51 protein-coding genes and 2 pseudogenes (2 of these 53 running past the window's edge) are annotated in these 56,620 nt (G+C 61.1%); 18 read left to right on the top strand and 35 right to left on the bottom strand.

The features are described from left to right. Both CGZ66_RS40900 and CGZ66_RS25295 read left to right on the top strand, forming a co-directional pair. Positions 1-71: the final stretch of a DUF1214 domain-containing protein gene (locus CGZ66_RS40900; RefSeq protein ID WP_245331215.1), read on the top strand. It extends 502 nt beyond the left edge of the window; 71 of the gene's 573 nt are visible here — the last part of the coding sequence; its start codon lies beyond the left edge, outside the window; it ends in the stop codon at positions 69-71. Between the two features lie 33 nt (positions 72-104). Next, on the top strand, positions 105-2,051 hold the full coding sequence (locus tag CGZ66_RS25295; protein ID WP_206073769.1) for an arylsulfatase: 1,947 nt from the start codon (positions 105-107) through the stop codon (positions 2,049-2,051). Here CGZ66_RS25295 and CGZ66_RS40400 read toward each other — a convergent pair. Next, on the bottom strand, positions 2,022-2,216 hold the full coding sequence (locus CGZ66_RS40400; protein WP_206073770.1) for a hypothetical protein: 195 nt from the start codon (positions 2,214-2,216) through the stop codon (positions 2,022-2,024). The genes CGZ66_RS25295 and CGZ66_RS40400 overlap by 30 nt on opposite strands. Between CGZ66_RS40400 and CGZ66_RS40405 the strand changes: the two genes are divergently transcribed. From CGZ66_RS40405 to CGZ66_RS25315, 4 genes are all read left to right on the top strand, one after another. After that, on the top strand, positions 2,181-2,423 hold the full coding sequence (locus tag CGZ66_RS40405; protein WP_206073771.1) for a hypothetical protein: 243 nt from the start codon (positions 2,181-2,183) through the stop codon (positions 2,421-2,423). The two genes, CGZ66_RS40400 and CGZ66_RS40405, sit on opposite strands and share 36 nt — an antisense overlap. 9 nt (positions 2,424-2,432) lie before the next feature. Continuing rightward, positions 2,433-3,221 carry a bile acid:sodium symporter family protein gene (locus CGZ66_RS25300; RefSeq protein WP_095089157.1) on the top strand — a complete coding sequence of 263 codons (789 nt, stop codon included), beginning with the start codon at positions 2,433-2,435 and terminating at the stop codon, positions 3,219-3,221. A gap of 402 nt (positions 3,222-3,623) precedes the next feature. After that, positions 3,624-4,547, top strand: coding sequence for a formylglycine-generating enzyme family protein (locus CGZ66_RS25310; RefSeq protein WP_095089580.1), 924 nt, complete (start codon positions 3,624-3,626; stop codon positions 4,545-4,547). Beyond that, positions 4,544-4,921: a DUF1622 domain-containing protein gene (locus CGZ66_RS25315; RefSeq protein ID WP_095089161.1), complete on the top strand. Its 378-nt coding sequence runs from the start codon at positions 4,544-4,546 to the stop codon at positions 4,919-4,921. The genes CGZ66_RS25310 and CGZ66_RS25315 overlap by 4 nt, the downstream gene beginning before the upstream one ends. Positions 4,922-5,124: 203 nt before the next feature. Here CGZ66_RS25315 and CGZ66_RS25320 read toward each other — a convergent pair whose 3' ends face one another. Beyond that, on the bottom strand, positions 5,125-6,861 hold the full coding sequence (locus CGZ66_RS25320) for a tetratricopeptide repeat protein (protein ID WP_095089163.1): 1,737 nt from the start codon (positions 6,859-6,861) through the stop codon (positions 5,125-5,127). 335 nt (positions 6,862-7,196) lie between these two features. On the opposite strand from CGZ66_RS25320, the gene CGZ66_RS25325 reads away from it, so the two are divergent. Next, the gene (locus tag CGZ66_RS25325; RefSeq protein ID WP_095089165.1) at positions 7,197-8,351 is read left to right on the top strand and encodes an AraC family transcriptional regulator; all 1,155 of its coding nucleotides are present in this window, start codon (positions 7,197-7,199) and stop codon (positions 8,349-8,351) included. On the opposite strand, the gene CGZ66_RS25330 is transcribed toward CGZ66_RS25325, so the two are convergent. From CGZ66_RS25330 to CGZ66_RS25395, 13 genes are all read right to left on the bottom strand, one after another. Continuing rightward, positions 8,291-10,138 carry a mechanosensitive ion channel family protein gene (locus CGZ66_RS25330; RefSeq protein WP_245331216.1) on the bottom strand — a complete coding sequence of 616 codons (1,848 nt, stop codon included), beginning with the start codon at positions 10,136-10,138 and terminating at the stop codon, positions 8,291-8,293. The two genes, CGZ66_RS25325 and CGZ66_RS25330, sit on opposite strands and share 61 nt — an antisense overlap. Positions 10,139-10,627: 489 nt before the next feature. After that, positions 10,628-11,638: an Lnb N-terminal periplasmic domain-containing protein gene (locus CGZ66_RS25335; protein ID WP_095089584.1), complete on the bottom strand. Its 1,011-nt coding sequence runs from the start codon at positions 11,636-11,638 to the stop codon at positions 10,628-10,630. Positions 11,639-11,792: 154 nt separating this feature from the next. After that, positions 11,793-13,067 carry an alpha/beta hydrolase gene (locus CGZ66_RS25340; RefSeq protein WP_095089586.1) on the bottom strand — a complete coding sequence of 425 codons (1,275 nt, stop codon included), beginning with the start codon at positions 13,065-13,067 and terminating at the stop codon, positions 11,793-11,795. 320 nt (positions 13,068-13,387) lie between these two features. Further along, the gene (locus tag CGZ66_RS25345; protein WP_095089167.1) at positions 13,388-13,651 is read right to left on the bottom strand and encodes a hypothetical protein; all 264 of its coding nucleotides are present in this window, start codon (positions 13,649-13,651) and stop codon (positions 13,388-13,390) included. Between the two features lie 146 nt (positions 13,652-13,797). Continuing rightward, on the bottom strand, positions 13,798-14,754 hold the full coding sequence (locus tag CGZ66_RS25350; protein ID WP_095089169.1) for a DUF2950 domain-containing protein: 957 nt from the start codon (positions 14,752-14,754) through the stop codon (positions 13,798-13,800). Positions 14,755-14,777: 23 nt separating this feature from the next. Next, a complete protein-coding gene (locus CGZ66_RS25355; RefSeq protein WP_095089171.1) occupies positions 14,778-16,178 on the bottom strand; it encodes a DUF3300 domain-containing protein in 1,401 nt (466 codons plus the stop codon). A gap of 323 nt (positions 16,179-16,501) precedes the next feature. Next, the gene (locus CGZ66_RS25360; RefSeq protein WP_095089173.1) at positions 16,502-17,728 is read right to left on the bottom strand and encodes an HlyD family secretion protein; all 1,227 of its coding nucleotides are present in this window, start codon (positions 17,726-17,728) and stop codon (positions 16,502-16,504) included. Beyond that, positions 17,721-18,176 (bottom strand): hypothetical protein, encoded by a 456-nt coding sequence (locus CGZ66_RS25365; RefSeq protein WP_095089175.1) that lies wholly within the window; start codon positions 18,174-18,176, stop codon positions 17,721-17,723. The genes CGZ66_RS25360 and CGZ66_RS25365 overlap by 8 nt, the downstream gene beginning before the upstream one ends. A 278-nt stretch (positions 18,177-18,454) precedes the next feature. Then, positions 18,455-19,960, bottom strand: a complete 1,506-nt coding sequence (locus CGZ66_RS25375) for an arylsulfatase B (RefSeq protein ID WP_095089177.1) — start codon at positions 19,958-19,960, stop codon at positions 18,455-18,457. 457 nt (positions 19,961-20,417) lie between these two features. Beyond that, on the bottom strand, positions 20,418-20,636 hold the full coding sequence (locus tag CGZ66_RS25380; RefSeq protein WP_245331217.1) for a hypothetical protein: 219 nt from the start codon (positions 20,634-20,636) through the stop codon (positions 20,418-20,420). 133 nt (positions 20,637-20,769) lie between these two features. Continuing rightward, the gene (locus CGZ66_RS25385) at positions 20,770-21,483 is read right to left on the bottom strand and encodes a L,D-transpeptidase (RefSeq protein ID WP_095089181.1); all 714 of its coding nucleotides are present in this window, start codon (positions 21,481-21,483) and stop codon (positions 20,770-20,772) included. A gap of 14 nt (positions 21,484-21,497) precedes the next feature. Further along, positions 21,498-22,466, bottom strand: a complete 969-nt coding sequence (locus tag CGZ66_RS25390; RefSeq protein ID WP_095089183.1) for an ABC transporter substrate-binding protein — start codon at positions 22,464-22,466, stop codon at positions 21,498-21,500. A gap of 308 nt (positions 22,467-22,774) precedes the next feature. Continuing rightward, positions 22,775-23,230: a BA14K family protein gene (locus CGZ66_RS25395; protein ID WP_095089185.1), complete on the bottom strand. Its 456-nt coding sequence runs from the start codon at positions 23,228-23,230 to the stop codon at positions 22,775-22,777. Between the two features lie 690 nt (positions 23,231-23,920). Between CGZ66_RS25395 and CGZ66_RS25400 the strand changes: the two genes are divergently transcribed. Next, positions 23,921-25,435 carry a hypothetical protein gene (locus CGZ66_RS25400; protein ID WP_095089187.1) on the top strand — a complete coding sequence of 505 codons (1,515 nt, stop codon included), beginning with the start codon at positions 23,921-23,923 and terminating at the stop codon, positions 25,433-25,435. 214 nt (positions 25,436-25,649) lie between these two features. On the opposite strand, the gene CGZ66_RS25405 is transcribed toward CGZ66_RS25400, so the two are convergent. From CGZ66_RS25405 to CGZ66_RS25420, 3 genes are all read right to left on the bottom strand, one after another. After that, positions 25,650-26,171, bottom strand: a complete 522-nt coding sequence (locus CGZ66_RS25405; protein ID WP_095089189.1) for a hypothetical protein — start codon at positions 26,169-26,171, stop codon at positions 25,650-25,652. Between the two features lie 602 nt (positions 26,172-26,773). Next, on the bottom strand, positions 26,774-27,571 hold the full coding sequence (locus CGZ66_RS25415; RefSeq protein WP_425352319.1) for a hypothetical protein: 798 nt from the start codon (positions 27,569-27,571) through the stop codon (positions 26,774-26,776). A 133-nt stretch (positions 27,572-27,704) separates the two neighbouring features. Beyond that, complete coding sequence (locus CGZ66_RS25420; RefSeq protein ID WP_342586875.1) at positions 27,705-27,920, bottom strand: hypothetical protein; 216 nt, start codon at positions 27,918-27,920, stop codon at positions 27,705-27,707. A 218-nt stretch (positions 27,921-28,138) separates the two neighbouring features. Here CGZ66_RS25420 and CGZ66_RS25425 point away from each other — a divergent pair, with 218 nt between their 5' ends. Further along, complete coding sequence (locus tag CGZ66_RS25425) at positions 28,139-29,854, top strand: hypothetical protein (protein WP_095089197.1); 1,716 nt, start codon at positions 28,139-28,141, stop codon at positions 29,852-29,854. Between the two features lie 660 nt (positions 29,855-30,514). Here the strand turns inward: CGZ66_RS25425 and CGZ66_RS40005 are convergent. Next, positions 30,515-30,682, bottom strand: coding sequence for a hypothetical protein (locus CGZ66_RS40005; RefSeq protein ID WP_167392245.1), 168 nt, complete (start codon positions 30,680-30,682; stop codon positions 30,515-30,517). A 497-nt stretch (positions 30,683-31,179) separates the two neighbouring features. Here CGZ66_RS40005 and CGZ66_RS25430 point away from each other — a divergent pair, with 497 nt between their 5' ends. Together CGZ66_RS25430 and CGZ66_RS40910 are read left to right on the top strand one after the other, a co-directional pair. Next, complete coding sequence (locus tag CGZ66_RS25430; protein WP_095089588.1) at positions 31,180-31,383, top strand: hypothetical protein; 204 nt, start codon at positions 31,180-31,182, stop codon at positions 31,381-31,383. A gap of 612 nt (positions 31,384-31,995) precedes the next feature. Continuing rightward, a pseudogene (locus CGZ66_RS40910) lies at positions 31,996-32,421 on the top strand (polysaccharide biosynthesis/export family protein); the annotation flags it as partial. Between the two features lie 165 nt (positions 32,422-32,586). On the opposite strand, the gene CGZ66_RS40915 reads toward CGZ66_RS40910, so the two are convergent. Further along, positions 32,587-33,378: a hypothetical protein gene (locus tag CGZ66_RS40915; protein WP_245331230.1), complete on the bottom strand. Its 792-nt coding sequence runs from the start codon at positions 33,376-33,378 to the stop codon at positions 32,587-32,589. A 176-nt stretch (positions 33,379-33,554) separates the two neighbouring features. On the opposite strand from CGZ66_RS40915, the gene CGZ66_RS25440 reads away from it, so the two are divergent. After that, positions 33,555-34,484, top strand: coding sequence for a hypothetical protein (locus CGZ66_RS25440; protein ID WP_095089592.1), 930 nt, complete (start codon positions 33,555-33,557; stop codon positions 34,482-34,484). Positions 34,485-34,672: 188 nt separating this feature from the next. Here the strand turns inward: CGZ66_RS25440 and CGZ66_RS25445 are convergent, their stop codons facing one another. Further along, positions 34,673-34,915, bottom strand: a complete 243-nt coding sequence (locus CGZ66_RS25445) for a cysteine rich repeat-containing protein (RefSeq protein ID WP_342586876.1) — start codon at positions 34,913-34,915, stop codon at positions 34,673-34,675. A 36-nt stretch (positions 34,916-34,951) separates the two neighbouring features. Here CGZ66_RS25445 and CGZ66_RS25450 point away from each other — a divergent pair, with 36 nt between their 5' ends. Then, positions 34,952-36,115, top strand: a complete 1,164-nt coding sequence (locus CGZ66_RS25450; protein WP_095089199.1) for an efflux RND transporter periplasmic adaptor subunit — start codon at positions 34,952-34,954, stop codon at positions 36,113-36,115. Continuing rightward, positions 36,112-39,261 carry an efflux RND transporter permease subunit gene (locus CGZ66_RS25455; protein ID WP_095089201.1) on the top strand — a complete coding sequence of 1,050 codons (3,150 nt, stop codon included), beginning with the start codon at positions 36,112-36,114 and terminating at the stop codon, positions 39,259-39,261. Before CGZ66_RS25450 ends, CGZ66_RS25455 begins: the two co-directional genes overlap by 4 nt. Before the next feature lie 97 nt (positions 39,262-39,358). Here CGZ66_RS25455 and CGZ66_RS25460 read toward each other — a convergent pair whose 3' ends face one another. Together CGZ66_RS25460 and CGZ66_RS25465 are read right to left on the bottom strand one after the other, a co-directional pair. Further along, positions 39,359-39,712 (bottom strand): cupin domain-containing protein, encoded by a 354-nt coding sequence (locus tag CGZ66_RS25460; RefSeq protein WP_095089203.1) that lies wholly within the window; start codon positions 39,710-39,712, stop codon positions 39,359-39,361. 103 nt (positions 39,713-39,815) lie between these two features. Continuing rightward, positions 39,816-40,838 (bottom strand): sugar-binding transcriptional regulator, encoded by a 1,023-nt coding sequence (locus CGZ66_RS25465; RefSeq protein ID WP_095089205.1) that lies wholly within the window; start codon positions 40,836-40,838, stop codon positions 39,816-39,818. A gap of 156 nt (positions 40,839-40,994) precedes the next feature. Here CGZ66_RS25465 and CGZ66_RS25470 point away from each other — a divergent pair, with 156 nt between their 5' ends. Further along, complete coding sequence (locus CGZ66_RS25470) at positions 40,995-41,792, top strand: hypothetical protein (protein ID WP_095089207.1); 798 nt, start codon at positions 40,995-40,997, stop codon at positions 41,790-41,792. 15 nt (positions 41,793-41,807) lie between these two features. Here CGZ66_RS25470 and ptsP read toward each other — a convergent pair whose 3' ends face one another. The 5 genes from ptsP to CGZ66_RS25495 all read right to left on the bottom strand — a co-directional run bounded on the left by ptsP (position 41,808) and on the right by CGZ66_RS25495 (position 46,629). Beyond that, positions 41,808-43,787: a phosphoenolpyruvate--protein phosphotransferase gene (ptsP, locus tag CGZ66_RS25475; RefSeq protein WP_095089209.1), complete on the bottom strand. Its 1,980-nt coding sequence runs from the start codon at positions 43,785-43,787 to the stop codon at positions 41,808-41,810. 56 nt (positions 43,788-43,843) lie between these two features. Beyond that, positions 43,844-44,224: a PTS glucitol/sorbitol transporter subunit IIA gene (locus CGZ66_RS25480; RefSeq protein WP_095089211.1), complete on the bottom strand. Its 381-nt coding sequence runs from the start codon at positions 44,222-44,224 to the stop codon at positions 43,844-43,846. A 128-nt stretch (positions 44,225-44,352) separates the two neighbouring features. Further along, complete coding sequence (gene srlE / locus CGZ66_RS25485; protein WP_095089213.1) at positions 44,353-45,357, bottom strand: PTS glucitol/sorbitol transporter subunit IIB; 1,005 nt, start codon at positions 45,355-45,357, stop codon at positions 44,353-44,355. Between the two features lie 16 nt (positions 45,358-45,373). Continuing rightward, positions 45,374-46,135 carry a PTS glucitol/sorbitol transporter subunit IIC gene (gene srlA / locus CGZ66_RS25490; protein ID WP_013892733.1) on the bottom strand — a complete coding sequence of 254 codons (762 nt, stop codon included), beginning with the start codon at positions 46,133-46,135 and terminating at the stop codon, positions 45,374-45,376. Between the two features lie 56 nt (positions 46,136-46,191). Then, a complete protein-coding gene (locus CGZ66_RS25495; RefSeq protein WP_095089215.1) occupies positions 46,192-46,629 on the bottom strand; it encodes a transcriptional regulator GutM in 438 nt (145 codons plus the stop codon). Positions 46,630-46,822: 193 nt separating this feature from the next. Between CGZ66_RS25495 and CGZ66_RS25500 the strand changes: the two genes are divergently transcribed. Together CGZ66_RS25500 and CGZ66_RS25505 are read left to right on the top strand one after the other, a co-directional pair. Next, complete coding sequence (locus CGZ66_RS25500; protein ID WP_095089217.1) at positions 46,823-47,464, top strand: hypothetical protein; 642 nt, start codon at positions 46,823-46,825, stop codon at positions 47,462-47,464. A gap of 109 nt (positions 47,465-47,573) precedes the next feature. After that, positions 47,574-48,248: an HAD family hydrolase gene (locus CGZ66_RS25505; RefSeq protein WP_095089596.1), complete on the top strand. Its 675-nt coding sequence runs from the start codon at positions 47,574-47,576 to the stop codon at positions 48,246-48,248. Between the two features lie 4 nt (positions 48,249-48,252). On the opposite strand, the gene CGZ66_RS25510 is transcribed toward CGZ66_RS25505, so the two are convergent. Further along, positions 48,253-49,416 carry a DUF930 domain-containing protein gene (locus CGZ66_RS25510; RefSeq protein WP_095089219.1) on the bottom strand — a complete coding sequence of 388 codons (1,164 nt, stop codon included), beginning with the start codon at positions 49,414-49,416 and terminating at the stop codon, positions 48,253-48,255. Positions 49,417-49,590: 174 nt separating this feature from the next. Here CGZ66_RS25510 and CGZ66_RS25515 point away from each other — a divergent pair. Beyond that, positions 49,591-49,767, top strand: a pseudogene (locus CGZ66_RS25515) (HAD family hydrolase); the annotation flags it as partial. Here CGZ66_RS25515 and CGZ66_RS41765 read toward each other — a convergent pair. From CGZ66_RS41765 to CGZ66_RS25540, 6 genes are all read right to left on the bottom strand, one after another. After that, the gene (locus CGZ66_RS41765) at positions 49,764-50,054 is read right to left on the bottom strand and encodes a DUF930 domain-containing protein (RefSeq protein WP_425352320.1); all 291 of its coding nucleotides are present in this window, start codon (positions 50,052-50,054) and stop codon (positions 49,764-49,766) included. The pseudogene CGZ66_RS25515 and the gene CGZ66_RS41765 overlap by 4 nt on opposite strands. Next, the gene (locus CGZ66_RS25520; protein ID WP_425352321.1) at positions 49,942-51,015 is read right to left on the bottom strand and encodes a prolipoprotein diacylglyceryl transferase; all 1,074 of its coding nucleotides are present in this window, start codon (positions 51,013-51,015) and stop codon (positions 49,942-49,944) included. Before CGZ66_RS25520 ends, CGZ66_RS41765 begins: the two co-directional genes overlap by 113 nt. A gap of 123 nt (positions 51,016-51,138) precedes the next feature. After that, on the bottom strand, positions 51,139-52,218 hold the full coding sequence (locus tag CGZ66_RS25525) for an ABC transporter ATP-binding protein (protein WP_095089220.1): 1,080 nt from the start codon (positions 52,216-52,218) through the stop codon (positions 51,139-51,141). Beyond that, positions 52,206-53,909 carry an ABC transporter permease gene (locus CGZ66_RS25530; protein WP_095089222.1) on the bottom strand — a complete coding sequence of 568 codons (1,704 nt, stop codon included), beginning with the start codon at positions 53,907-53,909 and terminating at the stop codon, positions 52,206-52,208. Before CGZ66_RS25530 ends, CGZ66_RS25525 begins: the two co-directional genes overlap by 13 nt. A 71-nt stretch (positions 53,910-53,980) precedes the next feature. After that, positions 53,981-54,967, bottom strand: coding sequence for an ABC transporter substrate-binding protein (locus CGZ66_RS25535; protein ID WP_095089224.1), 987 nt, complete (start codon positions 54,965-54,967; stop codon positions 53,981-53,983). 250 nt (positions 54,968-55,217) lie between these two features. Further along, a protein-coding gene (locus CGZ66_RS25540) for a pyruvate dehydrogenase complex dihydrolipoamide acetyltransferase (RefSeq protein ID WP_095089226.1) crosses the window boundary here: on the bottom strand, positions 55,218-56,620 show its 3' portion. It continues 13 nt past the right edge of the window; the window shows 1,403 of its 1,416 coding nt (coding positions 14-1,416); its start codon lies off the right edge, out of view; its stop codon occupies positions 55,218-55,220.

A 56,620-nucleotide genomic window follows, 5' to 3' on the forward strand; every position in this document is an offset into this window, starting at 1 on the left:
TGCGCGCCTATTGGCCGAAGACCCCGATTACCGATGGTTCATGGACGCCGCCACCAGTGGAACGGCAGTAGAGGCGACAACAGGACACCAAGAGGAGGAGAGCAATGACACGTTCATTCAAGGGCAAGATCGCGCTCGACGTCCGCGATTCCAAGGCGGATTGGGACGCCTTCCTCGACAACCGGGCACCCAAGGATGCCCCCAACGTCCTCGTCATCCTCTACGACGACACCGGCCAGGCAGCCTGGTCGCCCTATGGCGGACGCATCGAGATGCCGACGCTCGACCGGCTGGCGAAGAACGGGCTCACCTACACGCAGTGGCACACGACTGCTGTCTGTTCGCCGACACGCTCTTGCTTCCTGACTGGCCGCAACCACCATGCCAACGGCTTTGGCACCATCTCGGAAGCTGCCACGGGTTTCCCCGGCTACAACGGGCATATCCCGCTCGAAAACGGCACGATCGCCAGCATCCTGCGTGACGCGGGCTGGAGCACCTTCTGGATCGGCAAGAACCACAACGTGCCGGTCGACGCGTTCGGGATGAGCGCCTCGAAGAAGAAGTGGCCGCTCGGCCTCGGCTATGACCGCTTCTACGGCTTCATCGGCGGCGAGACGAACCAATGGTATCCCGAACTGATCGAGGACAACCACTTCGTCGACCAGCCCAGCCAACCAGAAGATGGATACCATTTTTCGAAGGATATCGCCGACAAGGCTATCGGATTCATCCGTGACTCCCGCCAGGCCGACCCCGGGAAGCCCTGGTACATGTGGTACTGCCCCGGCGCGAACCATGCGCCGCATCACGCGCCGCAAGACTTCATCGACAAGTACAAGGGCAGGTTCGACGACGGCTACGAGGCCTACCGCAAGTGGGTTCTGAAGCGGATGATCGAGCGCGGTATCCTGCCGCCCGACACGGAGCTGACGCCCATCAATCCGATGCCGCCGGAGATCGCCGCCGAGGGCGACATGGTGCGGCCCTGGAACACTCTCAATGTCGACGAGAAGCGCCTGTTCAGCCGCATGGCCGAAGTCTATGCCGCCTTTTCGGAATACACCGACGTCCAGATCGGCCGGCTGGTCGACTACCTCGAGGAATCGGGACAGCTCGACAACACCCTGATCTTCTACTGCGCCGATAACGGCGCATCGGGTGAAGGCAGCCCCAGCGGCTCCGTCAACGAAAACCTGTTCTTCAACGGCTTCCCGGATGATGTGAACCGCAACCTTGCCATGATCGACAAGCTGGGATCGCCCGACACCTACAACCACTATCCTACCGGCTGGGCGACAGCTTTCTCGACGCCATACAAGATGTTCAAGCGCTATGCCTCGTACGCCGGCGGCACCTGCGATCCGCTGGTCATCCATTGGCCCAAGGGGATCAAGGCCAAAGGCGAGATGCGCCACCAGTACCATCATTGCACCGACATCGTACCGACGATTCTGGAAGCCTGCGGCGTGAAGATGCCCGACACGATCGACGGCGTGAAGCAGTCGCCTTTGGCCGGCGTTTCGATGGCCTACACCTTCGATGACGCCAAGGCGCCGACCACCAAGGAGACCCAGTACTATGAGATGTGCGGCACTCGCGGCATCTGGTCGAAAGGCTGGAAAGCCGCCGCCGTCCACGCGCCGCTCCCTTCGGACCAGGGCCATTTCGACAAGGACGTCTGGCAGCTCTTCCACACCGACGCAGACCGCTCGGAGGCCCGCGACCTGGCCGCCCAGCATCCCGAGAAGCTGAAGGAACTGACCGACCTCTGGCTATCGGAGGCCAACAAGAACAACGTGCTGCCGCTCATAGATCTCGGCGTGGCGGCGATGCACGCCGCCGAATACCACGCGCCAAAACGGAACCGATACGTCTACTATCCGGGCACAACCGAGGTGCCCGAGGCAGCGGCGGCTCCGACGCTTGCCGTGTCGTTCAAGATACTGGCCGAGGTCGAGTTTACCGGCAACAGTCAGGGCGTGATCGTGGCGCAAGGCTCGCGCTTCGGCGGCTATTCGCTATTCGTCAAGGGTGGCAAGCTGTTCTAAGTCTACAACTTCCTCGGCATCCCGCCCGAACAGCGGCTGGTTGTCGAAGCGCCCAAGCTGGGCAAGCACATTGTCGGCGTCGAGTTCGTCAAGGAACGGATCACCAAACAGCTCGAAACCCTGGGCCAGATGACGCTCTACGTCGATGAGGAGCCGGTCGCGCACGCGCCCTTCCGCACCCAGACGGGCCGTTACATCCTCTGCGGCGAGGGGCTTTGCGTCGGCTACGATGGCGGCGATGCCGTCAGCAGCGAATACAAGCCGCAGTTCCCGTTTGCGAACGGGCGGGTGGTCAAGGTCGTCTTCGACGTCGCCGATGACGTGTATCTCGATCTCGAGCGGAAGTTCGCCGCCGCGATGGCCCGGGACTGAGGAAGCACGATGACGATCGCGCAGCTCATTCCCATGGCCATCAACCTCTCGATGGGGCTGATGGTGTTCGCGCTTGGGCTCCAGGCAAGCTGGCGGGATGCGGCATACCTGTTGCGGCAGCCGGGGCTTTTTGCCAGATCCCTGCTTTCCATGAACGTCATCATGGTTTTGCTAGCGATCGCGATGGATGCGTTGTTTGCCCTCAACCCGGCAGTCAAGCTCGCCCTGGTGGCGCTCGCTTTGTCGCCGGTGCCACCGGTCCTTCCCGGCAAACAAACCAAGGCCGGCGGCTCGGTTTTCTACACGGCCAGCCTGCTCGTTACCATGGCCGCACTTTCCGTCATCATCGTGCCGTTGGGTATCGCCGTCATCGGTCGCACATTCGGGTTCGGGATCGCCGTGCCGGCCAGCCAGATCGTATCGATCGTGGCGACAGGCATTGTCCTGCCGCTCAACATCGGGCTAGCCGTCCGCCAGTTCGCCCCCGCGCTCGCATCCCGCCTGGCGCGGCCGCTGTCTCTTTTTGCAACGATCCTGCTGGTCGCGGCCTTCATTCCGGTGCTCATCAGGATCTGGCCGGCCATGGCGGCGATGATCGGCAATGGATCACTTGTCGCGCTTGCTTTCTTCGTCGTGGTTGGCGTCCTTGTCGGTCACGGTCTTGGGGGTCCGCAAGCCGACAACAGAACCGTGCTGGCCCTCGCCACCGCAACGCGTCATCCCGGAGTGGCCATCGCGATCGCCCACGCAACTTTTCCCGACGAGAAGGCCGCCATGGCCGTGGTACTCTGCATCTGATCGTTAGCGCGATCCTATGCATTCCCTACGTGGACTGGCGCAAGCGCGTCCGCGCAGCAACGCAGTCAAAGACCGTATTGTGACGGAACTGTTGAGAATTTGCCGGAAAAGCCGGATGATTGAATGATTGCGATGCTTCTTCGTCGCCGCCGGCAATTGTCCGGGATCGACGCCTGGAGGCATCTTCTGGTCGCCGCGGTGACGGGAGCGGACGAACGAGGCGAGTTCATTCAGGAGAAGCCCAAATCGGCAGCCCTGTCGCCGGGCACAATCGACAGCCGCGGTCTGTCCGTGACGAGGGCGCAAGGAGGTTGACGGATGGACGAAATCGCAAGAGCTGATGACCTGCTGGTCGAAAAACCGGAGACGATCCCGCAGTCTGTCAATTCACCGACGGACGGCATGATCTGGATACCAGGCGGCTCGTTTCTGATGGGCTCCGACAAATTCTATCCCGAGGAGGCGCCGGCCCATCGCGTAAAAGTCGACGGTTTCTGGATGGACCGATTTACCGTGACCAATGGCGATTTCGAAAAATTCGTCGCCGCGACGGGCTACGTCACGCTGGCCGAAAAGCCGGCCAACCCGGACAATTACCCAGGCGCCTTGCCGGACATGCTTTCGCCGTCCTCGACCATGTTCAAGAAGCCGGCCGGACCAGTCGACATGCGCAACCACTACAACTGGTGGGTCTATGTACACGGCGCCAACTGGCGCCATCCGAGAGGCCCCGCCAGCTCGATCAAGAAGCTGGCCGATCACCCGGTGGTGCATGTCGCCCATGAGGATGTCGAGGCTTATGCGCGCTGGGCAGGCAAGGAGTTGCCGACCGAAGCCGAATGGGAGTTTGCGGCGCGCGGCGGCCTCGAAGGCGCCGACTACGCATGGGGCGATGAATTCACGCCCGGTGGCCAGCACATGGCCAATACCTGGCAGGGCGAGTTTCCCTATCGCAACTCGCTGGACGATGGTTACGAATACACGGCGCCGGTGGGCTCGTTCCCGCCCAATGGCTACGGTCTCTTCGACATGGCCGGCAACGTCTGGCAGTGGACGACGGACTGGTATCAGGAGCACAGCAGGATCGACAGCCCTTGCTGCACGGCGGAAAACCCGCGCGGCGCCGCGCGCGAGGCAAGCTACGACCCGCGCCAACCGGACGTGAAAATCCCGCGCAAGGTGACCAAGGGCGGTTCGCATCTCTGCGCGCCAAACTATTGCCGGCGCTATCGTCCCGCGGCACGCATGGCACAGCCCGTCGACACGTCGATTTCCCATCTTGGTTTCCGCTGCATTGTCCGCGTCACCAGGGGCGGCAACCCATGATCGTTGCACAATGGCTGAACCAGCTGGCTGAACTCAGCGCCCCGATCATTGATCTTCTGGCCCTGGTCCTGATCCTGGCAGGGACGCTCGAGGCCTTCGTAAACGGTGTCAGGGTGATGCTCAGCCATCCGGACGGGCACTACGCCATTCGCGCGGTGTGGATGCGTCATGCCAGATGGCTGATCGCCGGCCTTACATTCCAGCTTGCCGCCGATATCATCGAGACCTCCGTCGCGCCGAGTTGGGACGACGTAGGCCGCCTGGCGGCGATTGCCGTGATCCGGACATTCCTCAATTTCTTCCTCGAGCGCGATCAACGGGAGGCTCGCGAACTCCAGCAGGAGAGCGAAGCCAGAAAGATGGCAATGACCTAGAGCGGTTCACCGTTTCACGGAAACGCCGAACCGCTCTATCTCTTTGTTTTGACGCAATTCCGGACGGAAAACCGTTTCACACTTTTCCTGGAATTGCTCTAATGCATGTCGCCCAAAAGAGGCCCCGGTTTTGGGGCAACGACATGCATAAGCGCGTCGCCGGAATCCGTTTCAACGCAGCGCGCTTTAGACGGCCATAAGCCCTACTGGAGGCGAAGGCCGGCGAGTTGGAGCCCTTGTGCAAGCTCCGTGGCCAACTGCGGATCAAGGTGACGGCGAGACATATCGGAATGGAAATTCTGCTCGAAATCGGGGCGCTCTTTGCGTATGTCGGAGATGATTGCGGATGCATCTCCCTCTCGCCCCAAGCGTGCCAACGTTGCCGTCAACAACAGGTCGGTGAGATAGCATCCGTTGGCTTCGCGCTTCAGGCGGAGCAACACGTCACCCAGTTGTCCCTGGCGATAGGCGTCGAACGCCAGCGTCCACTCAGCGTCCGGTAACGGCAACCCGTCGACCTTCAGGGCCTCGTTTGCAAGCCTTATCCCCTCGCCCCGCTCGCCGGTGGCGTAGAGAATCCGGGCGAATGTAGCTGCGACCCTGGTGTTGTAAGGGTTGAGCGTAATTGCCCTGCGCCCCGCGGACACCGCTGCTTCGACGTGGCCTGTCCGAAACTCCGCCATCATCTTGGCCGTGAAGCTGCGGGAGGATTCCGGGGCCAACGCTACTGCACGATCGGCATGTTCGTGAGCGGCCGCGGTCAAGTCGGTCGACGCATCTGGCTGATCGATCGACAGGAGTATCGAGACCAACATCGCATGCGCATCCGCATCGTACGGGCGTTGCTGCAACGTCCCCTCGAGGCATTGCCTCGCTTGCTCCAAGACTTGCGGCGTCTGCATCCCCAGCGCGAGGTTGGCCCGCAGAACGCAACCATTGCCCAGCGTAGGATGTTCCAGGTCCCGGTTAGCCTCGACGGTGTTGATCGCGCCATCCAACGAGGCGATGCGTGCAGCCAGCCGGGAAACCAGCAATTCGGCCGGGTCGGCCGACGAGGCGGTATCGACGTGAACGCGCTCTTTCTCGGATTGAATCGCTTCCCCTGTCTGCTGGTCGACGACCTGCCACCAGACCGACTTCTGGATCGAATCCGAGCTGTACTTCAGGATCAGTCGATAACGGCTAAGAGGCGAGGCAGCGGGGGTGCCTTCGGCGGTACTTGAGGTGTAGGCGTCGGGCGCCGAAAGCCTTAGCGTATTGAAGTCTGAAAGCGCGCTCATGAGCAAGTCACGCAGGGCGATTGCTTCGTGATCGTTGACACCGTCCAATTGCAGATCGACGGCGACCGACGGCCTTTCCGAAATGGTCATGGTGTTCAGACCACTGAGCAGATTGTAGCCAAAAAACAGCGCCACGCAGGACAAGGCAACTCCAGCGAGGCCCGTCCTTCTCAGGGCGACGATGGCTTTTCGCCTCATCATTCGACGTTGATCTGATCTGGTCGCGACAACCCGGGGACGAGATTGCACGCGACCAAGGTGATCGCTCCCCTCAGAGTCCTCCCGGATGTGCCGGGCAAACAGTGGCACATACCTGCCTTTCGGGAGTTCGATGCTGATCTCTCGGTCCGACCCGTATAGTTCATAGTAGCGGGCGAGGGCCGCTCGAAGCCGGGTTGCTTCGATTCGGACGATCGGATCGGTCGAAGCGTCGAAGGACGGCGGACGGCCGAAGACGTCAACGGCTATGGAGTATGCCTTGAGCGCGCTCTCGCGCCCGGCGAAAAGCTCTTCGGAAACAAAGCGCAAGAATTTTTTGTTGCGCTCGGAACATTGAAACTGAGGGTCTGAAAGGATCGCTTCGAGCTCTTCATGAGCTTGCGTATAAGAGACTGCTAAATATCGACCCGAATCGATATCATCTTCGTGGTTGGCTTCCACTGCACGCTCCTCAGATCTTTTTGACAGCTCGCGTGCTGCATTCCAGCGTCTCAGGCTAAACCGCTGCTGTTGTTGACGCTATGCAGTTTGTGCCAGCGGTGATCGGGTAGACGGCGAACAGGCGACTTGGCTGCCTCTTTTTCGCTGAAAAACGTCAAGTTGCGGCACATTGTGATTTTCCCGTTATTTTGAGAAGCAAGAAGCCACCCTTCGTTTGGCAGGATCGTTGGCAAGTACATTCGATTCTAAACTTAACCATCGGTAATTTTTCACGGTACGTTTGCGCCGCGAGCTGCTATATTTATAGCGCGGGGGAGGGTCTCGCGGATCATCCCATGGTCAATGACGATTCCGAGGAGAGGCAGCCTGGCGATTGCAGCGGTCAGTCTTTGCCTGCCAGTTCGGCTGGTCGGATGAATTCCGTTGCGCTCAACGTCCACACCGTCAAGCTTCAGACCGCGGAAGATCTTCGAGAGGCGGTGCGTGGTGCGGATTTGAAGATCGTCCAATTGGCGCCGGGCATATTTGACGGCCATTCGATGCATGCGCAGATCGGTGCGCTGTCTCTAAGCACTGGCGATTTTGGACCGGATATCCGCGCACGTGGCGTGATGAATCAGCACTTGGTGACAATCGGCATGATGCTGGAGAGCAGCGGTGCGGTCTCGCAATGGGACTACGACGTCGTTCCTGGCGACGTCATCGTGTTTCCCAAATCGGTCGAGCAGGAGGGGCGTTTTGCCGGTCACTCCCGCTACGCGACAATCACTCTCAGCGAAGAGGCACTTGCCGCCTTCGCGGCAGGCGAGCCGGTTCTGCAGGACCCGCAGTTCTGGGCCAAGATCTCCAGGTTCCACCGGTCACCGTCCCTGCGGGCATCCGCTCGCCGTGAGATTGGGGAAATGGTTTCGCAATTGCGTGAGGGGTTGGTCCCTGACGGTGAAGCAGGGATACGCTACTTCCAGCGATCTCTTGTCGAGGCCTTCATCACAGGCATCGTCGATGAGGTGTCGAACGAGAGCGACGAACGGCATTGCTCTGGCGCGAAATTGGTCCGCGACGTCGAGGATTTTGTCGACAGCGTCGAAATCGATCGTCCGGTGCATATCTCGGAATTGTGCTCATCTCTCATGGTATCACGGCGCACTCTCCACCGTGCCTTTCAGCATACCCTGGGGATAGGTCCGGTCGCCTACCTGCGCCTGAGGCGCTTATCGGACGTTCATCGCGTGCTGAGCAGCGCGAACCCGACCTGTGTCGGCGTTACGCAAGCTGCCCTTGATCAAGGGTTCACCGATCTCGGGAGGTTTGCGGCGTTCTATAAAAGGATTTTTGGCGAGGTCCCTTCAGAGACACGCTTCAAAGCGACGAGCCCGCTTGGTCGCCGGTCACGCTCACAGCGCGGTAAGGCCTTTCCGCTTGTCCAAGATCAGGCTGCTCCGGGATTAGATGTCAGTGGCTTTGGGACGGCCTTAATGCCGTTTTCCTGAAATGCCTGGTGCACGGCGATCAAAGCGGCGCGGCGGATCATGAAGTGTCTGCCCGCTTTCGCCTTGAATTTGGCCCGGATGACCAGCGTGCCGTCCTCGACTTCGCCAATTCCCTGGCTCTTGAACGGCTCGAGCATATCTGCGGCAAGTTCCGGGTTGGCTGACATATCCTGGCCGATCTTCTTGAAAATCTTGCGGACTTTTTCGACATCGGTGTCGAATGCAACGCGAAAGGTCAGTTTCTCGATCATCCAGTCGCGGCTGAAATTTTGAATCTTGCCAATCTCGCCATAGGGGATTGTCGCCAAGGCACCGCGCTGATGGCGCAGGGAAACCGACCGGACCGAGATTTTTTCCACGGTCCCCTTGGCGCCTGACGATTCGATATATTCGCCGAAGCGGAATGCATCGTCGATCAGGAAAAACAGCCCGGAGACCAGGTCCTTCACCAGCGTCTGCGAGCCGAAGCCGATGGCCAGCCCGAACACGCTCAAGCCGGCGATCAGCGGCCAGACATTGACCCCGATCGACACCAGGATCGAGAGCAGCGCCAAGGCCACAATGCTCGATTTGCCGACCGCGCTGATCAGCGGCACCAGCGTGCCCAGCCGTGAACGCGGCGCACCCAGCGCCTCCTCGTCATCACCTGCGGCGGGCAACTCCGCGCGTAAGGCGCGAACCGACACTGCGCCGACCACGTTCCACAGAAACGCCGCCACCAACATGATCAGCGCCACACCGGATGCGCCCTTGACGACCTCTCGCAGATCTATGCCGAACCCGGCAGCCAGCGGTGTCGCCCACAGCGTTCCCAGCATGGCAATCATGATAGCCACAACGGTGAAGCGGGCGGTCTGTCGCCCTGCCGCTGCCAAGATCGAGATGTCAGGAGACTCCAATCCGCGTTGCGCCCAGTTCCCGATCATTGCGTCGAGATGTGGTGCGGCGAGAAATATCAACCCGGTCAGCAGAACGGCCGACCCACGAAGCGATGCTCCCATGGTTAGCGCGGCCTGAGTGGTGAGGAAGGTGATTATCAGGAACGCGATCACGATTGCCGGCCACACTTTGGCGAGACGGGTGCGCCAGCGGCTTCTGGGGCGCGGACCGGCGACGGCGACTGCCATTGTGCGTCTGTGCCGCCATACGGCCCATGCAAACAGAACGTAGATCGGAATTGCGAAGCCTGTTCGCAGCAGATCCCCCAAGGCCGGCCCGACGGTCCAGAGCCGTAACGTCGCGATCAGCGTAGTGCTGATGATCGCCAAGCCAATGGCAAGCGAGAGGTCGCGCACGAGCGCCGCCAGATGGGCGGAGCGCTCCTGCGCGAACTCGGTTCGCCGCGATGCCATCAACAGTGATCTGACGGCGGCGAGAATGACGAAGCCGAGCACGGTCACCACCGTCCAAAGGTGAAGGGTTTGCAAAGGCACGCCAGAACCGGCCAGCAGCCGCGCAGCAATGAAGCCGATCACCAGCGCCACTACAATAGCCGCCACGCCCGCGAAGAATCTGCGCGATGCACTGCTTGTCGCACTCGCCTTCGCGATCCGCCGGGCAAGCAGGATGTACACGCCGGCGACGAGCGCAACAACCAACACAATCTCGAACAGGAGCCCAAGGACAGATGTTCCCCCGGCCGCAAGCGAGGCCCTCAGGTTTTCAAGCTCAACGGGGACGTTGCCCAAAGCGGCAAACCGCGCGGACAGTCCGGAGACGAAACGATCGGCGAGCTGTTCGAAGCCCGAAATCAATGAAGTAACGTCCGTATCCGCCGTCTTGTCCACGATTTCCCCCTCTTCAGCGCCTCGGAAGCCAGTTCCGGCGGTCAAGGCCGCTGTCTCGCTATCCAGCACCCGACCGTCGCACAATTCAAGCTTCTTTTCTGCCCGGGCCTTTTGCCCCGCGCGGGGTCCGAGCGCACTGAACGTGCCGGCCCAGAGCGCAACGAACGCGCCGATCTCGTAGGTCTGATTTGCGATGCCTATCGGACGTTTTCTGTGGCCTTCTTTTGGCTCGACTTTTGGAAAAACAACATCTCATTCAGCTCTCGATTTGACGCCTCGCCGTAAGCAAGTATGCAAACGACAATGGCCCATTCGACGGGTGTGGTTCATCGTAGCGGAGCGGGCGTGTCGAGAAGTTTGGGAGACATACCATCGCTGGCTGGGAGGCATCGCCGCGAGGAAGCCGCTGAATGGCTCAACGTCTTCGGCGATGCAATATAACAACTGCGCCGCTCGCCCAGCCGGCCCACCTGCGAGCCCCTTCCCAGATCAACTGCCAAGGCCTGGAGACGGCACGCCAACCCGGATCAATCTCGAAAAATCCGGCGAAAGGCCCGACTTCCGCGCACGGTCGTCTATGTGGGCCACCTCCCGCAAGGTCGACAATGGCAAGCGGGTATCGAGCGCACCGCGGTCATACGCATAATCAGGAAGATAGCCGTTAACAATGAGCCGCCAGTCGATTGGAACCACGTCGCCGACTGCTCGCATCATCTTGACGATCGTCGTCGTGCAGTTCGTCGTGATGGAATTGTAGAATGCAGGCTTCGTGGAAAGCGCATTTGCGTCCGAGACGTATTCCAGCAGAAGCGTCCGGGCCGCGTCAGGCGATGCTTTCAGACGATAGATCTGGACATCCTCTCCCCGAACATTTGACCTGACACCGACCACGTCTCGCTCGTCGGCCGCGATAATAACCAAGGGATTGCTCTTGAACAGATCCGCTATGGGCGAAAACTCGCCACCTACACGGCGCCGCACCTCAATGGACCAAGCAAGATATTCACCGCCCGAGAAGCCAAAGCTCATGATGACATGGGCCATTTTCGGTCCAGCCCAATAGGACATGAAGAGGTCGGCGGTCTGAACCGTGGAAAGGTCGTAGGTTCGGGTTGTCCAACGTTCGGTGAAATCGGTGTCGCTGCGCCATTCGAAATCACGCACGTCTTTCAGGGTTAACAGGTTTCCATCGCGCGTCCCGGTTACCTGACGGGCGACATCGGGCGCCCAGTCGGCTTGGCCCAGAGGCTTGATGGTGCTCCACCAAACCAGAACCGCAGCAAACGCGGCGAGAAACAGGGCAAACGCCCGGAAGCGAAAACGGCTGAAGAGCGCAATGACGGTGCCGAGGCCGAACAAGATGAAAAGGGCGCAGGCCACAGCCCGGCCAAGCTCTCCCACGGGCAGACGATACCACATGGCAAATCCGACCCAGGCGGCCACGGCGGCAATGGCGAGCGACAAGATAATGGCGAACGAGATTCGAGCGATGCGATGCATCATTCCCCTTCCAGCCCTACGGTACCAACAAAGGCGTCTCTTCAGGGGCGGCCGGGGTCGCTTGCTGCCGTCCGAATGCCATTCTCACGCAGCGCTCGAAGCAACTTCGAGATGGAGCATCATTAAGCCTCGCTGCCACCCTGGCCTGGATTAATCATTTCTTGCAACCCTGCATGGAGGTTGCCGGTAAAATACAACCCTTGTTGGTTTTGTTGGCCTGTGTCCTTGGAGAGCCGGTCAAATTCTCGACCTCGTTGCCGTAGTTTTCTCTGGTGTTCTGATCGACCACTGCAACGGGTGCCGAAATCACCAACCCTGCGGCACTGCCAGCCGCAGCCGCCGCGCCGGTCGTCGCTTGCACGATCGTGTCGCCAAGGCCCACCCTGCTGTCGGTCAGGGTCTGGCCAGCAGCCATCCGCGCTCCAATCAACTGGACGATCTGCGGAGACGAGGCGAACTTGCCGTGATTCAAACTGTCTCCGGATTTGACCTTCGTCAGGTCGATGACGGTTACATTGTTGCTCGAAAGTTCTTCCTTGTATGGAGCCTCTTCCGGATTGATAGAGCCGAGCCGGGGGATGTTGCCCCAGACCCGTCGCGAAAATGCGAGCGCCCGGTCATCCTGCGAGACAAAGAGGGTGAACTGGGGGTGCTGTTTGCCCATGTCGGCAATCTGCGTGCGAAACACGTCGACATCGACGTCAGGCGCGGCCAGCATGACGTTCTTGAACTTCGCCGGCAGTCCGCCATTGCGGATAGCCATCTGGCGCAAGGATTCCAACGCAAGCCAGTTGCCCATCGAATGGGCAAGGATCGAAACCTCTTTCACTTCAGGATCGCGAGCGAGGTATTGGAACAGCGTCTCGAGCGCATCTCGCGTGTAGTTGGTGCTTTCGCGATCGTAGCCATAGGCCAGCGTACTGCCTCGGGAAGGCCATGTGACCAGGATCGGAGCGCTGTCGGTGCCCGTATCGTGGGCGATCTGCGCAAAGCGATAGAGGGAGTCTTCGAAGCGGTTGTTGAAGCCATGGACGAATACCAGCACGCTGTGGTCCGGGCTCTTCCTGACAGAGGCGTGCAGCCATTCCTTCGCGCCATCCCGTGTTATCTCTTCGGCTTTCACCACCGCGAAATCGGTTGCCGGGTTTGAGGGCAGCTTCTTGGGCCAGGCGACCTCGCCGACCTTGCGCACCGACGCCGGTGGGATCGACACCGTGATGTCCGCAAATGAGGGAGCTATCCCGCGTTCGCCAGTATACATCTCGGCCGGATTGGTAGAGCGGGCGCGGGTCGTCGTCACCAGCATCTCCACCTTGCTGGATGCCGGTGATGTATCGGCCACGGGCAACAACACGTTCGTTGGACGAGATGCGCAACCGCTAGACAGGCCGATCAGTGCGAATGCCAGCAACGCACGGGGGACACACATCAATTTGAACTCGCCTGCAAAGCCGGCTTCCAAAACGTCCCCCTCACGTGTGCAACGTCAACAAGCCGGCTCGGATACTGCTTGTCACCAATCGAAGTCTGTTGACAATGATTGCCTCGACAGTGGCACCCAAGATCCGATCGGCACGCTGCTCCACACTACCAACCAAGTACCGGAATCCGTTCTTTTGCGCAACTGCTAGGCCCCGCGTCTCAACATTTCGCCTGGCTGCGCGACGCTGGTCCGCTCCTAACTAAACAGCGAGGCATTCAACGAACAGGTCGTCGCGTACCCGGTCGCTGCAAGCCATGCCGCCGACTTTACTTTATGCGGGCGACGCCACCCGAAATCTCGATCGTTTCCGACCCGGTCAGGGCCTCGAGGTCACCATTGGGCCAGGTGACGAAACAGCCGTTCGGGCAGAATTCCACGGTCTCGCCGGGATGCAGCGCAAGCTTCGTCTTGCTGCCGCCTTCCGTCACGATCAATGTTCGGATCTCGCTGTCCTTGTTAACCACGCTGGCTGCCAAAGCCGAACCACCCACGGCAAGAACAGCAATGGCGGCGGCGAGCGACGTCAACACGTCGCACTTGATCGACCGATTTAGTGGCGGGCAATATTTGAACTGCTGTGTCACTAGGGTCGTGAACCACCCATTCGGGTTGATCATGAAGGCGCCTCTGCCGACGAGGCTGGCATTGGCGATGGGATCACCGTTTCCGAACCGGGCTAGTCACCTGTCAGCTGCCATTTGTTGTCGGGATTGAATTGCTTTATCGCGCCGGCCACAGCCTCCGTCTTCGGGCCTAGATCGGCCTCGTAGACGATACCTTGCTGATTGACCACAAAGGTTTTGACGCCCGTTTCGGCATATTTCACGGGCCAGGCCACCAGCGCGAAACCCGCGATCATGTTGCCGTTGATGATATAGTTGTAGGCGCCTCCGGCGATATTCGCGCCTTGGCCGGTCAGGATGCGGAAGCGATACCCAAAATAGCCATTGCCTTTCTTCGCCTTGTCGAGAGCCGCCTGGTTGATGAAATCGCCTGCCGGACTAACGCCATTGGTGTCGTCGGACGGCCAATATAGTCCGTCGGCCCGGCCCTCGCTGCTGATCAGTTTCTGGGCGTATTCCAGCACGCCATCGCCATCGCGATCTTCTGCCGCGTAGTCACGCTGAGCTTCCACATAGGCGCGAACCGTTTCGATCGCTGTGATCTCATTTTCCCCAACGCGCCGGTTGATGATCTCTTCGATGCCAGACTGGGTATCGAAAGCCCACTTGCCGTCCTTGCCCTTGGTGATGGGGAATGGCAGCGTCCATAGCTTGTCACCAATGTCGAGTTCCTTGCGGTCGCCAAGATCACGGACAATCAGTGTCTTGGCAGCGCCTTGCTGGATCTGCGTGTAGGTGTCCATCACGCCTTCACTTGTCCTCAGCTTTGCGGCATCCAGCCCAAGCAGTACGGCCAGTCCATCGAAATCATCCTTTGCCAGGACTGACTTGAACGCGTCCACAGCCGCCGAGGGATCATCGAAAAGCGGCGGACCTTTCTTGGCCACGTAATCCTCGAGGCTGTGCACCTCCTGCGCGCTGGCAAAATTTGCGGAACCCGCGCCAATGCTCAAGATCACTCCGGCCCCGAGCAGCGAACGTAGAACAAGACTCCGGACGGACGTTTTCATGTCGGTTCTCCTCGCCAAACTTATTAACGCCTGCCACCGCCGCGCCCGCCACCGCCGCGCCCGCCGCCGCCGCGCCCGCCACCGCCCTGCCTGCCACCGCCGTGCCTGATCATTTTGTTGCCGCCACCGCCGCCGCTGCGAACTCCGCCTCCTCCCATGCTCCTCGCGCCGCGCTGGGAAGAAATCTGCTGACGTTTTCCGGAACTGACGTTGCCAAGGCCTGAAGGATTCCTCGGTCTGTTGTCCGCTCTCGCTGCGGGCCTGGGCTTGCCGACCGGGCGATTGACTTTCCCTGACGCTTTTGCGGCAGCGCCGTCATTCCTTCGTGCCGAAGCATTCGAGTTGTTCTTGGTTGGCCTTTTGGAATCCGACCTCGACGCCGGGGGCCGGTTTTTCAAGCCCTCTTTGATTTCGCGTTGGCGGACGTCCTTCACGTTCCCGGACTTTCCGGCAAGCGTGCTCGCTCGGTCCCTTTTTAGATCGGACGCCTTGTTGCGCATATTGTTGCGATCGTCGGACTTGACCCGGTTGCTGATCTTCGTCTTGTCGATGTTGGCGAATTGGTTCTTGTCAAAATTTAGTTTCGAACGGTCGACGTTTTTCCAGTCGACGTCGTTGAAGTTGACCTTGCCGTTTATGTTGTTGAGGCAATTGTTGCAGTCGATATCGATATCGTTGCCGTTCCAGCGGCCTCCCGACACACCCCAGTCATTCCAATCCACTGCCGCTGCCCAGACGGCACCAGTCACGAAAGCCGCGAAATAGGGCGCAGTGGGATAATAATAACTTGGGTAGGGGTCGGGATAATAGGAGATCGGAGCGACCGGATAATCGGTGGCATAAAGCATCTCAGGCTCATACCGTGGAACATAGATCGTGTCCGCGCTGGCGGACCGGATGACGACATTATCGTTCTCCTCGACAACCTTGATCTTGTCATCGGACTTGATCACGCCTTTGGCAACAGCCGTGTCGCGCAACTGCTGAATGGCGACCAAAACGTCTTTTTGCTGATATGTCAGCGCGTCGCCAAGGGTCTGGGTCCATTCCAGATCATCGCTCATCATTTTGACGATGTCGGGATAGTTGAGCAGTGAGATGACGCTGCCGTCCCAGCTTTCCTTCGGTTTCAGGTCTGGCTTCTTGGCGACCTGATCCAAAAACCGGGCGGCCTCCACGATCTGCAATGGATAAAGCGACGCTTCGGAAATCACCGCGACAAGTTCATCGGGGTAGAGCGCAATTCGCGCTACCAGGACTTCGAGTTCATCCTCTTCGAGCGGTTCGGGCGCCGGGGTAGCCGCTGCGCTGGCTGTAGCAGCGGCTTGATCCTGAGCAATCGCGAAAGAGGGCGGACCCGAGCAGATCAAGAACGTCAGTATGGCCACAGCCCCAACAGGCCAACGCGGAAACTTGATCTCCATTGTCGTCCCTCCAAGGTATGTGAACCTGGTTGTCAGCGATGTTCTGCCGAGTCCGGGCGAGTGATCTTGCCTTGGCGTTATGTTGGCGCATTACCTGCCGAGGCGCAATGTAAGTAACTGTATGCTACGTGTGCGACCCTTCACTTGTGAACCTCGCTGGTTAGCGCATCGGGGCGCGAGCCTGCGGAGCGGTGCCGCTTGGCGCGAAGAGGGCAGAGGCCAAGCAAAGCCAAGCCTTTGATAAGATGGCGGCGTTCCATTTCTCCTGCATCAGATCGATTGCAATCGGCAGCGCGCTCGTCACGGTCTGCTCGAACAATCCTTCAGTGGCCACCCAGCACGAGAGTCTGGACGGGCAGCAACAATGCCTGAATCCGAAGGATCATGGCATGCACAAGCCCTACGGTGTCCACCACATGCAGGAACACCCATTGGAGCGTGCCGATGTCCTTTGCCGCGAGCGCGTCGTGGTTGTTGGTGTATGCGTTTGCGATGCAGCTGCTGCCCGGCGGCAAGCCGTCGAGCTCCCCCGGATAGAGCGGTTCGAGGAAGACCGTGAGGGTTCCGCCCTGCGCCAGCTGTTGAACATCGATGAGCTGATCTGTCGGCCGCAATTGTCCCGCCGCGATGACATCCTGTACCTGGGTCACGACCAGGGGAAGGATCGTAAACGGCTTGCCGATGCATGTGGCCTCGGCAATCATCCCCTCTTTCATCACCTGCGCCTCGATCTGGCCAAAGCCGGCAATCAGAACACCACGTCCGGCGCCCTCGGGGACCAGGATGCCGGCGGGCCGTATCATGGTGTTTACGATGTCCCCGGGTCGAAGCGTGAACTGCTGGACGGTCCCCGCGACGCCAGCCCGAACCAGGGTCTTGTCCAGATCGACCTGTGCCTGCGCAAGCGCTGCCTGCGCGCTGGCTTTCTGGGCCGGCAGCAGCGAGCTGATCTTCGTTTCGATGGTCCGCTTGCTTGCGACGGCGGCATCAATACCACCCTTGCGACCATCCACGGCGTTTTGCAGCCGCTCGACCTCCCGAATCGAAACGACGTCCTTTTTCACCAGCTGCTGCTTCATTTCCAGTTCGTCCAGGGCCTGCTGGTAGGCGCTTTGCGCCTGCTGGATGAGCCCATCCGCCGCTGCAAGGTCCGTTTGCGCAACCGTGGCCTCGGCGTCGGTTTCGGCTATCTGGCGCTTTGCCGTCTCCACCGCCGCTTCCTGCGCGGAACTGTCAAGCCGAAAGAGCGGATCACCGGCTTTGACCTTTGCATTTATGCCGACGAACACCTCGGCAACCCGGCCTACGGTTTCAGGAAGGATGGTGACGGTGCGGAATACCGCGGAGACGTTTTTCGTCGAAGGATGATAATAGAAAATGAGGGTGATCAACGAAACGGTCAGCACCAGGCACGCCGTGATGCCCCAGCGCAGCTCGTACCACATCGTATAGAGGTTGATCTCGCGCCCGATACGCTTGCCTTGCACATAACGGCGGAAAAGATAGTCCGGAAAGACCGTGAGCAACGAACAGAGAATTAGCTCAAACATGGCTCAGAGCATCCACGCGCGCGATGTCGATTTTCTGCTCGGGACCAGGCTGCACTATCGCCTGCTCCTCCGCCTTCTCCTCCGCCTGCTCCTCGGCGGCGGGATCGCGTCCGGACAGTTTCTCGAGCGAGCGTGCAATCGAAGACATCGGCGTCTTGAAATCCGGCAGATCGATGAACGCCAGCAACAGACCCGCGATCCAGAAAAGATGGTTGTGGGTAAAAAGCGAGATCAGACAAAGGACAGCCACAATCTCCATTTGCACTTTTTTCGACCCATGCGCCATCCGTTCCGGAAGGGCATGGAGTCGAAAGTACAAATTGCCTATGATGAGGACCATTGCCAAAATCAAGACGACGACCACATTGAACAGCCAATCGGTCTGGCCGGGCGCAGTGACGAAGATCGGCAAATGCTCGATCGCCGCAGGATGTATCGTGTCCGCCATTTCGCCCTCCCACAAAGACTTTCACGGGCCGCCCAGCCAAGGTACCATTCTCCAGATTGCCTGTCGATGGATTGGAGGTACGGGTAGTGGGTCAGTTTGAAATTTCAGTAGTTGTTGAGCGAAACAGCACGGTTCCGTCTTCGGTCGCAATCTCGCGCACCGACGAGCAGCGCCTGGATCACTGCCACGCCGACAACGCCTACTGCCACGCCGCGGATCGTGGCGGCGGTCAGCGTAACCAGGTGAGCCCCGCGTGCCGTGCTGCCGGAGACCCGCCGTCAGTCCCCCAAGCTGAGCAGTGTCGATGGATCGGCCGTTACCGGTGGCGCGAAGAAGGTCAGCCGCACTGCTTCCATAAGCAGTTGCGGCGGGGCCATCTCGCCTGCCAGTTCGACGATGCGCCCTTGCAACTCCTTCATCCTGTCCGGGTTCGCCGCGGCGAGATCGTGAGCTTCGGATTTGTCGTCGGCGAGGTTGAAAAGCTCCGCCTTCGGCGGCAGTGAGGCCTTCCACACAAGCTTCCAGTCGCCTTTGCGAACGGCTCCAGCCAGAGGATCGACGTTGTAGACCACTTCGGCGCGGGGAGACGGCTTTCCTTCGCTCAGGGCGTCCCAGACATTCATGCCGTCCAGTGGCTTGTTCTTCTCCAGCTTGGCTTCGGCGACGGCGGCAAGCGTGGGATACATGTCCGTAACGTGGACCATGCCGTCGACAACGCCCGGCTTGATCTTGCCCGGCCAGTTGGCGAAGGCGGCGACCCTGGTGCCACCCTCGTAGAGTGTGCCCTTGCCGCCACGATAAGGTCCGTTGCTGGCGGGCAGTGTGCCCCCGACTTTCGAATCGCCAGCAAACAGCGAGTCTTTCACGCCACCATTGTCGCTGTGGAAGATGATGATGGTGTTGTCGCGCATGCCTTTCTTTTCGAGCGCCGCAACCACCTTGCCGACGCCGTCGTCCATCACCGAGATCATCGCTGCATATTTGCGCCGGTTCTCGTCTGCGATGCCCTTGAAGCGGTCGAGATACTCCTGCGGCGCCTGGAAGGGCGTGTGCGGCGCGGTGAAGGCCAGGTAGAGGAATAGCGGGCTCTTGCCCTCGTGGCGCTCGACAACTCGCACGGCCTCGTTGCCGAACAGCGTGTTGTCGAAGCCGGTTTCGTTGAGCGGCTTGTTGTTGCGATACCAGTCCTTCACGCCGTGGGAGGAATGCTTGAAGTGGTCGATCTCTCCGACCAGCGCGCCGTAGAAATAGTCGAACCCGCGCTGCCGCGGCCAGAACTCTGGCTTGGCATGGCCGAGATGCCATTTGCCGACCATGGCCGTCTTGTAGCCGGCGTCTTTCAGAACCTGCGGCAAGAGGTACTCGTCGACCGGAAGCCCGTAGGTGCCCGCTGCCGGTATGACGCCCGTCTGTAGTCCGTATCGCAGAGGATAGCGGCCGGTCATTAATGCCGCGCGCGTTGGCGTGCACATAGGCAGGGCGTAGAACTGGTCGAAGCGAGCGCCGCCCTCGGCGAGCTTGTCGAGGTTCGGCGTCTTGATATCGGAACCGTTGAAGCCGGCATCCCCCCAGCCCATGTCGTCAGCGACGACATAGACGATGTTGGGGAGCGCCGGCTGGGCGGCCGCAGGCTGAACCCCGGCAAGGCCAGCGAGCACGCCCGACAGGCCAATCGGTGTAGCCAGTCGCGACGCCGCAACCGCCGTGCCGGCCATCAATGCGTCTCGCCGCGTGATTTTGTTGCTGATGCCGGCTTCAGCTGAGAAGTCTCGATCGTTGCTCATGTTTTGCCCCTGCTCTGCTAAACCAAATCATGCGTTCAAAACCCTGCGCGCCAAATATGCTGGCGCCGATCATTTCCCCGGTACCCAAAGCGGCAGGGCAGCGGTCAGGACGCGCCACACTGCAGCATAGCCCCGACAGGCCGTTGGATGTCCTAAGCGCACTTGTCCGATTAGGTCTTCTCTATCCATAGTCCCCACCGGCCCTGCGTGGGCATCGATCTCGCGGGACTTAATCATAAGCTGCGTCTAATATAATGTGCAGCTATCCATTTGGCGCAAGATCGTGACGGGTCGCGCAAAACCGCCGGCGCGGGGGACCACGCGCACAGTTGAATGCTGATCATCGACCGACTGGGCGTGGGCAGGAAAGCTGGCGCCGCGACATGACCTCCCGAACGTCGAGGGGAAAACGGTGGCCCGCACCTGAACTCAGACATTCGAATTCGACTAAAGGCAATCAAACCGGCTCGACAGATTTCACGTTGCCGTCGGTGTCCACGAGGCAGCTTGTCTTCTTGCCGCCGGCATCGAGCTCGACCTGATAAGTTTTGGAATCGATCTTGCTCGAGGAGATCGGAAGTATCTTGGCACTGTTGACGCCGCTCGACTTGGCGACCGCGTTGGCGCAAAGAAGCTGCAGATCCGCCGGAGCCGTCTCGACCTGCGTCCTCGACATCTGCTCCGGAGCAGGCGGCGGCGTGCTGGTGCAAGCGTTCAAGCTCTGCGTAATGAATCCAAGAGCTACAACCAGGATCGATCTTCTCACTGCACGTTTTTCCGACATTGCTTGGCCCTCTCCGAATGCCGCTTCAAACGCCCTTGTAAAGGGCCGCCCCCTGCATCAGAACGATGACCTTGGCTCCGACCTTGACGCGGGACGCCAAGTCGGTGATGTCGTCGTTCCGCATCCGGATGCACCCTGATGACACGTCGAGCCCGATCGTCCAGGGCTCCGGCGTGCCGTGTATCCGGTAGATCGTGTCCTGATCGCCCTCGTAGAGATAGAGTGCCCTGGCGCCGAGCGGATTGTCGGGACCTCCCGGCATGCCTGCCGCATACTTGACCGCGTTCGGATCCCGAGCGACCATTTCGACCGGGGGCGTCCAGGTCGGCCATTCCGCCATGCGGCCGACGCGCACGATACCGGCCCATCCAAAGCCTTCCCGGCCGACGCCGATGCCGTAGCGCATGGCCTGCTGACCCGGCTGCACAAGATAGAGAAAATGCTTGTTGCCATCGATGATGATCGTACCGGGCACCTCAGCGGTGCGGAATTGGACCATCTGCGGGCGAAATGCCTCGGGCACCTCCTTGTGGGCTGCGTAGTATTTTCGCGCTTTCTTCTTGTCGTAGTCGACCCACTTATGTGTCTGCGGATCGAACACCTGCGTCTGAGCGGCATACGCCAGTGTCGCGCCGATCGCGGTCATGACAAGCGCGGCGCCGAGAACGAGGCAGCGGCCAGCCAATCTGCGATCATTGCTTTCCGAAGTGACGGACCGGTTTGCGAGCGAAAAGGTCATGGTCGTCCCTGCCCCTACTTCGACCAGGCGCTAAGCCGGTCTTGATGCTTTGCAACCCAGGCCTGCGCGTACTTGGCGGGATCTTGCCGATCGACCTGCAATGCGTAGCTCATTTCGGTGACCTCGTCTGAGCTGAAGTCGACATGAGAGAGGAAGGCCGCCACTTTCGGCAGGCGCTTGGCCATCGATGAGGCAAACCCGATGTAGAAATGGGATGCGTCCCACGCCACCGGCGCCTCAGATTTTGTAAGCCAGTCAGGGTCGTCGCTCGGCATCACGATGTGCCACTTGGCCGGATCATATTTCGGTTCGGTCAACTGGACGATATCATGGAGCTTGAACATATGGTGCGGACTGTAGCAGTAGAATGCCATCGGTTGCCCCGTTGCCGCGGCCGCATCGACTGCGGCCATTGCCATGTCTTCCGGCATCTGAAGGAGCGTCATCGTTTTTTCATAGCCGTAGCTCTTGGCCCGGATCTTCTCGATACTCGTCGACGACCAGCCCAACGCGCCAATCCACATTTCGCCCTTGCCGTCGCCGTCGGTGTCGAACACGGCCGCTTTTTTGGGATCGGCCAGATCTGAAATGTCCTTGACGCCATATTTGTCAGCCGTCTCGCGCGTCACGCAGATGCCCTGCGTAGCCGACACACCCCTGGGACTGAGGTCCACGGTCTTGCGCCCGTCGACGTATTTCTTGACGAGTGCATCGAGATTGGGAAGCCAGACTTCCGGATAGACGTCGACCTCCCCGGTATCCATCCCGGCGAATGCGGTCATGGAGCCCATCTCGCGCACGTCGGCGTCCAGATTGAGTTTTTCCTTCAATCCGTACTTGATGATATTGGCCGCGGCCTGGCCGGATGGCCAGTTCGGCATTGCAATGAGGAGGTCAGCCGCAAGGGACCGGCCATGCACCGCCAGCATCGTCAGTGCCGCCAGCGACACTTTCAGCAGATGTCGCCGAAATCGACTGTCCATTTTTTCCCTCCCCGCGGACCTGACATGAACCGCAGCGGCAGCGAGAGGACTCCCGATCCGCCACGCAACCGGCACATCACCGCCGGAACCGCTTTTGTCTGCCAGCCGGCTTTCCATCCCGTTTATTGGTTCGTGTTGTCCGAGACTACCGGATGGAGCCGGGAGCGGAACGTAAGTTACGTGGAGGGCGGGGTAACTTTTTGACTACGAGGCCGTTCAAACGGCTCGCGTCGGCGGCTTAAATTTAAACTGTGCCGATCACATGGAAATCAGTCGAAGGGCGGCGCCCTGCCCATGACGACCGATCGCTAGTAACAATTACCGGAATCGGCTTCCCTGGGCGAACATCGGCGATAGTATCTGTCTGAGTGATACCCATCGCCGTAGTATCGGTCGTGGTAATATGGATCGCCATAGTACGGATCGACATCATACCGATCGCCGTAGTACGGATCGCCGTGGTACGGACCCCCGTAATAGTCACCGCCTCCGTAGTACCCGTCGTAGTAGCCGTTGCTGTTGGCAATCATGCTGCCGAGCAGCGCTCCGGCGACAAATGCGCCGCCCGGGGCCCAGAAGTCGTTGTGCCCGTGGTAGTGGCGGTAGCCGCGATAACCCCTGTACCAGCCGTCCCGAATTTGGATGACATCGGACTGAGCGCTTTGCGCCCTGGGCACGAAGACCGGCGCGGCATCAACTGGAACAGCGCTCGTAAGTACAAAAGTTGCGACGAGGGAGGTCGCTATGCCTGACAGGACTCTCATGATCGCGTCCTCGCTGGTGGCAATGTTTACCGTGTGCGAAACGTCGTCATTAGCGATACGAAACGTCGTCGATGCGAATTTGTTCCAGACACCTGCAAATTGCCTGAAGTGGCTCCAGACGTTTGACCGCCGGCCGTCGGCACCTTGTAACGGACCGGATTTGGCCAGCTTGAATTATCGGGTACGGCCGGACGCGGAGGAATGGTCTTCCCTTGCCCCGCCCAATCAATGAGACGTATCGGATGTTATTGCTGGTCATGCCGGACTATCCTCGACGCAGCGGCGGCGCCTTTGGTCGCACAGCCACAGACCATGCCGCTCCCAGTAGAAAATGCAACTTCAACGTATTGCCTTTGCTGGGCCTGACGTTGACAAGATTGCCGCTGTGTTTGATGGCCGGCCGGAACACTGACGGTCGATGTTGGACGCTTCTAACAGCAGACAGTCGCGAACGGCCTCGGACGTCTCCCTCCGAGGAACATCGGCGAGGGATCACCGCACGGGCTTTGGAAGTGCCCGTTTGATCGCTGGCTGAAGTATCTCGCCGACAAGGAGGTGGCGCGCAAGCATGCGGCATGTTTGCAGGAATTGGGCCGCCAGACGCGACGGGAGGAGCGCGAAGACCGGCTCCAGAAGCGCGCCAACGGCGTCGCCATGCGGGAGCACGGTCCTCGACCGGGAGGCGGCGCAATGATGAGCGACTTCGTCCGGCAGTTAATCGAGAAGGCCAGCACCGATCGGCTGTGTGTTTTACGATCCCCGGCACACAAATTCGGCATCGGGCTATTTCGATCCGACGCATTTGAGGAAACGAGCTTGGCAAGGTTGCCAATGTTCTCATACGGTTGCGCGCCAGAGGGAGGCCCTCAACTAGGGCAAAATCGCCGAATGTCTGACGCGAAAAAGTTCGTTAGCTATTCCGGCCTCCTCGTCAGCCTGCTTGCGCTGCAGGTTATGGCGGCGAGTGCGCAAAGCGCAGAGACTTCACCTGGCGAGCTTCTTTTGGCTTGCCCGTGGACGCCTCCGGACGCCGACGCAATCGACAAGCCGCAAGCGCAGATAGACGCCGAAAACAATAGTGAGGACAAGTCAACCGATGATTCCAGCACATCGGACACTCCTGGACCGGGCGATACCGACAGCGATGCAGGCCCCGGATTTTACATACCTGGTCACGGCTGCATTCTGATTGATGGCTCAGTCAGTTCCGGCGTTCAGGCAACAAGTGTTACGGCAAAGGGATCTCGGCTGACGCCACCGACGAAATCGGCAATGACGGAATGGCAGCTGGATGAAAGTGCAAACGTTGCTCAATATTCGCAGACAGAATACGGTGATCTGATTTCGCGTCTCGAGATTCAAGGCGATCAAAGCAAGACTCTTTCGGTCTCCTCTGCGTCAATCACGCTTGGGAGGAGTATTATCGGGCTTCAGACGTCCTTTTTTGCTGATTGGCAGGCTGACGAGTTCTCGTTCCGAGCGCTCACATCCACACAATCGCCGTTCCTCGTCGCTTATGTGTTGAGGCCCACACCAAATACGACACTAACTTTGTCGCTGGAGGATCCGATGTTCCGCCGCGTCACTATTTCCGGCTATGGATCGCCCCAATTCCCTGACTTGGTTGGTCGCTTTCGCTACACGACCGGAAACTGGCAATTCATTGCAAATGCGGCGTCGCATCAAACGACCTTTTTTGACGCAAATGCCGGTCCTCTTGCGTCTCAAGACACCGCGCTCTGGGGAGGAGCTGTCCAAGGTTATGCCAGATACGCGTTTGCCAATGACGCTCAGAGCGACAAGTCTTATGTCATTTTCCAACTCGCCCATGCGTGGAATGCGCCGGGCTATCTTGGAATCAATACGCCGACAAGCGCATTCAAGATCAATCTGCCCGGCGCTCTGGGCGCCAACGATGCCGAACGAGCCATCGGATGGAACGGCGCTGCTGTCGTCAGCTGGGCCTGGTCCAGCAAATGGAGCTCTGCTGGGTTCGTGAGCTTCACCAGTTTGAAGTTACCCGATGTGCTCGGGACCGGGTCCGTCCTGTCGACAAGAGGCGCTGCGAATTTGACCTACACGCCTGTTGAAAACCTGGATTTGACCCTCGAAGCCGGCTTGGCGAAGGTAACTTCGGCTAATTCCGGAATTCCATCGGGACGGCAGTGGTCGCTCGATCTCTCGATGTCCCGGACGTTTCCATAGTGGTCCCGAACTGCGAACGAGGGGTGTCGTTCGGGCGCGCCTGAAAGGGGCCCACAAGGCGATCCCCTACCCCCGCCGGCCGATGGACCGGGGAGCGGCTGGCCGCGGCCGCTCCCGGCCGCGGCGATCTCGAAACCTGGCGTTCTGCGTTGAGACTGTGTCTGCTGGCAGCAGCCAATGGCCGGGATGGGTGGGAATTTTGCCTGGTGGGCGGTCAGTGCTTCAGGCATTTCCGGCCCACTGCCATTGCTTTGAACGTCCCCTTCAGATCGACGACAAAGGCCCCCTTGGTTTCCGGAAATACGGTCATCTTATATTTCTTCGCCACGTCGCGCTTGAACTTCGGATCGTCGGTCAAGATGTAGCCGCCAGAATATCCGCCCTTGAGTTCGCCGCTCGTGCTGGTGGCCACACCCTTATAGAGATGGCCGTCGATGGAGACGAAGATGTCCGACTTGGTGCCGTTCTTAAGACCGATATCCACCTTCGTGAACACGCCAAGATACCCGACCTCCTGATTTGCGGTAACGCCCATTTGTACTGAACTTGGCCCATCTTGGCGCACGATCAAGCAATCTCCGCGCGTTTGATTTGTATAGATCGTCCAGCCCTCGACGTCGTCCCCGTATCGGACAAGCACATCGCTGGCCTTGGGAAGCGGATTTTGTGTTTGTGCGTATGCCGCCGTCGCAGACGAAAGTGCTAGTGCCGCGATGAGTGTCGTGAAGATTCGCATGGTCTTGCCTTCCCTTGTTTGCGTTCTTGCTCATGAGTGTCCGTTTTGTGGATCGTGACTGCCGTGCCCTGGGCGTTGCTCGGAAGTCATTTCACCAGTTTGATCTCCCCCGCCGCCCCGTCGCTTCGAACCGCGGGGGGCGTCGTAGAGGCGCACGACCCGCGACCGGTCGTTGCTTGGACGATCGTGTCGCTAGGGCCGACCTGTTATCGGTCAGGCCTGGCCGGTGGCTGTCCGCGCCCGATCAGTTAACGAGGACGACCACGTACTTCGACCCCGTGTGCTGATAATACTTCGCGCCGCAATGCCAGATTGTCGTCCCGTTGACCGAAGTCTTGACGCAACCGGCCGGTAGACTGGCTACGTAGACGCTGGTTCTCCGGATGGTTCGCCGGGTTGTGCGCCGCGCGACGCCCGCCGCACTGCCGGGCGTAAGAGGATGGCCAACGCGGGCCAGCGCTTGAGATGAAATCGATCCCTGTGTGACCACGGAGACCGCATCAACCTGTACGAAAGTGGCCAAAGCCAAGGCCAGGACGGCGCAGTTGCGGAATCTTGTTGTCATCACTTCCTCCCTGTTGTCGTTGATGCAGATCCTGGATCTAGAAACGCATGACCAGTCCCATGATGGGTCCTTGCTGGACGACATCGAAGACGAAGCCGTCATTGCGGTAGTTGACGCCGAGCGCGCGGTAGCCGGCGACCGCCGAAAACCGCTCGTTGAACCGGTAGCCCAGTGCGGCGGCGACATCCCAGTCGACATTGGCGCCGCCTGCACCAATCATGCCCCAACCCGTCAGATAGACTTCAGGCGTGAGCGAGTAGTTCGCGCGAACGCCAACCAGGCCGTCCACCCAGGTCGCTCCGTCGCTGCCGGATACGCCGTCAAGGATACCGCCATGGAAGTCGAGGTCGGTGTCTACGGACCAGACCCTCATGGCGCCGACGAAATCGAGACGACCGGCGTCACTCTGGAGGATCGAATAGCCAGCGCCGACCAGCCCTGAAAATGTCTGTGAGGAGACCTCGACACTGTTGGCAACGACGCCTCTCGGCGTGCCACTTTCTCCCGACAGTTTTACATACATGAGGTCGCCGAAAATGCTGTAGCGGTCGTAGCGAGCCTCGGCGACGGCCATGGCCGCGAAGTCGAGATTCTTCAGGATGTCGCTGAAACTCGAGTCGACCTCGACAGTGGGCAGACCAAACTGCGCCACGTCTCCCGACATCCCGGCCGCCCAGAAATACGGCGCGACGGAGAACGTCCAGCCCTGTTCGGTCACGACTGGTTTCAGCTCCGGCGTCATTGGTGAGACCGCATCCGCGGCTCCGGCAGGATGGGCGAGCCAAAGGAAGGAAAGGCCAGCCCAACCCAGGGCTTGTATCCGATAGAAGGTCATCATGTCAGGGTCCCCTCCTGAGGCTAGCCGTCGTTTGCGGATTTGTTGCTTGGGAAAACGAGGGTGCCTGACGGGTGCGAAGACCGTCCATCGACATGCTTCCCGCGCTGTCGGCATGGCGATTCATGGCTGTTCACCGTGCCGGCCACGGGTTGATACCCGATTTGCGGGCGGCATCGGTATTCAGCACTGCTGCTCCTACCTCTCCAACCAGGCGATCTATCAATTCCTGCCATTCGGCTCGTCTGGCCTCGCGCAATGCCGGTGGGGCCTGGTCGACCTTCGACAGCGCTAACTCTGCATCCGCGAGCTCCTCGCAAATATCGCGAAAACTCTCGCTTCGGTCCATCAGCCGATGGATCGTCAATTCAAACTGGGGGTATCGGCGCACTGCCGCCGAGACCGCTCGGTGCCTGTCAGACGATCCGTCTCTTGTGCTCATGACGCCAGTTCATCGACCTGACGCGATCGTATTGCAAAGAAAGGGCAGCGGGAGGTAAGTTACGTGGATAAGCATGTAACCGAGCGACAACAAAAACCGGCGGTTGCAAGGGATCAAGTGAGGACATGGCGATCCAGGCGGAAACGCCGGCACCAAGGGAGCACGAGCCCCCTGTAGAGGCTTGTCGCGCCCAACTTGCCCTTATCCTCGACAGTGCGGACTTCGATGCCACTAGCCGCGAGCGCCGCTTCCTCAGCCATGTGGTGGAAGAGGCTTTGTCGGGACGAGGCGACCGTATCAAGGCCTATTCGATCGCCGTTGAAGTGTTTGGTCGCGGCGAGGCGTTCGACCCGCAGACGGATCCGATCGTTCGCATCGAGGCTGGCCACCTCAGGCGTGCGCTCGAGCGATACTATCTGACAGCCGGACATACAGACCCAATCCTGATCACGATTCCCAAGGGTGGTTATGTTCCTATCTTCTCGCTTCGTTCGCCGGCTTCGTTGGCGCAGCCACAGGTGCCCATAGTTTCTCGATCAATCACCCACTCTCCGGTCGGGCGGATTGCGTTCCTGCTGCCGGCAGTGCTTGCAGCCATTCTTGCGGCTGGAGCATCGGTATTGGCGTGGTCGTGGGTGACTGTCAGGTCAAGCGCGCCGGAAACGCCCCGCGTGCTTGTTGAGCCGTTTGAAGATCTGACCGGTACCGCCGCGGCGGCAGCAATTGCGAGCGGATTGAAGCAGGAGATTGTCAGCCAGCTTTCGAAGTTCAAGGATATTGTGGTCATGGAGTCGGCGCCTAACGACGGCGATGCGTCGACCTCGCCACCACGATTTGTCCTCGCCGGAAGTGTCAGCCTGTCGGTCGATACCTTTCTGCTTCGAGTGAGATTGATCAACCGACCCGACGGTTCGGTTCTGTGGGCAGACAGTTATAATGGGCGGATGAAAGTCGCGGACCTTGTCGGAGCTCAGGCAGACATCGCGCGGAATGTGTCGACGAGCTTGGCTCAAACCTATGGCGTCATCTTCCAGGCGGACGCCAATCTCCACGTCGACAATCCGCCCGAAGATTGGGCCGCGTATTCCTGCACGCTGTCTTTCTATGCATATCGGGTCGAGCTCAGCCCCGACACCCGTGCATCCGTGCGTGCATGCCTCGAGAAGGCCGTACGGCGCTTCCCGAATTACGCCACCGCCTGGGGTCTTCTTTCGCTTGTCTACATCGATGACTATCGATTCGAGTTCCCCACCGACGCCACATCGTCCGCCGCCGTGCTGGAGCGCGCCCTGGCAGCCGCAAGGCAGGCGGTGGAAGTCGACCCCCTCAACTTACGAGGGCTTCAGGGAGAAATGCTTGCGCTCTATTTCAGCAAGGAAATAAACCTGGCATTGGGAGTGGGCAAACGGGGTTTGGCGATCAATCCCAACGATACCGAGTTCATGGGCGAATACGGACAGCGCCTGGCGGTCTCCGGAAATTGGCATGACGGCTGCGCGTTGATAACAGAGGCGCGCCAAAAAAATCCACGCTCGTTGGGCTACTATGAGGTGGATTTGGCTCTTTGCTCTTATTTCAGCGGCGATTATTCGCAGGCGGTTATGTGGATCAAGAAATCGCCCGTCCGATCGAACCCGATCTATCATATTGTTGCGGCTGCCGTTCTGAGCGAAGGAGGCTACAAGATCGAGGCTGATCGCGAGCGTGACTGGCTGGAGCAAAATCAACCGGCTTGGACGAAGAACATGCGCCACGTGGTTGCGATGCGCCTGGCCCGTTCGCAAGACGTCGAGATTTTCGTCCGTTCACTGCGGAAGGCCGGCTTCAACGTGGCGGATTGAGGGCAAATTCTGTGATGTTGGCAAGTACGGCAACTCATGCAGTCGGAATGCCCGCTAGTGGCGCAATGCGGCCTTAGATCAACACCTGCCACGCCTGGCTCGCGATGTAGCTTGTGGCCGGCTCATAAGTCATCTCTCCCCCTGATCAGTCAAAAAGCCGCGCCTCTGGCGGAGAGCGCGGGCCGACCAGGCGATGGAGTCCCGATCTTCGGCAGGATGTGGGTGAGACATCACCTGCCGCAACCACCAACTGTTAGCGACCTCTAATGTTCCGTCAAGCCAGTTCTGTGGCTTGCCGCACCCACGCTGGGATTGCCTCATGGCCCTGCAGCCGAGCAAACGCGTGTTCCTCCCAGACATGCCTCTATTGACGTCCGCGCGACATCCGACGCGGCAACGCTTAAGCCCAAGGCTTCCGCGATCACACCATAGGCTAACGCGATCATGCAGTTCACAATACAACTACAAGCGGTCGATTCCTCCGGGATGTAGCCACTCCGAAAGCCCGCCGCGGGTCGCTCCCGTGGCGGGCTTTTCATCGATCGGGACTAGTTTTTCGGGCTTCCATCAGGATGGCCTTGGGTGGCATCACAAAAAGGCTGGAAACCAGGCCGCTGCCCAGCCGTAGGGGATAGCCACGGGGAATGGCACAGTCGACCGTCAGCGTCCCTTCTTGACCTTCGGCGCAATCTCTTCAATTCGCACCTTGTCCCCGATTTCCTTGGCCAAAGCGAAGGCCTTCTCCTTGTCCTTCGTTGACAGGACTGTGCGCCAGTGAGGTTTCTCGAACACGCTCACAACATAGGTCGGCACCGGCTTGTCGGTCATCCTTCCGGCCTTCGGAAATGGCCGGTGCGGTGGATGCTTGGGTGAAGCGCGCCGCACCGGCCACTGCAATAGCGGGAAAATCCCCCGCGCTGATAAGTCTATATTATATTAGAGGTCGCACAATTAAGACTGAAGTCCTTGTTTCGCCGGCCCTAAAGGCCCGCTCTCGCGGTGTACGGGCTTCGCGCAAAAAACCGACCAGCTTCCCGGCGGATGACGGCGAAAATGCAGCCACGACATCGTCACGGAGTGGGGTGCTCGAGCGCAATGATCCCGGTGCTAGCGCACCCTGATCTCGATTGCGCTGGCAAGCCGAGAAGACTGCGAACGGAGCGAAAGCGGGAGCGGACGGCGGACGGCCACAACGAGATGTTGGCGCGACCGCAAAATGTATCGTTTTACACAATTTCCAATTGCTGGACTCGCGCGATGCATCGGTAGTTTAATTTTTGCATCCAGCCAAGGAGTGGAAGGTCGCGAACTGGGAGGAAGTAGGCATGGGTTTCGAATTCGACATCCGCCATCCATCTGACGATCAGCCGTACGAAATCACCTCTTTCGCCCAAAAGTACGGCCTAACGATCCCAATTGCGGATGCCATGCTTTTCGCCAAAGGGCCGTCGCGGACGGCATGCGACGCTGCCGCATTGGCCTTCCTCTGCGCTATCGCCGCACAAGCCAAGAAACAGAGGGCTCAATAGGCCTGCCAGCACTGCGACACGACCGCCTTGGGCCGAAAGCGGGGTTGGCGTTCACTAGGGCGCGAATTGGCCAGACCTCCCGTCCATCACCAAGGCGACGCCGCGAGTCGCAGCCATCTCTACGATAAGAGCCTACAAATCCGCATAAGGCCAACCAGCCGGTAGACTGATTGGCGCTCTCAAGGAGCCGAGACAGAGCGTGCGTTTTCGGGCGCAACTCACAGGGAGTGGCTCGCGCAGCAGCTGAGTTCATTCGTGGGTTTCGCGCGAGCCACTTCAGTGCCGCCTCGATGATGGCAACATCCTCGGGCCGCGCCTACGCCGACGGTATCGGCCGCCGAAATACCGTGACGAGCAAATAGAGGGGGCCTTCTCTGGTGTCTTTGGCGGAATGCAACGGTCGTTGAACGCGATATCGAAGGTCGGAGCGCAGAGCAGTTGGCTTCCGAACCTGGTACAGATGCGCCCCTTACTCAATTGGGCGATGCAGCTTACGCTCTATTTGGTACTCACCACTGCTGATCGACTTTGGTAGGCTCACGCCGTGAGCTTTGTCTGCGCGTCGCGAGCTTTGCGCGGCGCGTGGTCGGTGAGAGTCATGGAGGTCCAGTCATGGATCATGTCCAGACATCCAAGACGGATTGCCACAGCCCTGCACTCTCCGGTGGTATCCGACGATTCCCGGCCGTGGCGGCGTTGTTTCATGACCCTCGCAAGAGGTCACGCGGCGCTGCGATAAGCCTTATCCCGTTCTGCCTGATCCTGCTATTTGGCGCCCCAGCAAAGAGTCAATCGGAGACTGACGACAGGCTCGCCCCTCAAGACACTGTCGAGCTAAAGGTCTCGGGGTGGGATGCCTTGCGTGGCGGCATCACGGAGGGCGTGGAGCTCAACGGTGCTTTTACGATCGGTGCAACCGGGACGCTGGATCTTCCGGGGATTGGGCACGTTCCGGCTGCGGGTCTGCGTGAGAGTGAATTGGCAAGGCTGATTACCGATCGCTTACAGGCCAGAAGTGGGTTCGACACCCGTCCCGTCATGACCGTGCAGCGCACGCAGTCGGCAGCGTCTTCGGGCGGCGCCAAAGCCGAGGGGCACCCGGCCGGGGCGCCACCAGACGTGAGCGGTTCTCGCCCATTGGTGGAGGCTGTCGCGACCGGGCCAGGACGGGAACGATCCAAGACGGATGCGTCACTGCATGAACTATCGGCAGTTCGCGAGGAGCTTGAGGCGGCTCGCCAGCAGGCGTCTGCAGATCGTCAGTCTGCAGACAGGGTCGAGCGGGTTCTTCGCAGCGAACTGGAAGCGGCGCGAGACGAACTTGATGAGATGCGGCGCGTCACAGCCGACGCAGGCGCGAGTGCGCGTGCGGTCGCAGAGGCGACGACTCTTCAAGGACAAGCCCTTGAAGACCAGAAGCAAAGAGCCGAACGGCTCGCGCAGGATCTGGCTATGGCGCAGCGCGAAGTCGAAAGCTTGCAAGTCAAAGCCGATCTCGCGGTCCGCGAAAAGGCCGCCGCACTCGGCGCGCACCAGGCTGCGGAAGCTTCCCTGTCTGGAGCGAGACGCGCGCTTGACGGGGGGCGACAGACGATTGAACGCCTCGAACGCGACCTTGCCGCGACGCACCAATCTCTCGATGCTCTTGAGGCGAGCGGAAAACTGGCTGCGGCTGCACAAATGGCAGCTGTTCAGGACCGCCAGATCGCTGAGGCCGCTGCAAAGCGGGCCGGCGAAGCGCTGGCATTGGAACGTGGGAGAGCAGATGCTCTCGAGCGCGATCTCGATGCTGCCCGCCAGGATCGCGACGCGGCAAAAGAGGAAGTCGCCCGGCTCTCTGCTGCTTTGGAGCAACCGCGCGAAAGGGCCGTTGGCCTGACCCGCGACCTCGTTGCTGCACGCAACGAAACTGACATCCTGAAAGCTCGCACTACGCCTCGCGATCAGCGCATCGAGCCCGCTCCCAAAGCGCCTGCCGGTGATCGCGCAGGCCAACGCACCAGTGCACTTGCGGGGAAACGGGCTAGATCAGCCCATGAGCCCGAGGGGCGAGAAATCCGCAAAGTGGCGGTCCGCAAGTCGCCGCAACCTGTTCGGCTGACGACGATTGGCCTTCCCGCCGCGTTGCTCCCGACGCGGGCGCCATTGCGCACGGCACAAGGATTATGGTGATGCGCAAGTATCCAGCTGCCGTATTGGCGATCGCAGTTGCGATCGGGCCTGCTTCGGCTCTTGCTGATGGCCTTGGAGGCAAAGTCGGTGGTATCGGGGTCGGCGCCAGTGTGGGCGTTGGCTCGAACGGCGCCTCCGTCGGTGTTGGCGCGAGCGTCGATGGTGTCGGAGGAGCAAACGTTGGAGGGTCGGCCGGCGCGAGCGAGGGGTCGGCGGGCGTTGCAGGCAAGGTCGGTGGCATCGGGGTCGGCGCCGGTGTAGGCGTCGGTTCGAACGGAGCCTCCGTCGGTGTCGACGCGAGCGTCGACGGAATCGGAGGAGCAAATGTTGGAGGCTCGGTCGGCACGAGCAAGGGATCGCTTGGCGCCAACGTTGGAGCCGGTACCAACCTCGGCGGCGTAGGCGGCCTTTCGGCAAGCCCCAGTGCGGGAGACGAATCCACCGGTTCTGGCGCCGCTCCGGGCAGTACGGCAAATAGTCGAGCGAGCGCGGCGTCGGGGGCTGCCACAGGGCCAGCGAGTGTCGGTGTCGGCAAGAAGGCGGCCGCCATAGTCGTGACCAGGGGCGTGCGACACGCAGTCGCCCTGCCACGCAGCCTCCGGCCCTCCAAAGGTGGTCGCGACACGTTCTGGTCGAACACCACAGGTTATCCCACGCGGCCGCTCCCGGTGCCGTTAAAGGCGATACCTGGCACCCCGTCCGCGGTGGTTCGCGTCTGCCGTCAGGCGATCATGTCGGCTGCGAAGCCGCTTGGTGCCGTGCGTGTGTACGCAGCCAGCGCAGGTACCCTGCGCCGGCACCGACGCGGTGCCCTCACCGCACCGATCGAGGTGCGCATAGACTATGCAAGACAAGGCGGCATCGAAGTTCGACAGGCGCGGGTCGGATGTCGCCTCGACGCGGCGGGACAGGTCGTCGCGGTGACATAGGGGTGACATAGGTTTGACGAACCTGGCGGGTGTCCGACGTCTCACTGCCAGACAATAGGGCCGCGTCCATTCTCCAAAGCGTCCGAACATCCGGCTTGCCTGCTCCTAGCGCTCAGGAGTGGCATTGATACATCCGCGGCTCCGGCCCCAGCCGACCCTGACAGCTCGGCGGAGAGCAGTGCGCGATCCTAACCAGGCGTATTCGCCTTGACGACCTTCTGGCATTCCGGGGTCAGCTCGCTGAAATGCTCCGTCAGACATTGAATGACGCGGCCGCCGCCTGGCTCCACGCCTTTGCAGAACTTTTCGAAGTTCGCCTGGCAAGCCTCACGTTCGGCCGCTGTCTGCGCCTGAGCCGCAAGCATCTGAACGGCTAGGAAAACCACGCTCAAGGCAATTCGCATGACAAACCCCTCCAAAATGGCTAACATTCAATCAAAATACCGTGAAGTGTTGAGGGGGGTCAAATGCTTTTGGTATCGCGCATTGCGCTGGCCGTAACCTTGCTTACGGCGACGGCATTGCTTTCAGCTTGCAACAAGCAAAATGCCTATGTTCCGCCGCCCCCGCCCAAGGTTGACGTGGCGCTGCCGCTCAAGCAGACGGTAACGCCCTATCTCAATGCGACGGGGAACACGGCCGCCGTCAATTCGACGCCATTGGTTGCCCGGGTAGCGGGCTTCATACAGGAAATAGACTACAAGGACGGTGACAGCGTCAAAGCGGGCAGCCGACTGTTCCTTATCGAGCCTGAACCTTACCAGTTGGCACTTGAACAGGCCCAGGCTGGACAGACTTCGGCAGACGCCTCCGTCAAACAGTCCAGTGCCGACCTGAAGCGGCAACAGGAATTGCTCGCGCAGAAGGTAATTTCGGCGTCCACGTTGGACCAGTCTGCCGCTGCCGCTGCGGTCGACGTGGCCAAGCAGCAGCAGAACGCCGTTGACGTCAAGCAGGCCCAGCTCAACCTGAGCTACACCGAAGTCAAGGCACCATTCGACGGCATCGTCACCGCCCGCCAGGTATCGGTCGGCCAGTTCGTTGGCACTGCCAGCACTTCCGACCTCGCAACGATCGTCCAGATGGATCCGATATACATCAATTTCAATGTGAGTGAGCAGGACGTGCAGCGGATCCGGGCTGAAATGGCCAAGCGTGGTCTGACAATGCAGAATCTCAAGAAGATACCGGTGGATGTCGGCCTGCAGACCGAGACTGGATATCCGCACAAAGGAACGCTCGACTATGCAGCGCCGCAGGTATCTTCCTCGACGGGCACGCTACTGGTTCGCGCCGTTTTGGAAAACAAGGACAAAGCGCTGCTGCCCGGTTATTTCGTCCGACTGCGCATCCCGCTCGGCGAGCAGCCGGACATGCTGCTCGTACCGGATCGTGCAATCAGCAGCGACCAGAGCGGCCGCTATGTGCTTGTCGCCGGAAAGGACGACACAGTCGAGCAACGCGGCGTCGAGATTGGCCAACAGGTCGGCGAGTTGCGCGTCATTACCTCCGGCCTGACAGCGGAAGACCGCGTCGTCATATCCGGCTTGCTGACCGCCCTGCCCGGCCAGAAGATCGAACCCACGGTGAAGACCCTCCAGCAAACTCCGGCCAATGGTGCTGGCCAATGATCTCCAAATTCTTCATCGAACGACCCGTTTTGGCGAATGTCATTGCCGTCCTTATCGTCGTCGTTGGCATCGTCTCGCTCTTTGCGTTGCCGGTAGCGCAATATCCCGATGTGGTTCCACCGACCGTTTCGGTAACCACCCGTTATCCGGGCGCCAGCGCACGCACGGTCATCGACACCGTAGCACTGCCGATCGAGCAGCAAGTCAATGGCGTCGAGAACATGCTCTACATGCAGTCCTTCGCTGCCTCGGACGGCAGCTACAACCTGACCGTCACTTTTGCCATCGGTACAGATCTGGACCTGGCCCAGGTGCTTGTTCAGAACCGGGTCTCTGCCGCGATGGCCGGGCTGCCCCAATCAGTGCAGGTGCAGGGCGTCAACGTGCAGAAGAAGTCGACCTCCATCCTCGAGATCGTGACGTTGACTTCGCCTGACGGAAAATATGGCAGCCTCTATCTCAGCAACTACGCGACTATCAGCCTTAAGGACGAAATCTCGCGGTTGCCTGGCGTCGGCAATGTCAGCGTATTCGGCGCTGGTCAATATTCCATGCGGGTCTGGCTCGATCCCGAAAAGATGCTGGCGCGCGGCTTGACCACGCAAGATGTCGTTCAAGCACTTCAACAGCAGAGCGAACAGGTCACAGCAGGTCAGATCGGCGCCCCGCCGGCGCCGGACGACCAGTCCTTCCAATATTCGATCGAAGTGTCTAGCCGCCTTGACGATCCCGACCAGTTCGGGGCCGTTGTGGTCAAGACAGGCTCCAATGGCGATATGACGCGTGTTCGCGATGTCGGGCGGGTTGAACTCGGTGCGCAGACCTACGGACAGTTCTTCAACCTCGACGGTCAGCAGGCCGCCGGCATGGCCATCTTCCTGGCACCCGGCGCGAACGCGCTCGATGTCGCCAAGAGGGTCGCGTCCAGGATGGAAGAACTGGCGCGTGCCTTCCCGCAAGGCATAGTTTACGCGATACCGTTCAACACGACGAATTTCGTCAGCCAGGCGATCAACGAGGTCTACAAGACTCTGTTCGAGGCGGCGGTGCTGGTTTTGATCGTCATTCTCGTCTTCCTGCAGGATTGGCGGGCGATGCTGGTTCCGGCGACGACCGTACCGGTCACCATCATTGGCGCGTTCGCGGCGATGGCGGCGCTCGGCTTCTCAGTCAACCTTTCCACCTTGTTCGCCATCGTGCTCGCCATCGGCATCGTCGTCGATGACGCCATAGTCGTGGTCGAGGGAGCCGCCCACAACATGGAACGTGGCATGTCGAGCCACGACGCCGCCATTGCCGCCATGAAGACATTGTTCGCGCCGATCATCGGCATCACGCTGGTGCTGCTGGCGGTGTTCCTGCCGGCGGCCTTCCTTCCCGGCCTTACGGGCCGGATGTACGCGCAATTCGCGCTGGTGATCGCGGCGACCGCGCTGATCAGCGCCGTCAACGCCGCGACATTGAAGCCAACGCAATGCGCGACATGGCTTAGGCGTCCCGTACCACCGGAACAGCGCAACGTCTTCGCGCGCGGCTTCAATGCGGTCTACCAGCGTGCCGAGAATGCCTACGTCCGGTTGATCGGAGGGATGGTGCATCATAGCGCAGTAACGGGTGTGGTCGCACTCATGATCATCGGCGCGGCCGGCTACGGCATGTCGCGCGTCGCCACCGGTTTCATCCCGATCGAAGACCAGGGTTATCTGCTCGCGGCGGTTCAGCTGCCTGACGGCGCCTCGCTTGGTCGCACCCAGGAAACGCTGCAGCAGGTTTCGAAGATCGCCAAGGCTACACCTGGGGTGGAGACGGTGGTCACCATCGCCGGGCTTTCGGCGCTCGACAACAATTCAACGCTGGCCAACGCAGGCGTCGCTTACATCATTCTCAAGGACTGGGATCTGCGCGGCAAGAGCGAAGACCTGGCTTCGCTCTACGCCACTCTCAACAAGAATCTGTCGGGCATGGCCGACGGCGTTGTGCTGGTGCTTCCTCCGCCACCAATCCAGGGCATCGGCAACGCCGCCGGCTTCACGCTGCAAGTCGAGCTCCGCGACGGCAGTTTCGACCTCTCGAAGCTGCAAGGCTCCGTCAGTGCGATCGTCAACAAGGCCGAGACACAGTCGGGCATCCAGCGCGTCTCGTCATCGTTCCGCGCCAACGTCCCGCAGTACAAGGCCGAGATCGACCGCGACAAGGTGCAGGCCCTCGGCCTGACCACGGACCAGGTATTCCAGACGCTCGCCGGTTATCTCGGCTCCAGCTACGTGAGCCAGTTCAACAAGTTCGGGCGTGTCTTCCAGATCTATGTGCAGGCTGACGCCCAGTTCCGGTTGACGCCGGAGGAAATCGGCCGCCTTACCGTCCGCAACAACAACGGAGATATGATCCCGCTCGGAACCGTGTTGACGATTGAACCCAGCGTCGGTCCATCGCTGATCAGCCTGTACAATCTCTATCCTGCCGCGTCGATCGTAGGCGTGCCCGCTGCAGGCTTTTCGTCAGGTGACTCAATCAAGCTGATGGAGGAGATTGCCGCGGATACCCTTCCGCCCGGTACTGGCTCCGATTGGACTGCGCTGTCTTTCCAAGAGAAGCTCGTTACCAATCAGGTTTACCTGGTGTTCGGAATGGCGCTGCTGCTTGTCTACCTGGTCCTTGCCGGCCAATATGAGAGCTGGCTCGCTCCGATCTCAATCCTGCTCGCCGCGCCGCTCTCTCTGGTGGGCCCGGTCTTGGTGCTGAATGGCCTTGGCATCGACAACAATCTCTATGTCCAGATCGGCCTTATCCTGCTCATAGCGCTGTCAGCCAAGAATGCGATTCTGATCGTCGAGGTCGCACGCGAACTGCGTGCCGCCGGCACGCCTATCGTCGTATCGGCGATCGAAGCCGCACGTGCCCGCTTCCGGCCCATTCTGATGACATCGTTTGCCTTCATCCTCGGCGTGGCGCCGCTGGTGTTCGCCACCGGCGCCGGTGCGAGCGCGCGAAAGTCGATCGGCATCACGGTCTTTTCCGGCATGCTCGCTTCGACCTGCCTGGCCATTCTTTTTGTGCCATCCTTTTTCGTCATCCTGCAACGATTGGAGGAACGGCGCTCCGCACGCGCGAAGAAGAGCGAGGCCACCCCAACGCTCGTCAAGTAACGATACAATCAAAGCAGGATGGCGCGCCGGCATGCCTGTCGTCGCTCGCACTGGATATGCCAGGGACGTCAACCTTCAACGGCCCATGCGAACAGGCTCAGCCGACCCTGACGACAAAATGCTTCGTCACCGGTTCGATGATCTTCCAGGTTCCCTTGAAATCGGCTTCCACCACGAAGGCGTCGCCGGGGCCCACCTCGACCGCTGCGCCGCCATCGGGGGTGATGATGATGCGGCCGGCGATCATGTGCACGAACTCGTAGTCGGTGTAGGTCGCGTGATAGGTGCCCGGCGTCGCCCGCCATGTACCCGAGATCACCTTGCCGTCCTCGGTCGTGTGCTGGACGGCGGTTTGCATGGTCGGCCTGTCTTCTACCACGATCCATCCGGCCAGATCGCCAGCGTCGGCCTTTTCGACTGCGCCGAATTTGAGGATTGTCTCGCGTGTCATGGCTCAGGCTCCGTTTGATTGGCTCAGGCGTCAGTTGCCTGGACGGTCAGATAGCGGATGCCCCTGGCGCCGGCAACCGGCCGGCAACACCCGGCCGACATCACTAAGAAGCTTGCGCCGCATGCGCCTCGAGCATGCGCCGCGCGCTTTCCTCGTCGGTGATCAGGATCGTCGGTGCGATCAGGGTCATAGCGCCAAGCAAGGCTTCGATCTTCTCCTCGCCGCCGGAGGTCAGGATGCGGATCGGCGCCTTGCGCAGACGGTCGACATCCACCGACATCACGTGGCTGTTGACGGGATGGTCGACCAGATCGCCATTGCGGTCGAAGAAATGGAACAGAAGGTCGCCAACGGCGCCACGCGCAAGCAGGGCCTCCCGATCCGCTTCCTTTAGAAAGCCGCCGCGAGAGAAGGTGGTGGCCGAGGCGATGCCGCCGACGCTCAGCAGAACGGCATCGAGCACGTTGGCCATTTCAAAAACCTCCTGCAGGCCGCAGCGCTCGACCAGCGCGATCTTGGTCTCGACGCTGTCGACGACGGCCGGCGTCGGGATCAGATAGCCGTCGCCCTGGAAGATTTGGGCGAAGCGCCAGGCGAACTCGGCCGGGTTGAATCGACGCACGACGCCGACACCGCCGAGCAGCGAAATGACCTTGAAGTCGGTCAGCGACTTGGCGCTGATGAAGGGCAGGCTTGAGAACAGCGTCCTGCCCCAGCCGACGCCGACGCGCATGCCGGACTTCATCGTGTCGGACAGGAAGCTGCCGGTCTTGGCGCTGATCGCCGGGGTTGGGTCGGCATTGGGGGCGGAAAGCGGCGCCACCAGCGCCTGTTGCAGCCCGAAGGTCTTTTCCAGCGCCCGCTCCAGCCGCACGATTTCCGACAATTCGCTCTCGATGCTGATCTTCACCTCGTTGCGCGAGCGGGCGTCCGCCAGCATGCGCACGATGGTGACGCGGCCGACGCCAAGCACGTCGGCGATCTCGTTCTGCGTCATCTGCTCGACGAAATACATCCAGGCGGCGCGAATCCTGAGACGATCCGTCCGGCTTTCGCTGGCGACCTGCTCGGGCGTCTCGCTTCCACCTCGACGATCGTCGGTTTCGCTCTGTCGTCGCCTGCCCAAATTCGTCCCTCCCCCACGGCGATGGACGAGCGCGCCGTCGCCGATTCTGCATGCTGGTCTAGTATCGCCTATTGATCTACCAATCGATAGGAACAATCTAGAAGTGGCGGCTGCCTTCTGTTGGCGGCCATCCGCAGCAATTCGAGGCGATTGGCAATGCTCCGACAAATCTCCGAAGATGTCCGCGTCAATCTGAAAGACCGGTTGCGGGAAGTCCGTGAAATCATTCGCCAAAGCCGCCATGACGGCAGCGGCGACGCCAGTGTCGTGCGCGAAGCAACCAGCCATCTGCCGCCATTTCCAGGCAAAGGCATCGAAGGCCTGCTCAGCCATGCCGCAAGTGCCTTCGACGAAGCGCTATCGATCGCCGAATCCTTTGTCCCGCATGAGCGCCCGATCAAGGTCGACGGCACCACCGTAAAAGGCCTCGCCACCTATTTCCCGACCGGGAACGAAAATCGCCAGTTGAGCGCGGAGCGCCTGTTCCGGCGCGACATGTACTATCTGACCAAGGCGGTGCTGGCCGGCCTGAACATCGACAATGCCCGCATCCACGAAGCCGATTTTGCCGCCGTCCATGCCACGATGCGCAAGCGGCATGGCGATCTGCTGGCCGCCTTGGTCGCGCCAGGTGCTGGGCTTCCGGCGATCGCGGCCACCTGTTCGGCGCTGCTGGTCGAGTGTCTCAACCAGCGCCCCGTCCACTTTGCCGAAACGCCGGAAACGCCGGCGATCGGTGACCGGACGCTCGACATCAACTGCCTGGCGCCGCTCGTTCTGGCCTGTGGCCTGGCAACCACCGGCAGGGACAGTTCGCCTGAGCCGGATATGTTGGAGATTGCAATCCTGGCAGCCGATATCCGCCACGACCGCATTGTGCAGGCCTGCGCCAAGGCGAGCCCGGTCGACCAACTGACACCCGTCTTCGCCACCTTGCTTGCCCATTTGCCGTAACGGCCCAGAACTCGGCTAGGCGGCACCTTCGGCCGCCATGGCCATGATCGCCTTCTTGGCACGCTGGATCGAGGCTGGGCTCATCGAGAGCTCGGTCAGCCCCATTTTGATGAATGTTGCAATGAGATCGGGCCGGCCGGCCGCTTCGCCGCACATGCCGACCATGATGCCGGCGGCGACGCCGGCTTTGGCCGTCATTTCGATCGCCGACATGACGGCCGGATTGGTGACATCGTTGAGCTTGGCCACTGTCGGGTTCAGCCGGTCGGCGGCCATGATGTACTGGGTCAGGTCATTGGTGCCGATCGAGAAGAACGCTACCTCCTTGGCCAGCGCCGGGGCAATCAGCACGGCGGCCGGGGTCTCGATCATCACGCCGAGATCAAACGCCGCATGCGGCACGCTTTCGGCTTTCAGCTCGGCCGCGCATTCCGCGACCAGAACCCGCGTCCGCCTGACCTCGCCAATGTCGGCCACCATCGGCAGCATCACCTTGACGTTGCCATGCACGGCCGCCCGCAGCAGCGCCCTGAGTTGGCGCTTGAAGATGTCGGGCCGGTCGAGGCACATGCGGATGCCGCGCCAGCCCAGAAAGGGGTTTTCCTCGTCGGGAAATTCGATGCCGGCGATCGGCTTGTCGCCGCCGATGTCGAGCGTGCGCACGATGACCGGGTACGGTGCAAAGGCCTTGGCCAGCGCCGCATAGGTCTCGGCCTGCATGTCTTCCGAGGGAAGGTGCATATGGCGCATGAACAGGAGCTCGGTGCGGAACAGGCCGACGCCCATCGCGCCGGCCTCCTGCGCTGCCTCGATTTCCTCCAGCGAGCCGATATTGGCGGCGACCTCGATCACCTTGCCATCGGCCAGCTTCGGCGTCACCGTCTTGAAGATGGTCAGCCCGGCGCGTTCCTGCGCCGCCGCTTCGACACGGCCGGCGAATTCGGCGCGGGTCGCCGCGTCGGGATCGACGATCACGCGGCCGCTGTTGCCATCGAGGGCCACTTCGCGCGCGCTGCGCAAGGCATTGATCTGGTCGCCGAGGCCCAGCACCGCTGGAATGCCGTGCGAGCGGGCGATGATGGCGATGTGCGAGGTGGCGCCGCCATGGCCGCACACCACCCCGCCGATGCGCTTCAGCGGCGCGCGCGCCAGGTCCCAGGCGCCAATGTCGTCGGCGATGAGGATGGCGCCTTCGGCGATGTTTTCGAGGCTGATGTCGTCCTGCCCGAGCAGCACGAGGCAGATCTGCCGCCCGACCGCATGGACGTCATCCGCCCGCGCGTTGAGATAGTGATCATCGACCGCGCTGAAATCGGCGGCGATGGTGGAGGCGGCGGTGATGACGGCTGAAACCGCATCGTTGCCGCCCTTGATCAGGCCCTCCGCCTCACCGGTCAGGCTGTCGTCGGCAGCGATGTCCCTGAGCGCGGCGATGATGCCACGGTCTCCAGCTGACAGACTGTCCTGCGCCAGTGCCCGATCCATGCGCGCCTGGACGGCAGCGACGGCGGCGCGGAACCTGTCGATCTCGCTGGCGACCTCCTCGACCTGCAACCTGCGGCCTTGTCCGGCGATATCAGGCGGGAAATGCGCGAAGGCCGGCCCGATGGCAAAACCTTCGCTTGCGGCCACGCCGCGCAAGCCGGTGGTTGCGGCCGAAACTGCAGGCACAGAGTCCAACGCGGCAGCGGCGTCCTGACCCGCATTGCCGGTCGGCTGTGAATCCTCGTCGTCAAGGCCCGCCTTGGGGTTTTCGAGATAGCCGATCAGCGCCTCGATGGCCTCGATGGCGTCGGCGCCGTTCGCCCGCACGGTGACTTCCTGGTTTTCCTTGACCGCCAGCAGCATCAGCTTGACCGAGCTCTTGGCGCTGACCGCCTTGCCGTCCTTGACCAGTTCGACGTCGGATTCGAAACCCTTGGCGAGCTTGACGAACCGCGTCGCGGGACGGGCGTGCAAACCTTCATGCACTCTGACGATGGTCGAGCGTTCCATGGCAAATACTCTGGTCCTGGGCACCACCGCCAACATCGGCGGCAACGCAAATACTGTCAGGCGGCGATGGTGATGATCGCGCCGGTCGTGAGCGCAGCCACGAGCGCTTGCGCATCGACCTGCGAGGCGCAGATCTCGCCCGGCCGCTCGGCCTCGGCAGCGCCGTTGAACGAGATGACGACATGGCCCATTTCCAGCACCTTGCTCCAGGCGCTGGAACCGACCGCGGTAATGGTCGCGGCAACCGGGCCAAGGGTGATCGACGCGCCCTTTTGCGGCGCGCCGTCGCTGGGTCCGTGCTCCGTCTTGTGGAGCACGGAAACCTCGGCAAGCTCCGGCGGCGAGCCATCCGCAAACAGGATGACCACGCCCCCTTCGGCAAGATCCGCCACTTCGGGTCCGATGGCAGTGACCCGTGTTCTCAACAGAACCGTCATATGGCGAACCTCATTTCCTAACTTCTCTAAGAGCGATTCACTGTTTCACGAAAACGGCGAACCGCTCTATCCCTTTGTTTGGCGGAATTCCGGACGGAAGACCGTCTCACACTTTTCCTGGAACTGTTTCAGAACACGATCAGGCTGACGATCCAGGCGATCAGCACCGAGACCGGGCCCATGATCTGGCGGCTGATGAGCACCGCCGGAACACCGATCTCGATCGTCTTCGGTTTGGCCTCACCGAGCGCCAGGCCGACAGGAACGAAGTCGCAGCCCACCTGGGTATTGTAGGCAAACAGCGCCGGCAGTGCCATTGCCGGCGAAATCGTGCCGTTGGCGATCTGCGGACCGATGATGGCAACGCCGATGACCTGTGCGATGACCGCGCCTGGCCCGAGGATGGGCGACAGGAACGGCAGGCCGCAGATCGCCGAGATGATCAGCAGGCCGACAATGTTGTTGGCCAGCGGACCCATCGGCTGCGCCAGCACATCGCCGATGCCGGTGTAGAGGATCAGACCGATGAGCATGGTCACGAAGGCCATGAACGGCAGCACGTTGCGCACAACCTGGTCGATGGTACGGCGGCCGGCATTGAAGAAGATGCCGACGACACGGCCCATGACGCGGCCGATCGAGCTGATCAGGCCGATCACGCCGCCCTCGCTCGGCAGCGGTTGCGGCGCCGCCGCCGCGTTGTTATTGCCTGGATTCATCGATCCTGCTCCCCCTGCAGTGGTGACCGCTTCGGATCCGTCCGCCATCGTGATGTTGGCCGGCTTCACGCCCGAAACGTAGATGTCCTCGGTGATGAACTGGGCAAGCGGCCCAGACTGGCCGACCGGCGTCAGATTGACGGTCGGGATACGCTTGCGCGGATAGACGCCGCACCGTGCGGTGCCACCGCAATCGACGACGACAACCGCCATCTCGCTTTCGATCGGCGGCGCCTTGAAGCCGTCGACGGCTTCGGCGCCGGTCATATCGGCAATGAGCTGCGCCACCGGATGAATGCCGCCACCGGTGACGGAAACAACCTTGCTGCGCTGTTCGGTCGGCTCGATCACCAGCGGACCGCCCCAACCGGTTTTGCCCCGGGAGATTTGTACGGCTTTGTATGTCTTGGCCATGATGTCCTCCCCGCCCTTACAGCTCGACGCCCTGGCGGCGCGCCATGATGGCGGTGATGCGTTCGGTCAGCATGCCCTTGAGCAGGATGACGACGAGGCCGACGATGGCATACCAGATCGCCACCTTGACGTGATAGCCGGCGACGACGGCGCCCTTCTTCTCCAGTTCCAGCAGCGCGACGAGAATGCCACCCCAGACGAAATACTCGCCGGGATTGATGTGCGGGAACAGGCCGAGCGGCGGGTGCACATAGGACACGGCCGCGTCATAGAAGGCCGGCTTGTGCTTCTCTTCCAGGAACGATCCGAACGTATAGGCCATCGGATTGGTGAGGAAGAACACCGCCAGCAGCGGCAGCAGCGTGTAGCGGGTCAGCGCGATCCTGCCGGCGCCGCGCGCCAGGCCGTGCACGCGCTCTTCGCCGACCAGTTCGGTGACCGCGTAGAAGGCCGTCATCAGCACCACCAGGGTCGGAATGATGCCGGTGACGAAGCCAGCGAAGACCTCGCCGCCCTTCTGGAAGATACCGATGAAATACTTGCCGATGGCGGTCAGCCAGCCGAGCTGCTCTTCCTGCTGGACTTCCTTCAGCTTTTCCTTGAACTGATCGACGGTGATCGGTCCGCTGTCCGCCTGTGCGAGGACAACGAGATGGTCGGAGGCATGCTCTACCGCGAGCTTGCCATGCAATGCAGCATCCGAGACCATGGCACCTGCGACATGCAGATTGTGCACGGCCATGTCGGCATGCTGCGCCAACAACGAAAATACAGACATTTCTCCTCCTTATGCCGCCCGCCGGTTGATCCCAGTCGGTGCGCGGCGTCCTCTCTCTAAGCCCTTGCTACGTTCAAACCGGACAGGCCCGGCTTCTTCCCCGGCTCCGACCGTGTCTTGTCGATCTGTTCGATCGCCCGCTTCACGGCCTCGGCCACACCGGGTTCCCCCTCCCCCATGATTGCAGGGTTGGACCGGACTCGATCGAGGGGAACGCCCTCGAATTCTTCATGTCTCTTGAACTTGGTGAACACGGAACGGCCGCTCATCACCATCAGGCGGCGCACGACCAGGTCAGGCGTCACCACGACCAGCGCGATGGTGCCCTTGGCCAATCGACCGCGAAAATTGCCGGCTCCGACGAAGCCATCCTTGTACTGGTCGGTGACGCCCCTGAAGACATCCGAATAGTGCCGCATTTGCAGCCAAACGCCGACCGACTGCAGCGCCCAGACAATGACCAGCAGAAGCAGTCCCCACTGCCAAATCGCCATTCGGTTCTCCTCCCGAAGCCTGTGTTGAGCCGCACCTTGGACCGACGCGTGACAACAGCAAAGTGAGAACATTTGTTTCCGCGAATGTCAATATGTATGATATTGGACGTGACCTCGGTCATCCACAGGCCGTCAACCGATTTCGGCGGCGGCGTCGTTGTGCTAGCCTGGCTGGGAACAGGATATGAGAAACATGGATCTGCCCTTCAGGGACGAATTGGCGCTGATGCCCGACCTTCGCCACCGGTTGCGGCAGTTGCGCTGGTTCCGCGCCACCTTCCGCGGCAGCGCCAAGGTGGTGTCGGACACGTTCGGCGTGCGCTTTGAAATCGATGAAGCGAAGCTCACCAGGGCCTTTCTCGACTGGGTCGAGGTCATGGAGGCGCAGAAAGGCTTCGCCGCGGTCGACCGCGCCGACTTCATCGTCTTTGCCGCCGGCCTCGTTCTGCGCGAACTGATCAGGCAGGCGCCGGCAAGGGATATCTCCGGCCTCAGCCAGTTGATTGAAACGGATTCGAATGCCGGCACGCTGGAAATCATCCGTTTCTGGCCGGAAGGGTTCCTCTACACCAACTACTGCGTCTCGGTGATCTCGGCGATCCACGAGCAGGAATTCGGCAGTGCGCCAAGCATCGACAAATGCGCCGATGACCTGCGCACATGGTGGTCCTATCGCGAGAACGTGACCGAGATGCCGGCCTACGCAGTGGCTTTCCTCGACCGCTTTCTCGGCGCCGAACCGAACTGGATCACGCCCGATCGCGCGCAGTCCCGGCAGGCCATGCAACGGGCACTCGGATCCGCGCGTGCCAGCGATGCCATCCGCCGGCTTTGATTGACCACCGGTTTCGCGCCTCCAGGCTGGGCGACTGTCAAAGCCCCGCCCTTGAACATCTGACTTTTTGCCGATAGCGATGTGCGATATCGACTCGGGAGAAAAGCGCGTGGCGCGATCAAGGCCTATCATTTTCGATTGCGACGGCGTTCTTGTCGACAGCGAGCCTCTGGCCGCCCGCGCCTATGAACGCGTCTATGACAAGCATGGCATGCCTGGGGTTCACGGCGGTATCATCGCCCAATGCATCGGCATGAAACAGTCCGACATCATCGCCAAGATCAGGGATTTGACCGGTCACCAGTTTCCGGCGGCGGCGGACGGCGACATCTGGGCCGAGACCAAGATCCTGTTTTCGCAGGAGTTGAAGCCGACCCCCGGCATCACAGCGTTTCTGGAGACGCTTGCCGGCGACCGCTGTGTCGCCTCGTCATCCTCCGTCGATCGCATAAACCACAGCCTGGCTGTCACCGGACTGGCGCGGTTCTTCGGCGATGCGATCTACAGTTCCTCGATGGTCAAACGCGGCAAGCCCGCGCCGGACATCTTCCTGTTCGCCGCGGACAAGATGGGCGCCAAGCCGGCAGACTGCATCGTCATCGAGGATTCGCCCTTCGGGATAGAGGGCGCGGTCGCCGCCGGCATGACGGCGATCGGCTACACCGGTGGCGGCCATACCTATGCGGAGCACGGCGCGCGACTGACAGCGGCCGGTGCCAATTTCATCTGCAGCGATTGGCAAGAAGTTAGCCGGCAACTGGCCGGGCTCGGGGTGCCGGCCTAATCTATCAGCGAACAGGCAGTCCGAGGCGAACCCATTCGCTGGGCGGGATCGCCGGTCCGACGCGGAAGGTGAAGGACAAGACCCTCGTCGCATCGGTGTCGACCTGGCACCGGAAGCCCAGATGGTACCATTTCGTCGTTGCGCGGAAAGCGACATCCGGGGCGTCGAGGACATTGCCCACCTTCAGCGGAACACTTGGGATCAGGTCGGGGAAATAAGAGGCATCCACCAGTTGCTGCTGCAACGCGCTGGCGCAAAGTTGGGCAATACGCTTCTCGCGAGGCACCCCGCCCATCGCGCTTGTAGCCAGCGCATCGCCGGTAGCGCCCTGCGAGTAGAGCCTGTGAACCCCCGGAAGGCCCGAATAAGCCCGCGAAGCACTAGCAGCGGTATCCGTGGAATTTGGCCTCCCGGCGCTCTCGCTTCGGGACTTGGAGACCTTCGCAGGGCCGGGCTTCGGCGCATTTGCGGGTTTGGGCTTCGGCGCTTCGGTTGACGTGGGAAGCTCGATCTCACCGTCGCCGTCGGCAGCCAAAGGCGGTGGCGCCGCTTCTGTCTGCTTGTCGGGTTCGTTCGCTCCCGCCTCTTCCTTGTCCGCCTGCTGTTTATCCATCTCCTGGGTTGGAGCTGCCTGTTTCTCCTGTTCGGGCTCGGCGTCCTTCGCAGCGTCTACCGGCTTCTCGTCGACTTTGGTTGAATCTGGCCGCCCCTCGGCGACCGCCGGGGTGGTGGATCGGCTCTCTGCAGGCTTCGGCACGACAGGCGGCTTCGAATCGTCCTCCTTGGCCGGCGAAGGCGAGGTGTCTTGAGCGCTGGCCCCATCCAGGGATTTCCTGGGACCGGTGTCCTTGTCGCCAAACTGGAAAACCGGCTTCAGGACCTCGACTTTCGAGGGCTTTTCCGGCGCAGGTGGTTTTTCCACTTTCGGTTCCGGCGGTTTTTCAACCTTCGGTTCCGGTGGCTTCGGAGGCGGCACCGGAGCAGGTTTCGGTTTTGGTTGCTCGGGCGGAGGCACGAGCGCGACATTGACCGCCTGCTCCTCCTGCGGCTGTTGGGGAGGCCTAGGCACGTTGTAGACCACGAGCGCTGCGACGAGCGCGTGCAGGATCAGCGATGCGGGCAAGGCCCACAACAAATTCCGGCGCCGGTCTCGTGTCTCGTCCTTCATTCCTTCCGATGTGGAATGAAAAAGCGGCGGCTTCAAGCACTGCCACTGTATTGGCGCCGTTTAGCCCCTGACAGCTTGTCGATTTGGATCACCACACCCAGGGCAGCCCGGCCAAGGCGCTGGGGCGGCTCAATGAGCGGCTACCCACGATCCGATCCATCAAGACCGGAGATCAGCCAGTTCGCCGCCGCCAGGATGGGTGCCGATCCGGCCGACTGCATCGTCATCGAGGATTCGTCCTTCGGCAGCCAGGGCGCGGTTGCCGCCGGCCTGACGGCGGCTGGTGCCGATTTCGTCTGCGCGGACTGGCAAGAAATGGCCGGCAATTGTCCTTTTGGCGTACCGGCCTAATTTAGCGGATACTTAGTGAATCCACGGCTGGCCCATTCGCCAGGCGGGACTAATGACCCCACACGGAAGTTGAAAGATAGGACCCTCGTCGCATCGGCGTCGACTTCACATCGGAAGTTTAGATCGTACCAAGTGCTTCTGGTGCTGAAGGCCGCTTGAGTAGGGTTGAGAACATTACCTTTGTCCAGCGTAATGGTTGGCACCCATTTGACCGAATAGTCGGCACTTTGCAGTTCCTGGCTCAGAACATTGCCGCAGGGTTGCCACGCGCTGACCGCGCGACACATTCTCCATGGAGCTTGTGGCGAAGGCATTGCCGGTTGCCCCCTGCGAGTAAAGCTTTCTGACGCCCGGAAGGCCGGAATAGATTGGCGATCCTGCAACATCGTTGTTGGTGGGATTTGACCTTCCAGCATTCCCGATCGGCGCTTTGAAGGCTCTTGCGGGTTTGAACGTCAAGGTCTTGGCAGGTTTGGGCTTTGCCCTTCCAGTTGAGGCTGGAGGCGCTGGCTTGCCACCAGTCTCAGCCGCCAATGGCTTTGGCGTCACAACCGCTTGCTTTTCGGCGGGTTGCGGTGCGAGCTTCTGTTTGTCCGGCTGCTGTCTGTCAGCGTCCTCGGTCGCCTGCTTCTCCTCGTTTTGCGCAGGTTTGGCGTCCGGCGCGGCGGCCTCCTGTGTTTCCTCGCCTTGCGCGGGCTTTTCGTCCGGCGCAACGGTGGCCGGCTTCTCGTCAGGCTTGCTGGGCTCTGCCTTCTGCTGTGGCGTTGCAGCCGGGGCGGGCTGTGTCGGCGCGGGTGTCGGTGTTATAGGCGGCTTCGCCGCCTCATCCTTGGCCGGTGATGGCGTGTTGGGTTTAGCGCTGCTTCCGTCGAGCGATTTCTCCGGTCCCGTATCTTTCTGGCCGTACTGGAAAACGCGCTTCAGAACATGCTCGTCTGGCGGTTTCGGGGGCTCCGGAGGCGGCTTTTGTTCAGGCGGCTTTTCAGCCTTCTTTTCAGGTGTCGGCTCCGGTGGCTTTGGAGCAGGTTTCTGCTTAGGCTTCTCGGGCGGCGGCACAATCGCGACATTGACGGGCTGTTCCTGCTGATCCGGCTGCTGCTCGGATCTCGGCACGCCAAAGAACAAGAACGCTGCGATCAAGGCATGCAGGATCAGCGATGCCGCCAAGGCCCATCGCCAACTGCGAAACCACTCTCGTATCTTGCCGTTCATTGCGCCCGATGTGGAATGAAAAAGCGGCGGCTTCAAGCACAGGCACTGTATTGGCGCAATTTAGCCGCTGACAGGTTGGTGATTTCGATACCCGGCGCAGCAGCTGGCGGCGAGACCGGTGCGGCCTTTTCCCAAACCCGCCGAGCAGGTCGAGCATCATCATGATGCCGCCCCCGTCGCCGGGATGAGCCATCCGGATCGTATCCGCAGACGCGCCTGCGCGCCGCGCTCCAGCATCACCGGATCGGGCTGTTCGAAATGCAAGGTGAGGTCGGGGCTGGCGGAAGGCGCAAATTCGATGCGCGCCGAGCCACCTTGGTAGATCACCCGCTTGACGAGGCCATCGAAGCCGGGACCGTCCGGCACCACCTCGAGATCGGCTGCCCGACAGCAGATCTTTGCGCCGACGCGCGGCCGCTCGCCGGTCCGGCAGCGAACGACCAGCTCGGTGCCGAGAACCCTGACCTTGCAGTGCCCGGCCTGCTCTGGGCTCAGCACATCGGCGGGAAGCAAAATACCTTGCGAAATGAAGGACGCCACCATTTCATTTGCCGGCTCATGATAGAGTTGGCGCGGCGTCGCCAGCTGCGCCAGGCGCCCATGATCCATCACCGCGATGCGGTCGGCCAGCGCCATCGCTTCGGCCTGGTCATGGGTGATGTAGACGATGGTGGTGCCCGTGCGCTTGTGAAAGGCGGCGAACTCATCCTCCATCGAGGCTCTCAGATGCACATCCAGATTGGCGAGCGGCTCGTCGAACAGCACCAGCGACGGCGCGGCGACAAGGCAGCGCGCCAGCGCCACGCGCTGACGCTGGCCACCGGAGAGATTGGCCGGCCTGCGTTCGCCCAGCCCCTGCAGATTGACCAAAGCAAGCGCGTCCTCGACCTTCTGGCGCGCAGCCGCTCTGTCGAGCTTTGCCACCTTGAGCGAATAGCCGATGTTCTCGGCGACCGTCATATGCGGCCACAGCGCATAGTTCTGGAAGACGATGCCGACGCGCCGCTTTTCCGGCGCAACGCTGCCGCCCTTGCCCGACATGACCTTATTGCCGATGCGGATCTCGCCTGACGTCACCTTCTCGAACCCGGCGACGAGGCGCAGCAACGTCGTCTTGCCGCAGCCGGAGGGGCCGAGCACGGCCAGGAATTCGCCGTCGCCGACATCGATCGATACATCCTTGACCGCGTCGAAGTCGGCAAAACTCTTGGTCACATGGTCCAGGGTCAATCGCGCCATGGCAGCACTCCGCCTGGAAGGTGTGGGGCAAGCAGATTGGTCGCCAGCATCAGCACGAAGGTGACCGCCACGGTGATTACGGACATCGCCGCCGAGTAGTTGGAATCGCCGCCCTGCTCGAAGGAAAACATCACCACGCCGATCGTCTCCGAGCCCGACGACCAGAGCAGCGCCGAAACAGTGAGCTCGCTGAGCGCCGTCATGAAGATCAGCAGGCCGCCGGCGATCGCCGCCGGCGCCACCAGTGGAAAGATGATCGTGCGCATGCGCAGGAACAGTCCGGCGCCGGCCACTTGGGCCGCTTCCTCCAGCGCCCGGTCGATCTGGTGATAGCCGCTGATGGTCGGCCGCAGCGCCAGCACCAGGAAACGGGCGAGGTAGGCATAGAGGACGATCCAGACGGTGTTGTAGAGCTGGATACCGGTGAGCGGGATCGGCCGCAGGAACAGGAGCAGCGAGGCGATCGCCAGTACCACGCCGGGCAAGGCATAGGGCAGTTCGACCGACAGGTTGAGCAGTCGCACCCAGCGCTGCTTGCCCCAGGCAATGAGATAGCCGATCGGCACGGCGACGAGAACCGCGAAGAAGGCCGCCGCGATCGACAGCCAGAAGCTGTTGAAGAAGGCGCGGCTGGCCGCGTCATGCTCGAACAGCACGAAGCGATAATTGTCGAGCGTTGCCGTCCTGGCAGTGAGAGCAATGCCGTAGCCCGGCACCAGCGACGTCAGCACCAGCCCGAACAATGGCAGGAACAGCACCGCCACGATCAGCAGCCACATGCCGGCCTGGACGGCAGGTCGCCAGCGGCCGAGTTCGTAGGGCTCGGCCGGCAGCGACGTCGAGCTGATGCGATAATCGCGGCGGCGGCTCACGACCTCCTGCGCAAGAATGCCAGCCATGGCGATGATGCCGATCAACACTGACAGGAACGCGGTTTCGCCGAGCACCGCAGGGCCGCCGCCGGCCAGCCGCTGATAGATCAGCGTCGGCAGCACGAGATAATTGGCGGGAATGCCGAGAAAGGCAGGGATACCGAAATTGCCGACACAGGACACGAAGGCAAGTGCGGCGGCCGCCATGATCGACGGCGTCATCAAAGGCAACACGACGGTGACCAGCACGGTGAACCAGCCGGCGCCGCCGGCTCGCGCCGCCTCGACCAGCTCGCGCGGCAGTTTGCGCAGGCCGGCGCGCACCAGCAGGAAGACCAGCGGGCCGTATTGCACGCCGAGCAGCAGGATGATGCCCGAGGTGGAATAGAGCGGATTTCTGGTGCCGAGCGGCGGTGCCGCGCCAAACAGCTTGAGGAAGGGACTTGCCGGACCGAACAGTTGCAGCCAGGCCAACGCAGTCACCTGCGGCGCGATCATCAATGGCATGACGTAGCAGAGCACCAGCGCACTGCGGCCGCGTATGTCGGTCAGCGTGATGAGGAGAGCCACGAGCGTCCCCGATAGCACTGCAAGCAAGGTGCCGCCAATGCCGACGACCAGCGTGTGCCAGGTCGCGATCCAGGTCGCCGGGCTTTTCAATCCGGCCTCTATCGCCATGCCGGACAAGGTGCCGCCGGGTGCCACGATCTCCTTGAAGAGACGCAGCACCGGCAGCAAGGAAAGCAGGGCGATGACGACGGCCACCATCGCCGTCAGGGCCATTTCCTGGCCCCGGCGTTCCCTGATCCGTGTCGACATGATTGCGTTTCCTGGGATCGGTCGGCGGTCCGGGATGCCGCTTAAAGGGCATCCCGCCGCGATTGTCGGGCTCAGCCGCCGAACAGTTCCGAGAACTTCGCCTTGTCGGCGTCGGTGGTGGCCACGATGGCCTTGGTGTCGAACGGCATCACCTTGACCTTGACGCCTTCCGGCATCCATTCGGGGCGGCCGACCGAGGCGCGCGCCGGCAGATAGCCCATGGACAGCGCTAGCTTCTGGCCTTCATCGGAAAGAATGAAGTCGACGAACTTCTTGGCGCCGTCAACATTCTTGGCCGTCTTCATGATCGCGACCGGTTCGGTCACCGCCGGCACGCCTTCGCTAGGGAACACGAATTCGACCGGCGAACCCTTCTTCTTGGCGTTCATCGCCATGAAGTCGACCAGGATGCCATAGGGCTTCTCGCCGCTGGCCACCGACTTCAGCACGGCGCCATTCCCGCGCACGCTGACGGTGTTGTTGGACTTCAGCTTCTGGAAGAAATCCCAGCCATAATTGGTGTCGCCGACGAAGCCGGAGAGCAGGTAGGCGGCCGCACCCGAATAGAGCGGGCTCGGCATGACCAGGCCGTCGGCATAGGCCGGCTTGGCCAGATCGGCCCAATGCGCAGGCTTTTCAGCCGCCGCGGTGTTGTAGACGATGCCGGTGGTGATCAGCTTGCTGCCGAAATAGGTCTTGCCGGCGTCATAGGCATCTGCCTCGATGCCGTCCAGCTTTGCCTCGGGATAGGGCAGCAGCCGGTCGTCCTTCTTCAACAGCTCCATGCTGACCGCGTCGGCAATCAAAAGCACGTCGGGCTGCGGGCTGCCAGCGGCGAATTCGGCTGCCATCTTGGTCAGGATGTCACTCGTTCCCGAACGATAGATAGTCACGTCGATACCGGGCTGCGCCTTCTTGAAGGCATCCACGGTCTTGGCCGCATCGGCTTCCGGTTGGGATGTGTAGAGCGTCAACGTTTCAGCACCGGCCACGCCGGCAAACAAAGTTGCCGCGAGTGCAAGCTGGCTGGCCAGCAGCTTGATGAATAGCGTCTTCATGAGACCTCCTGTCTGTCTGTGCATGAGCGGTCCGGCGCCTTGACCGGTTCCCGTCTCCCCTCCCTGCACGGCGCATATGACTGGTGGATGACAGCGCGCATGCCCGGTCCGATCAGGCAACGGCTTCGCGCGGAATGCTCTCACAGCACAACAACACCTGCCCGCGGAACCAGTGTTCCACGTGCCTCATGGCTGCACCTGGACCTGCGATCCTTCGGGGCACCCGAGGGCTTTGGTGAGCCGGCGGGCCCTAGACCAGCATGCCCATCGGGTTTTCGATCAGGCGTTTGAAAGCAACCAGCAATTCGGCCCCCAGCGCACCATCGACGGCGCGATGGTCGGTCGACAGCGTCACCGACATCACGGTGGCTATCTTGATCTCGCCGTTCTTGACCACCGCCCGCTCTTCACCGGCGCCGACCGCCAGGATCGTCGCATGCGGCGGGTTGATCACCGCGGCAAAGTCCTTGATGCCGAACATGCCGAGGTTGGACACCGCCGTGGTGCCGCCCTGATACTCTTCCGGCTTCAGCTTGCGGCTGCGCGCCCGGCTGGCCAGGTCCTTCATCTCGGTGGAGATGGTCGACAGCGTCTTTTCGTCCGCCTTGCGGATGATCGGCGTGATCAGACCACCGGGGATCGACACCGCAACGCCGACATCAGCATGCTTGTGCTTGACCATGGCGCTTTCGGTCCACGATGCATTGGCATCCGGCACCGCCTTCAGCGCCAGCGCCATTGCCTTGATCACCATGTCGTTGACCGACAGCTTGTAGGCCGGCACGTCACCCTTTTCAGTCTTCTTGACTGGGGCTGCCGCATTGATCTGCGTGCGCAATGCCAAGAGCGCATCGAGTTCGCAGTCGAGTGTCAGGTAGAAATGCGGGATGGTCGTCTTGGCCTCGACTAGGCGGCGCGCGATGGTCTTGCGCATATTGTCGTGCGGGACGAGTTCGTAGGAGCCTTGCTCGAACAGACGCAGCACGTCCCCCTCCCCCTTGAGGGGAGGGTGGCCGGCCAAAGGCCGGTCGGGTGGGGTCATCTCGGCGGTGCTCGGCGCCAGGGCGGTGTCTTCTGCGGCGCCCTCCTCCGTCCGCTTCGCGGACACCCCCCCCTCGATGGGAGAGGAAAGCGCTGCGTCGATATCGGCCTTCACCACGCGACCGTGCGGGCCGGTGCCTGATATTGCTGAAAGGTTGAGGCCAGCTTCACGGGCAAGACGACGAGCCAAGGGTGTTGCACGCGCGACCGATGCCGATTGGCCAATCTCCCCCCTTGAGGGGGAGATGCCCGGCAGGGCAGAGGGGCGCGCGACGGACTGAGATGCAGGTGGGACAGCGCCCCCCTCTGTCGACTTCGTCGACATCTCCCCCACGAGGGGGGAGATTGGCGCCTTGTCCTGCTTCGTAGCAGCCCCGTAAATTTCATCGTCGGCATAGATCCAGGCGACAGCCACGCCGACAGGAATGTCGATCCCCTCCTTCCCGGTGACGTCACGCAGCACGCCGCTGGCCGGCGCATCGATCTCCATCGCCGCCTTGTCGGTCTCGATCTCGAACAGCACATCGCCCTTCTTGACGCTGGCGCCTTCCTCGGCGAACCAGCGCGAGATCTGTCCGGTCGCCATGTCCATGTCGACCTTGGGAAGAATGA

It is taken from the genome of Mesorhizobium sophorae, assembly GCF_002270415.1.
Lineage (GTDB): Bacteria > Pseudomonadota > Alphaproteobacteria > Rhizobiales > Rhizobiaceae > Mesorhizobium > Mesorhizobium sophorae.

Bases quoted from the DNA above. Each gene is read 5' to 3' on its own strand.
- CGZ66_RS25395 (WP_095089185.1), bottom strand. From the start codon at position 23,230: ATGAGAGTCCTGTCAGGCATAGCGACCTCCCTCGTCGCAACTTTTGTA.
- CGZ66_RS25355 (WP_095089171.1), bottom strand. From the start codon at position 16,178: ATGGAGATCAAGTTTCCGCGTTGGCCTGTTGGGGCTGTGGCCATACTG.
- CGZ66_RS25430 (WP_095089588.1), top strand. From the start codon at position 31,180: ATGGGTTTCGAATTCGACATCCGCCATCCATCTGACGATCAGCCGTAC.
- CGZ66_RS25375 (WP_095089177.1), bottom strand. From the start codon at position 19,960: ATGAGCAACGATCGAGACTTCTCAGCTGAAGCCGGCATCAGCAACAAA.
- CGZ66_RS25495 (WP_095089215.1), bottom strand. From the start codon at position 46,629: ATGGCGATTTGGCAGTGGGGACTGCTTCTGCTGGTCATTGTCTGGGCG.
- srlA (WP_013892733.1), bottom strand. From the start codon at position 46,135: ATGTCTGTATTTTCGTTGTTGGCGCAGCATGCCGACATGGCCGTGCAC.
- CGZ66_RS25400 (WP_095089187.1), top strand. From the start codon at position 23,921: ATGATGAGCGACTTCGTCCGGCAGTTAATCGAGAAGGCCAGCACCGAT.
- CGZ66_RS25425 (WP_095089197.1), top strand. From the start codon at position 28,139: ATGGCGATCCAGGCGGAAACGCCGGCACCAAGGGAGCACGAGCCCCCT.
- CGZ66_RS25380 (WP_245331217.1), bottom strand. From the start codon at position 20,636: ATGTCGAGGACGCAGGTCGAGACGGCTCCGGCGGATCTGCAGCTTCTT.
- CGZ66_RS25445 (WP_342586876.1), bottom strand. From the start codon at position 34,915: ATGTTAGCCATTTTGGAGGGGTTTGTCATGCGAATTGCCTTGAGCGTG.
- CGZ66_RS25535 (WP_095089224.1), bottom strand. From the start codon at position 54,967: ATGAAGACGCTATTCATCAAGCTGCTGGCCAGCCAGCTTGCACTCGCG.
- CGZ66_RS25295 (WP_206073769.1), top strand. From the start codon at position 105: ATGACACGTTCATTCAAGGGCAAGATCGCGCTCGACGTCCGCGATTCC.
- CGZ66_RS25340 (WP_095089586.1), bottom strand. From the start codon at position 13,067: ATGTGTGTCCCCCGTGCGTTGCTGGCATTCGCACTGATCGGCCTGTCT.
- CGZ66_RS25455 (WP_095089201.1), top strand. From the start codon at position 36,112: ATGATCTCCAAATTCTTCATCGAACGACCCGTTTTGGCGAATGTCATT.
- CGZ66_RS25365 (WP_095089175.1), bottom strand. From the start codon at position 18,176: ATGGCGGACACGATACATCCTGCGGCGATCGAGCATTTGCCGATCTTC.
- srlE (WP_095089213.1), bottom strand. From the start codon at position 45,357: ATGGCCAAGACATACAAAGCCGTACAAATCTCCCGGGGCAAAACCGGT.
- CGZ66_RS25335 (WP_095089584.1), bottom strand. From the start codon at position 11,638: ATGCATCGCATCGCTCGAATCTCGTTCGCCATTATCTTGTCGCTCGCC.
- CGZ66_RS25300 (WP_095089157.1), top strand. From the start codon at position 2,433: ATGACGATCGCGCAGCTCATTCCCATGGCCATCAACCTCTCGATGGGG.
- CGZ66_RS25315 (WP_095089161.1), top strand. From the start codon at position 4,544: ATGATCGTTGCACAATGGCTGAACCAGCTGGCTGAACTCAGCGCCCCG.
- CGZ66_RS25325 (WP_095089165.1), top strand. From the start codon at position 7,197: ATGGTCAATGACGATTCCGAGGAGAGGCAGCCTGGCGATTGCAGCGGT.
- CGZ66_RS41765 (WP_425352320.1), bottom strand. From the start codon at position 50,054: ATGTGTCGCGCGGTCAGCGCGTGGCAACCCTGCGGCAATGTTCTGAGC.
- CGZ66_RS25460 (WP_095089203.1), bottom strand. From the start codon at position 39,712: ATGACACGCGAGACAATCCTCAAATTCGGCGCAGTCGAAAAGGCCGAC.
- CGZ66_RS25480 (WP_095089211.1), bottom strand. From the start codon at position 44,224: ATGACGGTTCTGTTGAGAACACGGGTCACTGCCATCGGACCCGAAGTG.
- CGZ66_RS25420 (WP_342586875.1), bottom strand. From the start codon at position 27,920: ATGGACCGAAGCGAGAGTTTTCGCGATATTTGCGAGGAGCTCGCGGAT.
- CGZ66_RS25405 (WP_095089189.1), bottom strand. From the start codon at position 26,171: ATGCGAATCTTCACGACACTCATCGCGGCACTAGCACTTTCGTCTGCG.
- CGZ66_RS25530 (WP_095089222.1), bottom strand. From the start codon at position 53,909: ATGTCGACACGGATCAGGGAACGCCGGGGCCAGGAAATGGCCCTGACG.
- CGZ66_RS25390 (WP_095089183.1), bottom strand. From the start codon at position 22,466: ATGGACAGTCGATTTCGGCGACATCTGCTGAAAGTGTCGCTGGCGGCA.
- CGZ66_RS25350 (WP_095089169.1), bottom strand. From the start codon at position 14,754: ATGAAAACGTCCGTCCGGAGTCTTGTTCTACGTTCGCTGCTCGGGGCC.
- CGZ66_RS25385 (WP_095089181.1), bottom strand. From the start codon at position 21,483: ATGACCTTTTCGCTCGCAAACCGGTCCGTCACTTCGGAAAGCAATGAT.
- CGZ66_RS25310 (WP_095089580.1), top strand. From the start codon at position 3,624: ATGATCTGGATACCAGGCGGCTCGTTTCTGATGGGCTCCGACAAATTC.
- CGZ66_RS25470 (WP_095089207.1), top strand. From the start codon at position 40,995: ATGCTCCGACAAATCTCCGAAGATGTCCGCGTCAATCTGAAAGACCGG.
- CGZ66_RS40405 (WP_206073771.1), top strand. From the start codon at position 2,181: ATGACGCTCTACGTCGATGAGGAGCCGGTCGCGCACGCGCCCTTCCGC.
- CGZ66_RS25525 (WP_095089220.1), bottom strand. From the start codon at position 52,218: ATGGCGCGATTGACCCTGGACCATGTGACCAAGAGTTTTGCCGACTTC.
- CGZ66_RS25440 (WP_095089592.1), top strand. From the start codon at position 33,555: ATGCGCAAGTATCCAGCTGCCGTATTGGCGATCGCAGTTGCGATCGGG.
- CGZ66_RS25415 (WP_425352319.1), bottom strand. From the start codon at position 27,571: ATGACCTTCTATCGGATACAAGCCCTGGGTTGGGCTGGCCTTTCCTTC.
- CGZ66_RS25360 (WP_095089173.1), bottom strand. From the start codon at position 17,728: ATGTTTGAGCTAATTCTCTGTTCGTTGCTCACGGTCTTTCCGGACTAT.
- CGZ66_RS25510 (WP_095089219.1), bottom strand. From the start codon at position 49,416: ATGAAGGACGAGACACGAGACCGGCGCCGGAATTTGTTGTGGGCCTTG.
- CGZ66_RS25500 (WP_095089217.1), top strand. From the start codon at position 46,823: ATGGATCTGCCCTTCAGGGACGAATTGGCGCTGATGCCCGACCTTCGC.
- CGZ66_RS25450 (WP_095089199.1), top strand. From the start codon at position 34,952: ATGCTTTTGGTATCGCGCATTGCGCTGGCCGTAACCTTGCTTACGGCG.
- CGZ66_RS40005 (WP_167392245.1), bottom strand. From the start codon at position 30,682: ATGACCGACAAGCCGGTGCCGACCTATGTTGTGAGCGTGTTCGAGAAA.
- ptsP (WP_095089209.1), bottom strand. From the start codon at position 43,787: ATGGAACGCTCGACCATCGTCAGAGTGCATGAAGGTTTGCACGCCCGT.